Here is a 56,128-nt window from a genome sequence, read left to right on the forward strand (position 1 = left end):
CCAGTAGATCCCCACCCCACCCGTTCACCGCCCGAAGGAGACGACCGGCCATGCCGTTGCACCCCGAGATCGCCCGGATCCTCGCCGACCTGCCCGCCCCGCCGCCCGGACCGCTCGATCCGGCCGCGATGCGCGCCGGGGAGCAGGCGCAGGTTCCGCCACTCGAGGAGCGACTGCCCCTGCACGAGGTCCGCGACGCGATCGCGGCGACCCCGGCAGGGGAGGTGCCGGTGCGGATCTACACCCCGACCGACGCCGACACCCGTGGCCTGGTCGTCTACTTCCACGGCGGCGCGTTCTTCCTCGGTAGCCTCGACACCCACGACCACGTCGCCCGGCACCTGGCGAAGGCCACCGGCTGCACGGTCGTGTCCGTCGGCTACCGCCGCGCCCCCGAAGCGCAGTTCCCCGCCGGTCTCGACGACTGCTACGGCGTCGTGCGCTGGGCCGCCGAGCACGGCGACGAACTCGGTTGGGACGGAAAGATTCTCGCGGTCGCGGGGGACAGCTCCGGCGCCAACTTCGTCGCCGCCGTCACCGGCCTCGCCCACGACGACGGGTTCGACCGCATCACCCACCAGGTGCTGTACTACCCGTCCCTCGACCTCGACTTCGACGAAGACCGCTACCCGTCGATGCGGGAGAACGCCGTCGGCTACGGCCTCGAAACCGCCGGGCTGAAGCCGTTCAACGCCTTCTACCTCGACAGCGGAGCCGACCCCGCCGACCCGCGCGTCTCACCGATCAAGCGCCAGAACCTGTCGGGTCTGCCGGCGGCGCTGGTCGTCACCGCCGAGTTCGACCCGATGCGCGACGAAGGCGAACTCTATGCCCGGCGGCTCGAGGAAGCCGGGGTGCCGGTGACACTGCGCCGCTACGCCGGCGCCAACCACGGCTTCGTGCAGAACTTCTCGTGGATCCCCGAATACGCGCAGGTCTTCGACGAGACCGCCACCTTCCTGCAGGGCACCGCGCATGAGGGCACCGCGCATGAGTGAGGCACCGATCCACCCGATCGTCTCCCCATGGGGACGCTTCGGGCTCTACACCTTCTTCATCGACGCCGAACAGCCCGCGATCGTCGACACCGGCATCGCGTCGTCCCCGGCCGAGGGCATGGCCCCCGCCCTCGAAAAACTCGGCCGGCGACTCGAGGACGTGCGGTGGATCCTGCTCACCCACGGGCACATCGACCACATCGGCGGCGCCCACGCCCTGTGGGAGGCCACCGGCCGCCGAGCCCAGGTCGTCATCCACGAGGCCGACGCCCCACTGCTGCGCTCGCGGCAGGCCCACGTCGACGACTACCTCACCGGCCGCGGCCGGTACCTGAACGACCCCGACGGGGCCGCGAAGGTCACCGCCGCCACCGAGGCCGTCATCTCCGGGGAGATGGAACCGACCATGCTCGTGCGCGGCGGCGAAACCCTCTCCCTCGGCGGGGGAGTCGAGATCTCCGTGCACTCGATCCCCGGGCACACCCCGGGGTCGGTCGCCTACGTCGTCGAAGGCCGGAACAGCGTGTTCGTCGGCGACGCCGTCCAGGTGCACGGCGCCGCCAACGGATTCCCCGGCTACACCGACCCCGACGCCTACCGCGACAGCCTCGCCTACCTGCGCGAGACGATCCGCCCCGAGAAGCTCTATCTCGGGCATCCCTACCGCCGCGCCGACGGCACCCCCTACGGCGTCGAACTCGACCGCGACCAGGCCGCCGAAGCCCTTCGGGAGAGCGTCGACATCGAAGGGGGAGTGCGCGGCGCCGCGCACCGCTGCCTGTGCCACGGACTGCTCGACACCGACTCGGCGTACTCGCCGTTCGCCCCGGTCGCCGACGACCTCGGTTACACCGGCGATCCCACCCTCGAGCCGTCCCCGTTCTTCACCACACTGCACGGCTACCGCACCCAGTTCTCGCACCAGCACTGATCACGAAGAGGAGTCGTAGGTTCTCATGGCCGAGTTCGAAACGTTCGACGCAGGCGGACAGACCATCCACATCCGCAAGCACCTGCGGGTCCCCATGCGCGACGGCGTCGAGTTGGCCGCCGACGCCTACCACGGCGTCGACGACAAGCCCCGCCCCGCGCTCGTCGCACTGAGCCCCTACGGCAAGGAACTGCAGGCCCTCGCCCTGACCACCCCGCCGCAGCGCCGCCCCAGCCCCATGTGGGACGGCTGCATCGAGGCCGGCGACATCGCCCGCGTCGTCGCCGAGGACTACGTCCACGTCATCGGCGACATCCGCGGCTCCGGCGACTCCGACGGCGAGCACATCGGCAACTACAACGCCGGCGGGGTCTCCCTCGGGCAGGACGCCTACGACTTCATCGAATGGGTCGCCGCGCAGCCGTGGTGCGACGGCAACGTCGGCATGATCGGCATCTCCTATTTCGGGTCCATGCAGGTCCTCGCCGCCGCCGAACGACCCCCGCACCTGAAGGCCATCTTCGTCTCCGGCGGCCACTACGACTTCTACGAGACCACCTACCACGGCGGCATCATGTGGTTCATGCCCCGCGCCGCCCGCGAGGGCCGCGGCGGTGACTCCGGCTGGGCGTTCACCGACCGGGTCAAGTCCCGCATGCTCGAGACCTACACCCCCGACGAGATCCGGGCGCGGGTCGCCCAGCGCCTCGCCGACCCGGATGTCGCGGCCTGGCCGAATCTCGTGCACGTGCTCAACTACCCGAAGCACCACGAAGCGTGGTTCGACATCATCACCAACGAACTCGACGGCGAGTGGTACGAGGAACGCAACCCGATCAATCTCGCCCGGAACATCGACATCCCCGTCTACCTGCAGATCGACCAGGGCCGCGGCTGGACGATGGACGGCACCATCGAACTGTTCCACGCCCTGCAAGGGCCGAAGAAGCTCGACATCGGCCCCTACCCGCCCATGCAGTCGCGGCCCTTCATCGAAGAGCACGACACGATGTTCCGCTGGTACGACTACTGGATCAAGGGCATCGACAACGGCATCATGGACGAACCCGCCGTGAACGTCTTCGTCGAAGGCTCCCGCCGGCGCGTCACCGCCGACCAGTGGCCGCCGAAGGACGTCGAGCACCGGGCGCTGTATCTGCGGCCGCGCGGCAAGCTGTCCACCGAACCCGAACCGATGGGCGCGCAGTACGCCGCCCCGGACGGCTTCTACCAGGCCCCGCTCACGGTCACCGACAAGGTCGAGATCCTGCGCTGGGAAACCCCGGTGTTCGCCGAACCCACCGAGATGATCGGCACCGGCGCCGCCCACCTCTTCGCCGAAATCGACCAACCCGACACCAACTTCATCCTCCGCATGTGGGACTACGCCCCGAACGGCAAGCGGCAGCTGATCACCACCGGCTACCTCAAGGCCTCCCACCGCGAGCTCGACGAACGCACCACCGAGGGCGACCCCTACCACCCACACACCCGCGCCGTGCCCGTCGAACCCGGCACCATCGAGGAATACGTGCTGCGGCTGTATCCGTTCGCCAACACCTTCATGCCGGGCCACAAACTCGTCGTGGAACTGTCGAACAACGAACCGCTCGCCGACGAACACAACGCACTGCTGCCGCCGGACGCCTTCCACCTGCCCGTCGGCCGCCCGGTGACCCACAAGATCTACCGGGACGCCGCGCACCCCTCGCGGCTGGTGCTGCCGTTCACCGCGAGCGCGGCGAACTGACCTCGTCGTCCCGAGTTCACCGGGCTCGGTCTCAGCCGAGCCCGGTGAGCGCCCCCGGCGCCCACCCCGGCCAGCGCACCGCACCCACCGGCACCCCACCCGCGAACCGCGCCACCACCACCGGGGTCCCGGACGCCGTGTCGTACACCGACGCCTGATCGGCGCGGCCGATCGCCTCGGCCACCAGCGGCCACAACCGTCGATAGCGCGCCCGGATCTTGTCCTCGGGCACCGCATGCCCACCGGAGGCCACCCGGTGCTGCACACGCAGCACCGACATCGTCTCGGGCACCAGCATCACGTGCAGCACCACCGTGAACCCCGCCTCGTGCGCGCGGTCGATCAGCTCCAGCTTCGACGGATGCGAGAACACCGTCTCCGCGATGAACGACCGGCCCTGCCGCAGCAACCGATCCCGCGCCGCCGCGGCGAGTTGCGCCGCCTCATAGGACATCTCCTCGGCACGATCGGGCCACCGCTGCCGCGCGATCACATCCGCGTTGACGAACACACTGCGCGGCAGCAGGGGAGCGAGGGACAACTCGACGAACGTCGACTTGCCGGACCCGTTGGGACCGACGATCAGATCCAGACGCCTCATGCGTCGTCGAGCACCCGGCGACTACCGTCGGGACGCTGCTCGACCAACCGGCCCTCGTCGTCGAGCACCACCGTGGTGACCCCACGCGCGGCGAGGATCTCGACGTAGTCGGTGCGGGCCAGCCCGTCCGCCAGGCGCGCATCGATCTCCGCGTCGAACAAGCGGCCCTCGGCGGCGGTGAGTTCGCTCAGCTCCCGCGTCCCGGCCAGCGCCTCGTGCACCCGGTGCAGGGAGGCGGTCTCGTGGGCGGTCATCGCGCGGCCGATGCGGGCCCAGTATTCGAGTTGCTGGCGTCCGGTGCGATTCTGGCGGCCGCCCTCGGCGATGGCGCTGTCGACGAGTTCGGCGTCGAAGCGGGTGACCTTGTCTGTGGACGACGTCATGACGGCCTCCTGATGTTGCAGTCTGCTACAAGCGTAGCTGTCTGCAACACGACGTGCACCCCCGCATCATTCCCTCAACACCGGTTCGTGACCTCCCGGTCCGCACCACCACCACCCGGATCGACACCCGATCGAACCCGAGCCGACGCCGAGGAACCGGCCACGCGACCTACCGTGAGCGAGTACTCCCATCGCCAGGAGGTGCGTGATGACCACGGAGATACAAGAACCCGACCAAGCACGACTCGAACAGACCCTCGGACAACTCGTCGTCGACATGGGCGCGGCCATGAACGGCGCCCTGGTCCTGATCGGTGTCGATCTGGGCCTGTGGCGAGCCCTCGACGAATCCGGCCCGACCACCAGCGAACAACTCGCGGCCCGCACCGGCCTCCGCGAACGCTATCTACGCGAATGGCTCTCCGCACAGGTAGCAAGCGGATATCTGACCTACGAGCCGGACAACGACACCTTCACACTGTCCCCGGAACACGCCATGGCACTCGCCCGCGAGGACAGCCCGGTCTACCTCGCCGGCGGCCTCCACCTGATCAGTTCGGTCTACAAGGACCGGCTACGCATCACCGAACGCATCCGCAACGGAGAGGGTTTCGGCTGGCACGAACACGATCCCGAACTGTTCGTCGGCACCGAACAGTTCTTCCGCCCCGGCTACCGCGCCAACCTCGTCGACGTGTGGCTGCCCACCCTCGACGGGGTCGTCGACAAACTGCGTGCCGGCGCCACCGTCGCCGACATCGGCTGCGGCCACGGTGTCTCGACAACCCTGCTCGCGCAAGCATTCCCGCAGTCCACCATCCGCGGCTTCGACTACCACGACGGGTCCATCGCACGAGCCCGCGAACTGGCTGCGGAGGAGGGTGTCGACAACGCCACCTTCGAGGTCGCTTCGGCCGTGGATTTCCCCGGATCCGACTACGACCTGATCTGCTATTTCGACTGCCTGCACGACATGGGCGATCCCGTCGGCGCACTGCGGTACGCGCGCGGCGCGCTCGCCGACGACGGCACGGTGATGCTCGTCGAACCGTTCGCTCGCGACAGCCTGTCCGAGAACCTCAATCCGGTCGGCCGGATGTACTACGCCGCGTCGACGGTGTTGTGCACCCCGTCGTCGCTCGACCAGCCGGTCGCACTCGGGCTCGGCGCGCAGGCCGGGGAGCGGCGGCTCGCGGACGTCGCCGCCGAAGCCGGCTTCGGCACCTTCCGGCGCGCCACCGAAACTCCCTTCAATCTCGTCCTCGAAGCACGCCCCTGAGTCACTCGTCGGCACACCGGATCGGGCCCATCGGCGACCCCGGCGGCGCCGATGGGCCACGATCGAAGGATGGACCGCGTCACCCGACTCTCGCTCGCCCTCGACCGTCAGGAGGGGCGGTGCCTGTGGTGCGGACGGGAGTTCGGGCGGTTGATCACCCCGACCACCGATCATCTGGTGCCGCGGCTGAAGGGCGGGCCGAGTATCACCGCCAACGAGGTCGCCGCGTGCCGACGCTGCAACGCCGACCGCGGACACGTCGCGCCGGTCGAATGGCTCGACCGGTGCCGGCAGCGCGACGGCTGGACGCCCGACGAGAAGCTGCTGACGCGACTGCTCGAGGAACTCGCCGACGAACTCGTCCGGGTCGGTGGCCATCGTCGTGCCCGGGACTATCTGTCCGCACAGTTGCGGCGGTTGCGGCGACCGTCGTGACACCGGTGAACCGAGTTCCCGTGCACCGCGATCAATACGTCACAGTGACGTTTCAGGGCCGGTCGTCCGGAGGGGAGAAGGGGAGTCCACGCCATCGACCCGACGGAACGCGACCCGCAGAAGAGTCAGGACGACCGCGATACCCCGGGGATCGAACGGGACGATGGTGATCACGAAGACCACCCAGAAGCGCAGGAGCCGTGGTTGCGTCACGGTCGACCTCCCGGATCGCGTCGTCCCTGCCGCGCCGATGGAATCGGCGCAGATTCACGTTCACCGCAGGACCGCGGAGCCCATATGGAAACGTCACTGTGACGTTTTGACGGCGGTTGAGCGGACGAGCAGGGGACGAGGGCGGCAGGCCCGGAAGGTCACCTCGGGCGCCCGAAGCGGCAGACGGGCGCGAGGCGGCGGCCCCGGGCGGACCACAGGCCGTGGATCAGGTCGGCGCGGGCCGGCCATGGCAGATGCGTGGCAGTTCGGATGCCGGGAGCGAGTCGGTGCGGGATTGTTCGCATGCCGCGGGATGCAAGGGAGCAACACGCGATAGACGACATGTCGCACAACGCGAGGCAGTGACGCGAGGCAGTGCACGCAACGACGCCGCAGAGACAAGAATCCGGACGCCCGTCGGAACCTCGGATTATCAGCGCGGAACCCCAGGTCGCGGCGTGTATCGAAATTGCCGATAATCTACATTATGTTAACTAGAGTGAAATCGGACCTCCTCCGGCCAGGTGCGGCAAGGGCGTTCGAGACATTCGGAGCTCCCTGGTTCGACCCGGATCGATACGATGGGTCCCACCTGTCACCCGGCCTCCGACCCGAGGCCGGCTCGCCTCCGGACCGAACCCCGCCGCCGTAACCCGCCGGCGCCCGTACCGGATCGAGCCACCGATCCGTTCGACGCGCGTTCGGCTGCTCATGCATCGGTGCCATGCTGCAGCGACGCGCACACTGCAACGACTCACGGTTCGCCGATGCGGCGTTGCGACAGCACCGTGTCGTCGTCGCGTGCATGTTGTGCGCACTGGATCGCGCGGACGATGCGCATGCTGGTGGTGTGAGATCATCCCGTCCCCCGGGGTGCCGCGACCACCGATCACCCCTTCTCGCCTCTTCCACATTTGATGGATAATCACCGTTATCCATGAATCATGTTGGTAATCAACAAATTTCACGTACACAGAAGTGAACGGTTCCATTGTGCCCCGCGCATGTCCCCTCCACAGCCGATCCGGTCCCGATCTCCTCGAACCTCGAGGGCGAGCCCGATCTCCGCACTGCATCCCCACGACACCAGCGCATGCCTTCCACCCGACTATCTGCCCTTGGGACGGCACAATTCGGGGTCCTTCTCCCCTGCCGCCCCGTCTCGTCAGCCGTGATGGCGCCGGTACGCGGCCACCGCTCCCGGATGCAGCGGGACATCGGCGGTGACGATCAGCGATTGCCGGTCGAGGAACTGGCTGCCGGTGGCCTGGGCCGGCACGAGTTCGGAGGCGTGGTCGACGAGCAGATCGACCAGCGCAGCGGCGGCCTCGTCCGACACCGAGGCGCCGGCGAGCAGCAGATTGCCCAAGCCGATGGTGGCGACGGCGTCCGGCTGCCCGTACGTTCCGGGCTGGATGAGGACCGGTTCGTAACGCGGACCGAATCGCGCCCGCAGCGGTTCGAGGAGCACGGACAGATCGATCAGCCGCAGCGGCACACCCACGTTCGCGAACGACGGGGTGGGAACACCGCCCGCCCACAGGACGGCGTCGATCTCGCCGTCCACCAGCGCGCGACCGGCGTCGGCCATCGACAGGTGCACGCGGGTGACGGTTCCCGGCTCGGCGAGCCCGGCGACGTCGAGGATGCGTTCGCCGGTGAATTCGGCACCCGATCCGGGAGCGCCGAGGCTGATCCGTGCGCCCCGAAGCTGGGCGATCTCACGGATCGGCGAGTCTGCGCGCACGGCCAACTGCATGTAATTCTCGTAGACCCGCCCGATCGCCGTGAACTGCGCGCCCTCGTCGTGGGCACGCACCGCGACGTCGGTGAGGGTCAGCGCCAGCTCCGCGTCCCCTGCCGTCAGCGCGGCGAGATTGGTGACCGATCCCGGGGTGCGTTCCGGCACGACCGCGATGGGAAGACCCGCCCGGTCGGCGGCGGCGGCGGTGAGTTCCGCGAACTCCCAGAAGAACCCGCCCTCCTCCCCTGCCGCCAGGATCAGTTCCTCACGCTCACCGGTGCGCGTGCAGCCGGCGACGGCTCCGCCCACCGCCAGCAACGCGACGGACCGCAGGAGATCACGGCGGGTGATCATGATGCCTCCGCGCGGGAGTCGGCGGGCAGTGTCAGGGTGACGGCGAGTCCGTGCGGAACGGCTGCGGCGAGGTCGAGGGTGCCGCCGCCGCTCTCGACGAGCGCGACTGCGATGGACAGCCCGAGGCCGGTGCCGGGCCCGTCGGCTCCGGACCCGCGGAAGAACCGGGAGGTGAGGGCGCCGAGCTCGTCAGGTGCGACTCCAGCGCCGTCGTCCTCGACGCGGATCCGGATCATCCCGCCGTGGTGTCGGGTGGTGATGCGGACCCCGGTGGCCGCGCGGGCGTACTTGCTCGCGTTGCTGAGCAGCACGTCGAGCACCTGGGCGAGGTGGTCGGCGGAGAAGCAGGCGTGCAGGCGCTGTTCGGATGGTTCGTCCACGGTGACGGTCATGCCGGTCTCGGCCAGGGCATCGGACCAGGCGTCCACACGGTCGGCGACGACGACACCGACATCGCACCCGTCGTGCCCTTCGGTGTCCGTGGTGTCGATGGGTGATTCTGCGGTGGCGAGGGCGAGCAGACCGTCGAGGATGCCGCCGAGCCGGTCGACTTCGACGGCCGTCCGCCGGTAGGTCTCCGCGCCGGCGGCGGCGACGTGCGGTTCGAGGGAGTCGAGCCGGATGTGCAGGGCGGCGAGCGGGTTCCGGAGTCGGTGCGCGGTGTCGGCGATGAGTTGCTTCTGGGCGCGGGTGGACGTGCGGACGGCCTCGGACATGGTGTCGAAGGCCTGTGTGAGTTCCCGTGCCTCCGGTGGACCGTGATACCGGACCGAGACGGTGGCGTCGCCGGTCCGTGAGCGTGGATACAGCGCCGGGACGCTGTCGGTGAGCGCCGCGACCCGCGCGGTGAGCGCGGTGAGCGGGCGGACCGTCCACCGCGACAGGGCGATCGCGAGGATCGTGACGAGCGCAAGGGCCGCTGCCGCCCCGGTGACGATGAGCAGCCACGAGGTGCGGATGTCGTGGCGGGCGGCGTCGGTGGACACGTCGACGACGACGGCTCCTTCGACCTGGGCGCCGGTGCCCACCGGCACGGCGAGCAGGACCCGCTGCGGGGACCACGGGGTCAGCGGACCGCCTATGCCCTGTTTCTGGTTGCGGAGACCGGCGGTGATCGCCTCCGGCACACCGGGGTCGGTCGGGGTCAGGTCCGCACTCGCGCGGGGTGCGCCGCGCGCGTCGACGATCAGCACGCCTTCGTCGTAGAGCCGGTGGTAGCGGGTCACCTCCTCGTCGAGCAGGGCGGTGCTGCCGGGGGCGCGCATCTGGACGGCGAGGGTGGCGAAGTGGTGGGCGTCGGCTTCCCGGTTCGCTCCCAGGACGGCGGTGCGGCCGGCGCTGGTGGCGAGGGCGAGCGGTACGGCGAAGGCGACGACGGCGACGGTCGCGAAGACGAGCAGCACCGCCAGGACTCGTCGGCGCATGTCAGCCGCCCCACCGGTAGCCGTAGCCGCGGATGGTGGAGATGAGTCCGGGGCGGGCGAGTTTCGCGCGCAGCCCGGTCATGTGCACGTCGAGCGACCGGGAGATCGCCACGTAGGCGTCGCCCCACACGGCGTCCATGAGTTGTTGGCGGCTGACCGCGGCGCCGGGTCGGGCGACGAGGACGGCGAGCAGGTCGAATTCCTTCGGGGTGAGGGTGACCGGTTCGCCGCCCACCTCGACTTCGCGGGCGTCGAGGTCGACGACCACGTCGCCGGCCCGGACGATGCGGGAGGCCTCGGACAGCGCGCGGCGCCGTTGGGTGACGACGTCCACGCGGGCGAGCAGTTCGGCCAGGCGGGCCGGTTTGACGAGGTAGTCGTCGGCACCGCCGCGCAGGCCGCGCACCACCGAGCGTTCGTCGCCGCGCGCGGTGAGGATCACGACGGGGACGTCGCTGACGGCCCGCAGTTGCCGGAGCACCTGCAGGCCGTCGGCGTCGGGCAGGCCGAGGTCGAGGATGACGACGTCGAGGTCTCGGTGGCCGAGGAGCAGGTCGGCGCCGCGCCGCATGCGGATCGGCCGGTGGCCGTGGGAGGTGAGGGCTTCGACGAGGGCGTCGCCGACTCCGTCGTCGTCCTCGACCACCGCGATCTGCACGTGGTTGCCTTTCGGTCAGTGTCGTGAGGTGGCCAGGTCGGCGTGCTCGTCGGGGGTGTCGGTGTGGGTGCTCGTGCGGTCCAGGGGTGAGCCGTCGGAGGTCTCCCGCATGAAGAAGTACACGACGAGCGAGATGGCGATGCAGCCGGTCACGTAGTAGAAGAATAGCGATTCGTGGCCGGCGCGCTTGAGGGCGAGCGCGACGGTTTCGACGGTACCGCCGAAGATCGCGAGGGTCAGCGCGTAGGGCAGGCCAACGCCGAGCGCGCGGACCTTGGTGGGGAACAGTTCGGTCTTCACGATGGCGTTGACCGAGGTGTAGCCGGTGACGACGGTCAGGCCGAGCATCATCAACCCGAACGCGATCAGCGGGTTCGTGGTGTTGCCGAGCACGGTCATCAGCGGGATGGTGAGCACGGTGCCGCCGACCCCGAAGAAGATGAGCAGTTTGCGCCGGCCGATGCGGTCCGACAGGGCACCACCGATGGGCTGCAGGACGATGAACACCAGCAGGGCAGCGAAGTTGATCCAGGCGACGGTGTCCTTGGAGATGCCGGAGGTGTTGATCATGTATTTCTGCATGTAGGTGGTGTAGGTGTAGAACGCCACGCAGCCGCCGAGGGTCAGCGCGCACACCAGCAGGCATTCGCGGGGGTACTGCAGCAGCATCCGGATGCCGCCCTGCTCGGGCTTGCCCTCCGGGAGGTCGGCGGCGCTCTTGGCCGCGACTTCCTCGGTGAACGCTTCGGATTCGTCCATGGTGCGGCGCAGCCACATCACGGCGACGGCGGCGACGGCGCCGATGACGAACGGGATGCGCCAGCCCCACGCCTGCATGGCCTCGGCGGAGAGGGTGAGCTGCAGGACGATCTGGACGCCGAGGGCGATGAGCTGGCCGGCGACGAGGGTGACGTACTGGAAGCTCGAGTAGAACCCGCGGCGTCCGGGTGAGGCGACTTCGGCGAGATAGGTAGCGCTGGTGGCGTATTCACCACCGACGGACAGTCCCTGCATCATGCGGGCGAGGACGAGAAGAAGAGGTGCGGCGAGTCCGATGGTCGCGTAGGCGGGGGTGACGGCGATGATGAGGGAGCCGACGGCCATGACGGTGACCGACAGGGTCAGCGCCGAGCGCCGTCCGTGCCGGTCGGCGTAGCGGCCCATGATCCAGCCGCCGATCGGTCGCATGAGGAATCCCACGGCGAAGATCGCTGCGGTGGACAGCAGTTGGGCGGTGGGGTCGCCTTCGGGGAAGAATTCTTTCGCGAAGTACACGCTGAACGCGGCGTAGACGTACCAGTCGTACCACTCGATCAGGTTGCCGACCGAGCCTTTCAACACGTTGCCGATGACTCGGCGTTCGCCCGTCGAGGTGGTGCTCACCCGGGACTCCTTTCGCTGCGTGGATCTGTGCGCTCCCCACAGTGGTTCGGGTCACAGTGGTTGCGGAAGGGTCTGTGGCGGTTCCTAACACTCCCTTAGGAATGTGGTCGGGACAGGCGGGATCGGCGTGGCGCGCGGGGTGCCGCTCCCCCGTTGTGCCGGTCGGAGGTTCTACGGTGGTCGGCGTGACGATCCCCGCATCGAGTTATCTGTTCCAGGCCCGGACGTTCGTGAGCGGCTCGCGTAAGTGGCGGTTCGAGGCGGCGTTGGCGACCGCGCGGGTCTGTGAGCGGTTCGAGCGGCCGTATCCGAAGTCGGTGCGGACGCTGGCACACGCCGCATACGACATGTTGCGGATGGATGCGCCGGAGGTCGCTGCCGAGTTCGGGCCGCCGTCGTTCTGACCCCGGGTGGGCACGCGATCCGGGTGCTCGGTGCCTCCGATGGCCGGTACTGTGCAGCACAACCCGATCACGATGTCTGCGGGGCAAGGAGGGGGCCGATGAACCCTGCGATATGGCTGACACCCGGCCAGTTGGCGGACCGTTCCGGGGTGGCGGTGTCGGCGCTGCACTACTACGAGTCGCGTGGTCTGATCACCAGTCGCCGCACCTCGGGCAATCAGCGGCGTTATCGTCGCGACACGCTGCGCAAGGTCGCGTTCATCAAGGTCGCGCAGGGTGTGGGGGTGTCGCTGGACGAGATCAAGGAGGCGTTCGATTCGTTGCCGGACAGTCGTGTGCCGACGACGGAGGACTGGGCGCGGTTGTCGCGGGCGTGGCACGACCGGCTGACCCGCCGCATCGAGGATCTCACCGCGTTGCGGGACAGTTTCACCGAGTGCATCGGCTGCGGGTGTCTGAGTTTGGCGTCGTGTCCGCTCGCGAATCCCGGGGATGTGCTCGGGCAGCAGGGTCCGGGTCCGCGTCGGCTACCGGTGCACGACGATCCGCCGGTGGAGTCGGTGCCGCGCGCGGAGTGGTCCGGCTGAGGTCACGACTCGTCGAGCCGGCGGTCAGGTGCGCGCCGCTTCGATCTGCTGCACGAACCGGGCGGTGGCGTCGGCGACGTCGCGGGGATGGGAACGCGGCGACCAGTGCCCGGCGTCGAGCGGGTGGATGCGCAGGTCGGTGACCCAGCGGGAGGTGTCCTCGTAGCTCACGGGGCGTACCGCACGGTCGCGCAGGTTCTGGATCAGCTGGACCGGGACGTCCGTGCGCCGCTCGCGGGGTCGGGCGAGCCGCGCGCGGATGTTCGCCCGGTACAGGGACAGTCCGTGCACCATGTCGTCGGCGAGGGTCGGGGCGACCGGTGCGATCGCAGCAGGATCGGTGCGGTCGAAGAAGCCGACGAAGGCCGGCCAGTGGCGGGCGAGCCGGCCGCGCAGCACCGGATTCGGCAGACCGGGGATCTGGAAGGCGAGGGTGTAGGCGGAGGCGAGAGCCTGTTCGGCGGGGCCGAGTGGGCGCATCCGACGCAGACGACGGCGCATCCACAGGCCGAGATGGTCGAGATTGGGGCCGGAGATCGAGGTGTAGGAGGCGATGCGATCGCCGGCGTCGGGTTCGCACACTGCTTCCCAGCACAGCACCGCGCCCCAGTCGTGGCCGAGCAGGTGGACCGGTTCGTTCGGGGCGAGGGCGTCGATGACGGCGTGCAGGTCGGCGGCGAGGTGATCGAGCCGGTAGTGCGCCACCTCGCGAGGGATGGTGGAGGCGCCGGCGCCGCGGTTGTCGTAGCGCAGGATGCGGAAGTCGTCGGCGAGCAGGGGCGCGACGCGGTCCCACAGGGCGTGGGTGTCGGGCCAGCCGTGGACGAGGACGAGGGTCGGGCCGTGCGGGTTGCCTTCCTCGGCGACGTGGAGTCGGACGGGCCCGTTGGTGACGGTGTGGGTGGTCATGGCTGTCCTGGCGTCTCGGGAGCTGGTGGGTGGTCGCCGGGGGGTCGGGTGAACAGCGTGCGGCGCCGCAGGCTGCTGGCGATGGCGAAGAGGGATTCGGAGACGGAGGTGGGCCGGCCGTGGCGGCGCTGGACGAGATGTCCGAGTGCGGACAGCAGTCCGGCGCCGAGGGGGACGGCGAGGACGAACAGGATCCGATGTCGCAGTGGGCTGCCGCGCAGCATCGACATGGGAGGCCTCCTTCGATACCGGCCACTGTATTTGTGACCAACGGTAACACTATTTCTGGTGATGGGAACCACTCCTGATGTTTCGCGACGGTCCCGCGCGTGCATCCCTCCCGAAGTCGACAAGGGACGGGGCAGCGCATGAGAGTTCTCGTGATCGGTGCCTCCGGCTATGTCGGCAGCCGGGTCGTCCCCGCCTTCCTCGCTACCGGCTGCACCGTGCGCGCCGCCGCCCGGAACCCGAAGGCCTTGCGACGCTTCTGGTGGCACGACCGGGTCGAGACCGCGCGGGTGGACGTCACCGACGCGCACACTCTCCCACCGGCACTCGACGATGTCGACGTCGTGGTCTATCTCGTGCACGGCATGCGCTCGGCGCACTTCCGCGACCTCGACCTGGCGGCGGCCCGCACCGTGCGGCGCGCGGTCGATGCCTCGCAGGTGACGCGCGTCGTCTACGTCTCCGGCTTTGTCCCCGAGTGTGCGCCGGACGAGCTGTCCGAGCATCTGCTCTCGCGCTGGGAGGTCGAGCAGGAACTGTCCCGATCGCGCCGCACGGTGATCACGCTGCGGGCCGGGATGGTGCTCGGCTCGGGGTCGACGAGCTTCGAGGTGCTCGGCCAGCTCGGTGGGCGCCTGCCTGTCACCGTGGTACCGGATTGGATGGAGTCGCGGGTCGAGCCGATCGCGGTCGTCGACCTGGTCGCCGCGGTGCTCGGGGCGGCCGTCGCGGACACTCCCACGGACTCGTTCGATGTGGGCTGCGGACAGTCGCTGCGCTATCCCGAGTTGCTCCGCCGCTACGGGCAGATCACCGGCATGCCGCGCGCTCAGGTCACCGTCGCCGGATTGCCGGGCGCGGTGATCGGCCGGCTCGGCTCGTGGTTGACGGAGGTGCCGTCGGGAACCGTGGCGGCGTTGATGGAGAGCCTGCGGCACGACATGACGGCCCGCGATCGTCGGTGGGTCGGCCGCCTGGTCCCGGCCACCCATCGGCCGTTGGGGATCGTGCCGGCGTTGCAGCGCGCGGTGCTGCCCGCCGATGCGAGTGTGCCGTGCGCGGAACGAGATCCGATGGGTGCGCTACCCGGAGACCCGGAGTGGGCGGTCGCCGCCGCGGAGGCGCGCCGGTTCTCGGCGCACGGGATCCCGCCGCGACGGCGACCGTAGAGGGTGGACGGGACGCCGTACTCGTCGACGGCGGCGTCCCGTTCTCGGGGTGCGCTGGATCTAGTCGACCGGGCCGAGCGCGGGAGCGGTCACGAAGCTCAGCGCGTCGTGGCCGGCGAGGTGATTGTCGATGATGCGCTCGATGGCCTGCCGCCATTCCTCCCGCACGGTCCCGGCGTCGTCGCCGGCATCGAGTCTCTGCAGGATGTTGTGCTGCGCAACGTGATAGGCCATGGGCGTGTCGATGTCGAAGGTCGGTAGTGCCATGGCCCTGCACCATACGTCCGAACCACCCGCGACCCCAACCCCCCGGTTCCGTCGGTGTACACCGGCGCGAACCGAACCCTCACCCGAGTCATACCATCGGATAATCGATTATCCGATGGTATGGTCCGGGGATGGCATCGGTTGACGTCGAGTCCGGCTGGCCCGCGGTCACCTACGAACAGCACCCGTGGGTGAGCAGCGATGCCTACGGCTCGCGGCGCGAGAAGCGCCTGACCACCGGCCCCTACCGCGCCGCGGTCCCCCCACTCATCGCCCACCGTCCGGTCCCGCTCGACGGCGAACTGCAGGCCCTCACCGAGGAAGCCGCGACGGAACTGACCCGTTTCGACGTCGAGGTCGGGCACATCACCGCCCCGTTCGCCTCCATCCTGCTGCGCACCGAGAGCGCGTCGAGCTCGGAGATCGAGAACCTCTCCAGCGGGGCGCGGCAGATCGCGCTCGCCGAACTCGGCGAACACGCCTCCCGCAACGCCCGCCTGATCGTCGGCAACGTGCGGGCGATGCGCGCGGCGCTCGAGCTGTCCGACGCGATCGACGCCGCCGCGATCCTGCGGATGCACCACGCGCTGCTCGAGCACGACGATCCGGCGATCGCCGGCCGGTGGCGCACCCAGCAGGTGTGGATCGGCGGGGGCAGTCTGGGCCCGCACACCGCGCAGTTCGTGCCCCCGCACCACGAGCGGGTGCCCGAGCTGATCGACGACCTGGTGGTCTTCGCCAATCGGGTGGATCTGCCGGTGGTCGCGCAGATCGCGGTCGCGCACGCGCAGTTCGAGACCATCCACCCGTTCCCGGACGGCAACGGCCGGGTGGGCCGCGCGTTGATCCAGGCGATGCTGCGCGGCGGGCAACTCACCCGCAGTGTCGCCGTGCCGGTCTCGGCGGGCCTGCTGCACAACACCGGGCAGTACTTCGATGCGCTCGGCGCCTACCGCGCCGGGGATCTCGGGCCGATCGTGCACTCGATCGTCGATGCGTCGTTCGCGGCGGTCGCCAACGGCCGCACCCTCGTCGCCGATCTCGAGGCGGTACGCGAACTGTGGAGGTCCCGGGTGACGGCGCGGCGGGATTCGGCAGTGCACCGGCTCGTGGACGTGCTGCTGCGCCAGCCGGTGATCGACAACCGGTCGGCCGCCGCGGCCTTGTCGGTGACCGGCGCCAACGCGCAGATCGCCATCGACCGGTTGGTGGATACGGGGATCCTCACACAGATCACCGAGGGGCGCCGCAATCGCATCTGGCAGGCCAAGGACGTGGTGCGGGTACTCGACGAGTTCGCCGCGCGCGCCAAACGCCGCCGCGGCTGACCCCCTCGGTACCGCTCCGCCCCGGCGTCGCTCGGTCGGGGTCGATCAGCCCGGGATGTCGCGCGGGTCGTGACCGTAGGTGTTGCGTTCGCCGATCGTCCCGTCGAGGTTGTGGACGAGGTGTTCGACCTTGCGGCGGCGCGCCTCGTCGCGGCCGGCGGCGACGGCCTCCTCACGGGTGGGATAGGTGCCGAGCAGGTCGCTCGAGCCCTCGATGCGGTTGTGCCAGGATCCGTCCTGATGGAACGTCTCGACATCGCCGGCGGGCATGGGGTGCTCCTCTCCACGAACGGTCGGTTGTCCACCGCGTACCCGGCGTCGGTCTCCCCGAATCCGGACGCGGTCCCTGCTGTCCCGTCGGTCCCTGCTGTCACACTGGACTCGCACATCTGTACGAGCGGATCTTCACGGGAGGGGCATCGTGGCGGGCAGCGCGACCGAGCCGGGATTGTCGGACTGGATCGGGTCGTATCTCGAGACCTTGCAGACCGCGAAACGGTCCCCGCACACCATCAAGGCCTACCGACTCGACCTGCACGCGGTGCGCGCGCATCTCGCCGCGGCCTGCGCGGTGCCGGAGGACGCGTTGACACTCGGGAATGTGACGGTGCGCGGGTTGCGGTCGGCGTTCGCGGCGTTCGCCGCCGAACGGCAACCGGCGTCGGTGCGCCGCGCCTGGTCGGTGTGGAACAACTTCTGCAACTTCCTCGTCTCCGAAGGGGTGTCGGAAGGCAACCCGATGGCCTCGATCGCACAGCCGAAGAAGCCGCAGCACACCCCGAAGGCGTTCTCCCCCAACGCAATCAATCAACTCGTCGACACCATCACCGTGGAGGCGCAACGCCCGGCGAAGTCGGCGCGGGACTGGCCGCAACGCGATCTGGCGCTCATCGCGACGCTGCTGCTCACCGGGATCCGCTCGGACGAGTTGATCCGCCTCGATGTGGGCAGCATCCTCGGCGGCCGCGAGGCCCCGGTGCTGCGGGTGCTCGGCAAGGGCGCGATCGAACGGGAGATCCCCCTCGAGGACAGCTGGACGGCGATCGTCGCCGCCTATCTCGAGGAACGCTACGCCCGTTTCCCTGCCGCGCGGCGCCGCGCCCGCGACCGCGACGAGTTGCCCGTGTGGGAGCGGCACGACCCGGCCGACCCGCTGTTCGTCGGCGCGGACGGCACACGCATCACCCGCGGCACCCTGCAGTACCGGGTGCGGCGCATCTACCGCCGCGCGGGTATCGAGTCCGAACGCAAACGCGGTGCGCTCGCCCACGCGTTGCGGCACACCTTCGCGACGAGCCTGGCCGACAGCGGCGCGACGATGGTCGAGTTGCAGCAGCTGCTCGGGCACCGGTCGTTGCAGACCGTGCAGGTGTACACCTCGGCGACCAACGATGCGGTGCGGCACGCCGCGCGCCACAACCCCGTCTACGGGTTGCTCGGGTCGGGTCGCGAGTCGCTCGGCGACGGGCCGGGTTAGCTCGTCGGTTGCGCTGTGGGCGGGCGCGGCAACTGCAAGACTGGGGATCGATCCATCCGGCAACGTGAAGGAGCATCCATGAGCGTCGAGCAGACCGAACCCCGCCGTCATCGTGTGGTCGTGATCGGATCCGGTTTCGGTGGGCTGTTCGGGACCCAGGCCCTGGCTCGTGCCGATGTGGACGTCACGGTCGTGGCGCGCACCACCCATCACTTGTTCCAGCCGTTGCTGTACCAGGTGGCCACGGGCATCCTGTCGGTCGGTGACATCGCCCCGGCGACCCGCATGGTGCTGCGCAAACAGAAGAACGCGCAGGTGTTGCTCGGGGACGTCGAGAAGATCGACCTGGAGAATCGGACGGTGACCTCCCGGTTCCTCGAGCGCTACACCACCACCGAATTCGACAGTCTCATCGTCGCCGCGGGTGCCGGCCAGTCCTATTTCGGCAACGACCAGTTCGCCGAGTACGCGCCGGGCATGAAGACCATCGACGACGCCCTCGAGCTGCGCGGCCGGATCCTCGGGGCGTTCGAGCAGGCCGAACTGTCCCACGATCACGAGGAACGCGCCCGGCTGCTGACCTTCGTGGTGGTCGGCGCCGGCCCGACCGGGGTGGAACTGGCCGGGCAGATCGCCGAGCTGTCGCGCCGCACCCTCAAGGGCACCTTCCGCAACATCGATCCGACCGAGGCGCGGGTGGTGCTGCTCGACGGCGCCTCCGACGTGCTGCCGGTCTACGGCGGCAAACTCAGCCGCAAGGCCCGCAACACCCTCGAACGGCTCGGGGTGGAGATCCAGCTCGGTGCGATGGTCACCGACGTCGACGCCGACGGTCTCGTCGTCAAGGAGAAGGACGGTTCGCAGCGGCGCATCGAGTCGCAGTGCAAGGTGTGGTCGGCGGGCGTGTCGGCCAGTCCGCTCGGCAAGCAGCTCGCCGAACAGTCCGGGGCGCAGGTCGATCGGGCGGGCCGGGTGGAGGTGCTGCCGGATCTGACGTTGCCGGGGCATCCGAACGTGTTCGTCATCGGCGACATGATGTCGCTGAACAAGCTGCCCGGTCTGGCGCAGGTGGCGATGCAGGGCGGCAAGTACGCGGCCCGGCAGATCATCGCCTCCCTCGACGGCGCCGACCCGGGCCATCGGGAACCGTTCAAGTATTTCGACAAGGGCAGCATGGCGACGATTTCGCGGTTCAGTGCGGTCGCGAAGGTCGGCAAACTCGAGATCAGCGGGTTCCTCGGCTGGGTGGCGTGGTTGTTCATCCACCTGCTGTATCTGGTGGGGTTCTCGTCGAAGCTGTCGACGCTGCTGTCGTGGGCGCAGGCGTTCTTCTCCACCGGCCGCAACGAGATGGCGGCGACCGAGCAGCAGGTGTTCGCGCGGATCGCGCTCGAGCACATGCGCGCGGACGAACCCGGCGGCGACTCGGCGAACGGCGCGGCCTCGGCGAAGGACGGGGACCGTTCCGCACAGGCGCCGGCCGGGCAGGGCCGCGGCGGGACGCAGGCCGCGGGCTGACCGTCGGTGCTCCGGCCGGGTGTGGTGTCCCGGCCGGAGCCGCCCGGCTGCAGGGTCAGTGCCCGATGCGGTCCGCGTCGGTGATGTTCGCCAGGCGCACCTGTCCCTGCGCGACGAGGCGGTCCTGTTCGTCGACGATCTCCACCCGCCACAGCTGCTGGGTGCGGCCGCGGTGCACCGGGGTGCCGGTCGCGGTGAGGACCCCTTCGCGGGTCGCGCGGAGGAAGTCGGTGTTGTTGTTGACCCCGACGACGTTGCCCTTGTCTCCCAGCCAGTTGGCGCCGGCGACGCTGGCGACGGTCTCGATCACCGCGCAGTACACCCCGCCGTGCACGATGCCGTAGGGCTGGTGCTGCGTGGGGGTGATCGTCCACCGGGCCCGGGCGAGATCGGGGCCGAGTTCGACGAACTCGAGGCCGAGGGCGGTGTTGAAGCCGGTGTCGTTGACGGTGTTGATCGCCTGCACGTCGTGCTGGGCCGGGGCGGAGGTGGACTGGTCGCTCATACGGGCTTCCCTTGTTCGTGCGTGGGGTCGGCCGGCCGCCGGGACAGGTGGCCGTCGAACGATGGTAGGACATGGCGGTTTTCGGCCGACCACCTCCGACGGTGGCACCCCCGGGGTGGTCACTGCAGAGTCACCAGCAGCGCGTAGGCGACGATCGAGTAGCCGTCGGGGATCGGCCCGAACCGGTGCACGGTCCGCGCGCCCTCGTACTCGACGCCGTACCAGCCCGCGTCCGCGGTCGGGATCCTGAGGGTCCGCTGGATCACCGGGTGACGTTCGGCGACCAGGGCGCGCCCGTGCGGTCGGGTGCGGTACAGCGTCCACAGATAGCGGTCCCACACCAGATGCCCGGTGAGCACGACGTCGCCGAGGGCGTCGAGCTGCGGTGGGAGCACGGTGGTGAAGCCGTGACCGAGATGGGCGAGCAGTTCGACCCGATCGTCGACGGTGATCTGCTCGACGCGGGCGGGCACGTGCCGGACGAGGTCGCGGATGCAGTCGCTCGCGCCGGGGGTGGTCCAGGAGGTGGTCGGTTCACACACCTGCCCGGGAGCAGGCTGATCGGGCCACGGTTCGAGGTCTTCGATCATCCACAGGGTGGTCATCTCTCGGTGCTTCCCAGGTCGCGGCGCGGATTCCTCCAGCATCCTCCGGGTTCGCCACCGCCGCGCCTGCGATCGGCCGGTTGCGCTGTGCGTCGACGGCGCAGGGCTCCGGACACACGACGGCGGGCCCCACATGGATGTGAGGCCCGCCGCGGGAAGGGACCGGGAGTCACTGCAGCCCTCAGGACTCCGCTGCGGTCCGGCAGTCGGAACGAATTCGATTATAGGGAAGGCTGCCCTAATCCGGCAAGGCCTCGGACGGGATAGCCCGCGGCGACGAAGGCGTCGAGCAACGCCTGACCGCGGCGCGCGGCGGTGCGGCGGGAGGCGCCACCGAGCACGGGCAGCTGGGCGGCGCCGGTGACGACGGTGCGCCCGACGATCCCCCAGAACCGGTTCCGGTCGAGCGGGGCGAGGGACCGCAGCGCGAGATGGACGGCATTGAGTGCGGTCGCGGCGCGGTGCGCGGTCCACACCGCCATCGCCTGCTCGCACGGCAGCACCACCACGTCGCGTTCCCCGACGGCGCGGTCCTCGGGCAGCACCCGCAGGGTGTCGTCGGCGAGACCGGCCCAGTCGATGCAGCCGTCGCTGTCCTGATGCAGCCACAGATTGTCCAGACCCGGATCCCAGACGCGGCCCTCGAGGGCGTAGGGGGCGAGGACGCGGCCGACCACGGCGTGGATGAGGGCGCCGGCGACCTGTTCGACGGCGATGCGCGGGTCCTCGGTGTCGAGCAGCGCGCGGTCGTAGAGCGCCTCGATGCGCTGCTGCCGTTCACCGCCGCCGAGGAACCACCAGCGGCGGCGGGGTTCTTCGTCGATACAGGCCACCGCATACACGCGGGGGGCTCCCGCGGCGAGTGCGCGCAGCCGGGCGCGCGTGTCCTCGAACGGGCGGACGGGTGCCGCCGTGGGCGGCAGCAGCAGCGTCGTCATCCGACACCTCCTGATCGACGGTGAATCATGATTAGGTAAGCCTAACCATTGCATCCGGGGGTGGTGTGCGCAACCCCATCCCCCTACTCCCGCCGAGACATAGGATTCCGTAACCTAACTCCGAAGGCCTTCGCGTTCCCCACGATCCGCGACGACCCGAACCGCACCACCGCCTTCCCGAGGAGCACCCCGCGCCCGTGACCGTCACCCCTCACGCCCCACCGGACGCCGACCCGACCGCCCCGCCCCGCGCGGGCCGCCGGATCGCCGCCGTCCTGTGCGATCTCGCGCTCCTCGCCATCCCCCTGCTCGTCGGTGCCCTCGTCGTCGACACCCTCGCCGACGCCAAGGGCGGCGGCCAGACCGACCGCATCGTCTTCGGCGGCGCCGCCCTGGCCGCGGCCGCCGGGCTGCTGTGGTGGAACCACGGCTACCGCGCCGGCCGCACCGGCCAGAGCCTGGGCCTGCAGTGGACCGGGCTCGTGCTGCGCGACCGCGCCACCACCGGACCGGCCGGTACCCGCCGTGCCCTGCTGCGCCGCGGCACCGAAATCGTCACCGAACGCCACGCCCGCCACGACGACTTCACCCCGCGCCCCACCGACGGCAGCGTCGCCGCCCTGCGCCGCCGGCGCCTGCTCGGCCTGGCCGCGCTGCTCGTGCTGCTGGTGCTCGGCGCGCTCGCCAGCATCGCCGTCGGTGCCCGCCCGATGACCTTCGCGGAGGTCTTCCACGCCCTCGTCGTCAACGACGGCTCCGAAACCGACGTCATCGTGCATTCGCTGCGTATCCCCCGCACCCTGCTCGCGCTGCTGGTCGGCACCGCGCTCGGCGTCGCCGGTGCGCTGATCCAGGGGCACACCCGCAACCCGCTCGCCGACGCCGGCCTGCTCGGCATCAACGCCGGCGCCGCCTTCCTGGTGGTGCTGTCGATCTACCTGTTCGGGCTCTCCACCCCGGCGCAGTATCTGTGGTTCGCCTTCGCCGGCTCCGCGCTCGCCAGCATCGTGGTGTTCGGGTTCGCGTCCATCGGCAACGGCGGCTCGAGTCCACTCAGCCTCGCGTTGGCGGGCGCGGCGGTCGCGTTCTTCCTGCAGGCGATGATCCAGACCATCGTGCTGCTCGACCAGACCAGCCTCGACGGCTACCGCTTCTGGGTGGTCGGCTCCGTCGCCGGCCGCGGCATGGACGTCTTCTGGCAGGTGCTGCCGTTCATCGTCGTCGGGTTGCTCGTCGCGCTCGCCTCCACCCCGGCCCTGAACCTGCTCAGCCTCGGCGAGGACGTCGCCCGCTCGCTCGGCACCAACGTCGTCACCACCCGGGTGATCGGCATCGCCGCGATCACCGTGCTCACCGGCGCCGCCACCGCCGCATGCGGACCGATCGCGTTCGTCGGGTTGATCGTCCCGCACATCGCCCGCGCGATCACCGGCCCCGACTACCGCTGGCTCGTGCCCTATGCCGGGCTGCTCGGCGGGGCGCTGCTCGTCCTCGCCGACGTCGTCGGCCGCATCGTGGTGCGCCCCGGCGAACTGCAGGTCGGGATCGTGCTCGCCCTCATCGGCGCCCCCTTCTTCATCGCCCTCGTCCGTCGCCGGAAGCTGGTGGCCCTGTGAACGACACCCCCACCCCGTCCCTCGACAAGGACGAACCCACGACGGGCACGCGCCGCTCACCCGTGCAGGTCTCCACCCGCGTGCCGGGCCGGCCCGCCTTCCGGCTCGGCTCCGTCTCCGTCGTCTGGCGCGCCCGCATGGTCATCGTGTGCGCGCTGATCGTCGTCGCCACCGCGGTGCTGCTGTCGATCTCCCTCGGCCGCGGCGACTACCCCCTGAGTCCCCTGCAGGTCGTCGAGGTGCTCCTCGGCGGCGGCGAACGCCTCGACCGGTTCATCGTCTTCGACCTGCGGCTGCCGCGCGGTGTCGCCGCCGTGGTCGTCGGCGCCGCCCTCGCCGTCTCCGGCGCCATCACCCAATCGGTGTCCCGCAACGCCCTGGCCAGCCCGGACATCCTCGGCATCACCGCCGGCGCCTCCGCCGCCGCCGTGGCCCTGATCGTCGTCACCAGCGGCGGCTCCATCGTCGGACTGCTCGCCACCCTCGGATTGCCGATGTCGGCGCTGCTCGGCGCGCTGCTCACCGCCACGGTCATCTATCTGCTGGCCTGGCGGCGCGGCGCCGACGGCTTCCGGCTCGTGCTCATCGGCATCGGCATCAACGCCATGCTCATCGCCCTGACCCAGTGGATGCTCGTCTCCGCCGACATCAACGACGTCAGCCGCGCCCAGGTGTGGCTGACCGGCTCCCTCAACGGCGTGTCGTGGAACCAGGTGGTGCCCGCCGCGATCGCGCTGCTACTCGTCGGTGGCTGGGCCGCGACCGCCTCGTTCACCGTCGGGGCGCTGCGCCTCGGCGACGACACCGCCCGCTCCCTCGGCGTGAAGCTGCAGACCCAGCAGGCGCTGCTGCTCATCGCGGCATGCGCGCTCGCCGCCGTCGCCACCGCCGCCGCCGGCCCCATCGGCTTCGTCGCCCTCGCCGCCCCGCAGATCTCCCTGCGCCTCGTCGGCTCGGCGGGCAGCCCGATCATCGCCTCCGCCCTGACCGGGGCGCTGTTCGTCGTCGCCGCCGACCTGATCGCCCGCACCATCCTGCCGGTGCCGCTGCCGGTCGGCCTGGTCACCTCCGCGCTCGGCGGCCCCTTCCTGCTGTACCTGCTGGTGCGTTCCAACCGAAAGGTCTCCCGATGACCGACACCCATCTGCCCCCCGCCCCGGCCCCCGGCCCGGTCGAGCACGCGGCGCCGCGGCTGGTCGCCGAACACATCAGCCTCGGCTACGGCGAACGGCTCATCGTCGACGACCTGGACCTGTCCATCCCCACCGGGGTCGTCACCACCGTCATCGGCCCCAACGGCTGCGGCAAATCCACCCTGCTGCGCGCATTGAGCCGGCTGCTCAAACCCCGCACCGGCACCGTGCTGCTCGACGGGCACGACATCACCACCATGCGCACCCGCGAGGTCGCCCGGGTCCTCGGCATGCTGCCGCAGGCCCCCGTCGCCCCCGAAGGGCTCACCGTCGCCGATCTGGTCTCCCGCGGCCGGCATCCGCACCAGTCGTGGTTCCGGCAGTGGTCCTCCGACGACGAGGACGAGGTCGCCCTCGCCCTCGACCGCACCGGCATCGCCGACCTCGCCGACCGGCCCATCGACGAACTGTCCGGCGGGCAACGGCAACGCGCCTGGATCTCCATGGCGCTCGCGCAGGGCACCGACATCCTGCTGCTCGACGAACCGACCACCTATCTCGACCTGGCGCACTCGGTGGAGGTCCTCGACCTCGTCGACCGGCTGCACAGCGAACTCGGCCGCACCGTGGTGATGGTGCTGCACGACCTGAACCTGGCCGTGCGCTACAGCGACCATCTGGTGGTGATGAAGGACGGCCGCGTCGTCGCCTCCGGGGTGCCGTCGGAGGTGATCTCCGTGGAACTGCTGCGCGAAGTGTTCGATCTCGACGCCTCGGTCATCGACGATCCGGTGTCCGACCGGCCGCTGATCGTGCCCATCGGCACCCGCCACGTCTACGGCGCCGCCGGAGGTCCTCACAAGGGGTGACGAGGGTCTCACCGCAGGTCAGACCCTACGACCAGGGGTAGTACGCACATTCGTCGGAGAAATCCGTAGAATCGACCCATGGCAGCACTCGGCGAACTCGAACGCGCAGTGATGGATCACCTGTGGTCCACCCCCGAACCACAGACCGTCCGGCAGGTCCACGAAGCCCTCTCGGCTCGACGCAACCTCGCGTACACCACCGTCATGACGGTCCTGCAGCGCCTCGCCAAGAAGAACCTCGTCATCCAGCAACGCGACGACCGCGCCCACCGCTACCTGCCGGTGCACGGCCGCGACGAACTCGTCGCCAGCCTCATGGTCGACGCCCTCGACCAGGCCGACGAGACCGCCGGCCGCGCCGCTGCCCTCGTCCACTTCGTCGGCCGCGTCGGCGCCGACGAAGCCGCCGCCCTGCGCGCGGCGCTGGCCGAACTCGAAGCGCAACACGGCGACGACAACACCGGCCACGACACCGAGCGGGCCGGCTGACACACTCGATGTCATGAACGCGACCACGGCGCTGTTCTTCGGAACCACAGCGCTTCTCCTCGCCGGTCCGGTGCCGGGGCTGCTCGCCCGCGCCACCTGGCCGCACCGCAACCCCCGGGCCGCACTCGTGCTGTGGCAGTCCGTGGCGCTGGCGGCGGTGCTCTCCGCGTTCTCCTGCGGCCTGGCCATCGCCGCCCGCCTCCTCGCGCCCGGCGCCGACGGCCGACCCACCACCGGCCCCCTCGAGGAGATCGACGCCCTCGGTCTGCCCCTGTGGCTGACCTACGTCATCGTGTTCGCCCTGACCGTGTTCATCGGAGCCCGCCTGACCTTCTCCATGCTGCGCGTCGCGGTGCGCACCCGCCGCCGCCGCTCCCGCCACCGCATGCTCGTCGACCTGCTCGACCGCCGCGAGAGCGGCGCCGCCGTCCGCCACCACCCGCACGTGCGGATCCTCGACACCGCCGACCCCATCGCCTACTGCCTGCCCGGGCTGCGGCACCGGGTGGTGCTCAGCGAAGGCACCCTCGACAACCTCGGCGACGACGAACTGCGCGCGATCCTGCGCCACGAACACTCCCACCTGCGTGCCCGCCACGACCTCATCCTCGAGGCGTTCACCGCCGTCTACGAAGCGTTCCCCCGCGTCGTGCGCTCCGGCTCGGCGCTCGGCTCGGTGAAACTGCTCGTCGAGCTGCTCGCCGACGACTCCGCCGTCCGCAAGACCGGCCCCGCACCGCTGGCCCGCGCCCTCGTCGCCTGCGCCGGCGCCCACACCCCCACCGGCGCCCTCGCCGTCGGCGGACCGAGCACCGTGCTGCGCGTGCAGCGCCTCACCGGACCGGGCCCCCACCTCGGGATCTCCGCCGCCGCCTACACCACCGCCGCCGCCATCCTCGTCGTGCCCACCATCGCCGTGGCGGTGCCCTGGCTCACCGAACTGTCCCTGCTGCTCGGCCTCTGAGCCGCGACACGCCGCACCGTTCGACCCGCCCCGATTTCGATCGGCCCCCGTTTCGGGGGAAGCTGTAGACCATGACCGTCGAACGCACCGAAACACCGCAGGCCCAGATCGGCGTGACCGGACTGGCCGTGATGGGCTCGAACATCGCCCGCAACTTCGCCCGCAACGGCTACACCGTCGCCCTCCACAACCGCAGCATCGCCAAGACCGACGCGTTGCTCGCCGAGCACGGCAGCGACGGCACCTTCGTCCGCACCGAAACCATCGACGAGTTCGTCGCCGCCCTCGAGAAGCCGCGCCGCGTCCTGATCATGGTCAAGGCCGGCGACGCCACCGACGCGGTCATCGACGAGCTCGCCGACGCGATGGAACCCGGCGACATCATCATCGACGGCGGCAACGCCCTCTACACCGACACCATCCGCCGCGAAGCCGCCCTGCGCGCCCGCGGACTGCACTTCGTCGGCGCCGGTATCTCCGGCGGCGAGGAAGGCGCCCTCAACGGCCCGTCGATCATGCCCGGCGGCCCCGCCGAATCGTACGAGGCGCTCGGCCCGCTGCTCGAGAAGGTCGCCGCGCAGGTCGACGGCACCCCCTGCTGCACCCACATCGGTCCCGACGGCGCCGGCCACTTCGTGAAAATGGTGCACAACGGCATCGAATACGCCGACATGCAGCTCATCGGCGAGGCCTACCACCTGCTGCGCGACGCCCTCGGCTACGACGCCGGGCAGATCGCCGACGTCTTCGCCGACTGGAACACCGGCACCCTCGAGTCCTATCTCATCGAGATCACCGCTGAGGTGCTGCGCCAGACCGACGCCGCCACCGGCAAGCCCCTCGTCGACGTCATCGTCGACGCCGCCGAACAGAAGGGCACCGGCCGCTGGACCGTCAAGGCCGCCCTCGACCTCGGCGTCCCCGTCACCGGCATCGCCGAAGCGGTCTTCGCCCGCGCCCTGTCCGGCTCCCGCGACCAGCGCGCCGCCGCCCGCGGCCTCGCCGCCGGCAACCTCGGCGCCGCCCCCACCGACGCCGCGCAGTTCACCGAGGACATCCGCGCCGCCCTGTACGCGTCGAAGATCGTCGCCTACGCGCAGGGCTTCGACCAGATCGCCGCCGGCAGCGCCGAATACGGCTGGAACGTCGACCGCGCCGCGCTCGCGACGATCTGGCGCGGCGGCTGCATCATCCGCGCCCAGTTCCTCAACCGCATCAAGGAGGCCTACGACGCCGATCCGGCCCTGCCCAGCCTGATCCTCGCGCCGTACTTCCGGGACGCCATCGAGATCGGCATCGACAGCTGGCGTCGCGTGGTGGTCACCGCCACCCAGCTCGGCATCCCCGTCCCGGCGTTCGCGTCGTCGCTGTCCTATTACGACGGACTGCGCGCCGACCGGCTGCCCGCCGCCCTCACCCAGGGCCAGCGCGACTTCTTCGGTGCCCACACCTACGAGCGCACCGACCGCCCCGGCAAGTTCCACACCCTGTGGAGCGGGGACCGCTCCGAAGTGCAGGCCTGACGCGATGACGGGCACGGCAGTCGCCGTCCTGTGTGCGCTCGCCGCCGCCGCGCTCATCGCGGTCGGCAGTGTCGCGCAACAGAGTTCGGCCGCTGCCGTGCCCGACACCGACTCGCTCGTCGGTTCGCTGCTGCGCAGCCCCCGCTGGTGGGCGGGGATCCTCGGCGACGGCGGCAGCTACGTCCTGCAGGTGATCGCGCTCGTGTTCGGGTCGGTGCTGCTCGTCCAGCCCCTGCTCGTCGCGTCGCTGCTGTTCGCGTTGCCGCTCGCCGCCGCCACCACCGGCCGCCGCGTCACCCGCACCACCTGGCTGCTCGCCGGCGCATTGTGCGCGGCGCTGGCGATCTTCCTGCTCGTCGGCAACCCCAGCGAAGGCACCGGTGACGCCGCCGCCGTCCGCTGGGCGCTGCCGCTCGGGTCGGTACTCGCCGTCACCGCCGCCGCCGTCGTCGTCGCCCTGCTCTCACCGCGGTTACGGGCGCTGTCGTTCGGGATCGCCGCCGGCATCCTCTACGGCGTGACCAGCGCGTTCACCAAACACGTCACCGACCTCGCCGAAGACGGCATCGGCCCCCTGCTCACCTCGTGGCAGACCTGGACGCTCGTCGCCGCCGGCGCCGCCGCGATCTACCTGCAGCAACGCGCCTTCCAGGCCGGATCGCTCACCGCATCGCTGCCCGCCCTGACTGTCGGGGAACCGCTCGCCGCGATCGTGCTCGGCATGACCGTGCTCGGTGAACACCTGCGCACCGACGGCCCCGGACGGATCCTCGTCGGCGCCGCGGTCGTCGTGATGCTCGTGACCACCGTGGCGCTCTCGCGCGCCCAGGCCGCCGACACCCCCGCCGAGACCGCGGCTACGCCCGACCCAGCACCGCCACCAGAAACTCCGCGTCGTCGCTGAACGGCCGCAGATCCCAGGTCGAGAGCCGCACCTGCACCGCCAGACCCGCCTGCTGCGCGTCGGCGAAGAACTCCTCGAACGGATACTCGCGGCCCGCCCCGAAACCGATCACCGCCCGGCCCTGCGGCGCCAGATGCGCCGCGAAATTGCGCAGCACCGCCACTCGGGTCGACGGCGCCACGAAGGTCATCACATTCCCCGCGCACACGATCACATCGAAGTCGGCGTCGACACCGCGGGCCGGCAGATCCAGCTCGGCCAGATCCCCGACCAGCCATTCCGGCCCCGGATGATCCTCCTCCGCCGCCGCGATCAGCACCGGATCGACATCCACCCCCACCACACGGTGCCCGGCCCGGTGCAGATAGCCGCCGAGCCGGCCCGGTCCACACCCGGCATCGAGGATCCGTGCCCCGCGCGGCACCATCGCATCGATCAACCGGGCCTCCCCGACGGTGTCCTGCCCCTGAGCAACCATCGTGCGGAACCGTTCGACGTACCACGACGAATGCGCCGGATTCTCCGCCACGATCTCCTCCCACCGGCTCGGCACCCGCTCGCCGCTGCCGCCGTGTTCCGGACCCTCGCCGCCGCTCATCCACGCTCCTTCGTTCCACCGGGACACCTGCTCGACCCCCACCGTAGGCGCCGCACCGTCGCCTGCACCGCGACACACGGCAACCCCGCTCAGTAGAATCGGTACCCGTCGAAACCACTTCCGGCAGGCGGACACCGTCCGCGACCGGACCCGACGAGAGGACACCGGTGCCCGCGGCACCCACCACCAGCCCACCACCCGACACCAGCTCCCCCTGCCCGGAGTGCGACTCCGGGCCGGAAGGATCCTCTAGCGGGCCGGGTCACCACCCCGGCCACCACCCCGCCCGGCAGGACCGCCCCTGATGTCCGTCCTGCTCGATATCGCCGCCCTCCTCGGCTTCGTGGCGCTCACCGCAGGCACCGCCCTGTTCGTCGCCGCCGAGTTCTCCCTGACCGCCCTCGAACGCAGCGCCGTCGACGCGCACGCCCACGACGGCGACCGACGCGCCCGGCAGGTCCAGCACGCGCACCGCACCCTGTCGTTCCAGCTGTCCGGCGCCCAGCTCGGCATCACCATCACCACACTGATCACCGGCTATCTCGCCGAACCGATCCTCGCGCAGTTCTTCACCCCGCTGTTCGACGCGATCGGCCTGAGCACCTCCGTCGCCGCAACCGTCTCGCTGGTCCTCGCGCTGCTCATCGCCACCTCCTTCTCCATGGTCTTCGGCGAACTGGTCCCCAAGAACATCGCCATCGCCCGGCCCATGGGCACCGCCCGCGCCACCGCCGGCCTCCAACTGGCGTTCTCGCTGCTGTTCCGCTGGGCCATCCTCGGACTCAACGGCGCCGCCAACCACATCGTGCGGCGCCTCGGCATCGAACCGGCCGAGGAACTGCGCTCGGCGCGTTCCCCGCAGGAACTCGGGTCGCTGGTGCGCGCCTCGGCCCGCAGCGGCACCCTCGACGAGCACACCGCCCGCCTGGTCTACCGCTCCCTGCAGTTCGGGGACCGCACCGCCGAGGACCTCATGACCCCGCGCAGCACCGTCGAGAGCCTCGACCGCAACGCCACCGTCCTCGACCTCATCGAACTGTCCGCCCGCACCGGCTACTCACGCTTCCCGATCGTCGACGGCGACCTCGACGCCCCTCTCGGCGTCGTGCACGTCAAGCACGCATTCACCGTGCCCGGCCCGGCGCGCGGCACCACCGCCGTCGGCGCCCTCGCCCGCCGCGTGCCCACCGTGCCGTCCAGCCTCGACGGCGACACCGTCATGGAACGGGTGCGCTCGGACGGCATGCAGGTCGCGCTCGTCGTCGACGAATACGGCGGCACCGCCGGACTGATCACCATGGAGGACCTCGTCGAGGAGATCGTCGGCGACGTCCGCGACGAACACGACGAGACCGAACTCGACGCCCACCGCGAGGGGGACGGCTGGTCGTGCACGGGTCTGCTGCGCACCGACGAGCTCGCCCAGCTCACCGGCTACCGCGCCCCCGACGGCGACTACGAGACCCTCGCCGGACTGATCCTCACCGAACTCGGCCGCATCCCCGAGGTCGACGACGAGATCCAGCTGCCGCTGCGCCGCGGCGAACGCGACCTCACCTGGTACGCGCGCATCCTCGAGATGGACGGACACCGCATCGACCGGGTGCTGCTCGTCCCCGGCGCCGCCCCCGACCCCGAGAACCCCGACGGCGACAGCGATGGGGACAGGGACGACAGCGACGACGCCCCCGCTGCCGACGAGGGTGGTGAGCGTCGATGAGCGACTGGTTCGCGATCGTCCTCGCCGTGCTGCTGCTCGCCGGCAACGCCTTCTTCGTCGGCGCCGAGTTCTCCCTCATCACCGTCCGCCGCGACCGCCTCGAGACACTGCTCGCCCAGGGCAAGACCCGCGCCCGCACCGTCATCCACGCCGGCGAACACCTCTCGCTCATGCTCGCCGGCTCCCAGCTCGGCATCACGATCTGCTCGATCCTGCTCGGCCGCGTCGCCGAACCGGCCATCGCGCACCTGATCGAGGTGCCCCTGCATGCGGCCGGGGTGCCCGACGCGCTGCTGCACCCCATCGCGTTCACCATCGGGCTCACGATCGTGGTGGTGCTGCACATCCTGCTCGGCGAGATGGTGCCGAAGAACATCGCCATCGCCGGCCCGGAACGCGCCGCGATGCTGCTCGTGCCGATCCACCTACTGTTCATGCGACCCGCCCGGCCGGTCATCGCGTTCTACAACCTGTGCGCCAACGCCACCCTGCGCGCGGCGCACATCGACCCGAAGGACGAACTCGACACCTCCGTCTCCGCCGTGGAGCTCACCGAGATGATCGGTGAATCCCGCTCCGAGGGGCTGCTCGACGCGGAGGAACACAAGCGCCTCACCCGTGCTCTGGCCACCGGCGACCGCACCGTCGCCGACGTGATGATCCCGCTCGCCCGGGTGCGCACCGTCCCGCACACCGGCGCGGGCCCGACCCTCGGCGACGTCGAGCACGCGGTCACCACCACCGGCTTCTCCCGGTATCCCACGCGCCGACCCGACGGCACGATCACCGGCTATGTGCACATCAAGGACGTGCTCGATCTGGTGCGGGAACAGTCCACCGGTCCCGAGACCGTCATCCCTACCGCGGTGATCCGGAAGCTGCCGGCCATCGGGATCGGCGACGGTCTCGACGAGGCGCTGGCCGCGCTGCGCCGCAACAACGCGCATCTGGCCGGGGTGACCGACACCACCGGAACGCTGCGGGGCATCGTCGCGCTCGAGGACCTCGTGGAAGAGTTCGTCGGGACGGTCCGCGACGCCACCCACCGGGTCGCGGATCCGCTGGGCAACCGCCCCCGCACGACCGCACCCCGATCGACCGAACGAGAACCATGACCCGCTCCCCGTCCGTGACCGACCGCCCGGCGATCCTGGCCGAGACCGAATGGACCGCGCGGCGCGACGCCCACCACGCCGTCGTGGACGAGCTGCTCGCCGGGCATCTCGAACGACGCGCCACCGGGCGCGGCCACCCGGTGCACGACTTCCTGTTCACCTACTACAGCCTGCGGCCGAGCCAGCTGCGGCGCTGGCATCCCGGTTACGGCACCGTGCTGCTCGGCGCGGCCGCGGTGCGCGGCTACCGCGACCATCCGGGCTACGAGCGGGTCACCGTCGACGGGCAGCCGGGGGTGCGGGTGGGCCGGGAGGTGCTCGACCGGCGCGCCGACACCGTCGACTTCGTCGCGGGGCTGCTCACCGCGACGGCCTCCCGGCCGCCGCAGCTCGGCTGCTTCGGATTGCACGAGTGGGCGATGGTGTACCGGGCGGGGGTCGACGGGGTGCGGCATTCGTCGGTGCCGTTGCGGCTCGGCCACACCGGAACCGACACGGTGGTGGAATCAATGCAGCTTCGATGCACCCATTACGATGCGTTCCGGTTCTTCACCCCCGACGCCGTCCCGCGCAACGCCACCGAACTGACCCGCGACCAGCAGGTGCGCAGCGAGCAACCCGGCTGCCTGCACGCCGGCATGGACCTGTACAAGTGGGCCTACAAGCTGCTGCCGTTGACGGATTCGGAGCTGACGGTGCGGTGCCTGCGACACGCGTCCGCAGCCCGTGAATTGGATATGCGGGCAAGCCCGTATGATCTCGAGGACTACGGCTACTCGCCCATCAGGATCGAGACTGCCGCCGGACGCGCACAGTACGTCCGCGAGCAGTCGGCGCTCACCCGTCGCGCCGCAGCTCTGAGAGAAGAGCTGGTGAATCGATGTACCGCCCTGCAGGCGCACAGAACCACTGCGCCCGATACTACTGGCGGGTAACATAATCGACGATTCCGTGCGGCCGGGACGTTTCCGGCCGCACAGCAACCGGAAAGAGTGAGGGTGATGACAGAACGCGTGCAGGTCGGCGGACTTCAGATCGCGCAGGTTCTCTACGACTTCGTCAACAACGAGGCCATCCCCGGCAGCGGGCTCGACGCGGACACCTTCTGGGCAGGTGCCGACAAGATCGTCCACGACCTCGCCCCCAAGAACCGGGCGCTGCTCGCCAAGCGTGACGAACTCCAGGCTCAGATCGACGGCTGGCACCGCGACCGCGCCGGACAGCCCCACGACCCGGCCGCCTACAAGGCCTTCCTCGAAGAGATCGGCTACCTCGTTCCGGCCCCCGAGCCGTTCACCATCGGCACCGAGAACGTCGACTCCGAGATCGCCGAGACCGCCGGCCCGCAGCTCGTCGTGCCCGTCCTCAACGCCCGCTTCGCGCTCAACGCCTCCAACGCGCGTTGGGGATCGCTCTACGACGCGCTCTACGGCACCGACGTCATCCCCGAAGAAGGGGGCGCCGAGAAGACCGCCGGCTACAACAAGGTCCGCGGCGACAAGGTCATCGCCTGGGCCCGCGACTTCCTCGACAAGGCCGCACCCCTCGCGCAGGGCTCGCACGCCGACTCCACCGGCTACCGCATCGACGGCACCGAACTGAAGGTCACCCTCGGCGACGGCACCGTCACCGGACTCGCCCAGCCCGACAAGCTCGTCGGCTACCTCGGCGACAAGGCCACCCCGTCCTCGGTGCTGCTGCGCAACCACGGCCTGCACATCGACATCCAGATCGACCCCGAGTCCCCCATCGGCAGCACCGACGCCGCCGGCGTCAAGGACGTCGTCCTCGAATCCGCCGTCACCACCATCATGGACTTCGAGGACTCCGTCGCCGCCGTCGACGCCGACGACAAGGTCATCGGCTACCGCAACTGGCTCGGCCTCAACCGCGGCGACCTGTCCGAATCCTTCGACAAGGGCGGCAAGACCCTCACCCGCACGCTCAACCCGAACCGCCTCTACACCGCCCTCGACGGCAGCGACCTCGAACTGCACGGCCGCTCCCTGCTGTTCGTCCGCAACGTCGGACACCTCATGACCAACCCCGCCGTCCTCGACCGCGACGGCAACGAGGTCCCCGAAGGCATCCTCGACGCGCTCGTCACCAGCCTGTGCGCCATCCACGGCCTACACATCGACGAGGACCACGGCCCGCTCGCCAACAGCCGCACCGGCTCGATCTACATCGTCAAGCCCAAGCAGCACGGCCCCGAGGAATCCGCCTTCACCACCGAACTGTTCGGCCGCGTCGAAGAGGTCCTCTCCCTGCCCACCAACACCCTCAAGGTCGGCATCATGGACGAGGAACGACGCACCACCGTCAACCTCGCCGCCTGCATCAAGGCCGCCTCCGACCGCGTGGTGTTCATCAACACCGGCTTCCTCGACCGCACCGGCGACGAGATCCACACCTCCATGGAGGCCGGCCCCGTCGTCCGCAAGGCCGCGATGAAGCAGCAGCGCTGGATCGCCGCCTACGAGGACTGGAACGTCGACACCGGCCTCGCCTGCGGCCTGCAGGGCAAGGCCCAGATCGGCAAGGGCATGTGGGCCATGACCGACCTCATGCGCGACATGGTCGAGCAGAAGATCGGCCAGCCCAAGGCCGGCGCCAACACCGCCTGGGTGCCCTCGCCCACCGGCGCCACCCTGCACGCCACCCACTACCACGAGGTCGACGTCTTCGCCGTCCAGAACGAGCTCAAGGGCACCAGCCGCGCCACCGTCGACGACATCCTCACCATCCCCCTCGCCGAGAACCCGAACTGGACCGACGAGGAGAAGCGCGAAGAACTCGACAACAACTGCCAGTCCATCCTCGGCTACGTCGTGCGCTGGATCGACGCCGGCGTCGGCTGCTCCAAGGTCCCCGACATCCACGACGTCGCCCTCATGGAGGACCGCGCCACCCTGCGCATCTCCAGCCAGCTCCTCGCCAACTGGATCCGCCACGACGTCGTCACCGCCGACGAGGTCATCGCCTCCCTCGAGCGCATGGCACCCGTCGTCGACCGGCAGAACGAAGGCGACCCCGGCTACCGGCCGCTCGCCCCGAACTTCGACGACAACATCGCCTTCCAGGCCGCCAAGGAACTCATCCTCGAAGGCACCACACAGCCCAGCGGCTACACCGAGCCGATCCTGCACCGCCGTCGCCGCGAGAACAAGGCCAAGTACGCCTGACCCGCACACCGACACCCCAGGGCCCCGATCCACACCGGATCGGGGCCCTGCCCGTCCCCGCACCGCGCGGCGGAGCCAGGTCACATCCCGTCTCTCACTAGACTCGACCATCGGACCGACGAACGAAACGAGGCGGACACGACGTGGGCGGGCGACATCGCGGCAGCGGACGACGAGGAATCAGCACGAGCGTCATCGTGGTCGCCGTAGGCGTAGCACTCGCCCTGCTCGCCGTCCTCGGCTGGTTCCGCCTCCGCGACAACATCGACGACCAGGCCACCGCCGCCGCCGAAACCTGCGTCGAAGGCGACACCGTCCTGCACATCGCCGCCGACCCCCTCATCGCTCCCGCCCTCACCGAACTCGCCGACCAGTGGACCGACGGCGGCGTCCGCGTCATCCGCGACCACTGCGTCACCGCCGAGATCACCGCCGTCGACAGCCTCGCCTCCGCCGACACCCTCACCGCCGGCACCTGGGATCCGGCACTCGGCCCCGAACCCGCCCTGTGGGTGCCCCTCGACACCCGGATGAGCGCCCGCGCCGCCGACACCATCGACGGCACCCCCCGCTCCCTCGCCACCTCCCCGGTCGTGCTCGCCGTCCCCACCGACCTCGGCCGCGCCCTCACCACCGCCACCGTCCGCTGGCAGGACCTGCCCCGACTCCAGAACGACCCCGCCGCCATGCGCGAGAGCGGACTCGACATCTGGGGCACCCTCGGCCTCGCCCTGCCCACCGGCACCGAGACCCACGCCACCACCCTCGCCCTCGAAGCCGTCACCGCCGCCACCACCGGCATCGGCGCCGGACCGGTCACCCTCGAACAGGCCGCCACCCCCACCGCCATCACCGCCGTGAGCACCCTCGCGCTCGGCGCCGACACCCTCGGCGCAGTCGGCACCACCGCCGACACCCTCGCCGCGCTCGGCGCCCGCCCCGACACCGAGGCCCCCATCCACGCCGTGCCGGTCGTCGAACAGCAACTGCACCGCGCTCTCACCGACGGGCAGGTCCGCGGCCTCACCGGCCACCTGCCGATCGGCGTCGCACCCGTCGTCGACTTCCCCACCGCCGTCGTCGACGCCCCCTGGGTCGACGAGACCCTCGCCCGCGCCGCCGCGGAGTTCACCGACTACGCGCGTCGCCCCGAACAGACCGGCATCCTCACCGCCCACGGCTTCCGCACCGCCGACGCCGCCCCCGAACCCGCCGGGGAACTGCCGCTGCCCCGCGTCGACACCGTCCTCGCCCCCGCCGACCCCACCGTCGACGACGTCCTCGTCGCACTGCGTCTCGCCCCGGTGTCCCCGCGCAAGGTCACGATGGTCGTCGACACCTCCACCTCCATGGGCACCCCCGCCGGCGACGGCACCCGCCTCACCGCCACCGCGGGGGCCCTGCGCGAGGCCATGCGCCGAGCCTCCATCAACTCGGTGATGGGCATGTACGTCTTCGCCGACACCCCCAGCGGGCACCGCGTCGCCGTCATCCGCGACGGCCTCACCGAGTCCAAGCGCGCGGCGATGTCCTCGGTCCTCGACGACATCGACCTCGTCGAGCGCGAACCGGTCTACGCCACCCTCACCGCCGCCTACCGCGACGCCGTCGACAACTACGACCCGGGCCGACCGAACTCCGTGCTCGTCGTCGTCGACAGCGACGACCCCGACGAGACGGCCGCCCGCGACCTGCGCGCGGCGATCGACGAACTCGCGTCCCCTGCCACCCCTGTGCGGATCGACGTCGTCATCCTCGGCGACCGCACCGACCCCGTCCTCGAGCAAGCCGCCGAGGCCACCGACGGCAACCTCACCGTCGTCGACACCACCGACCCGGCCGATCTCACCGACCTCCTCCGAAAGCTGACGTCCTGACCGTGCTCCGACTTCTCGTCATGGGGGTCTTCCTCGCCCTCCTCACCTACCTGCTGCATCGACGACTCGTCCGGGCACCCGGCCTGCCGCGTCCTGCCGCCCTCGCCGCCGACCTCGTCCTGGCGGCGATGTTCGTCCTCACGCTCGGTGCCTCCGGGGTGGGCACGGCGCTCGACCCCGCCTGGGCCCGCCCCATCGGGTTCCTCGGCTGGAGCTGGATGGCGGTGGTGCTGTACCTGATGCTCGGGCTCCTGCTCGTCGGAGCGGGACTGCTCGTCGCCCGCCTCGTCCGGCGCGGACACCCCGGGCCGACCACCGACGTGACCCCGCGACGGGGTCTGCGCATCGCGACCGCCGTGCTCGTCGTCGCCGCGGTCGCCGCCGTCGGATACGGCACGGTCGAAGCCGACCGGCCGCGGATCGTCACCGTGCCCGTCGCGCTGCAGGACCTGCCCACCGGCTTCGACGGCGCCCGGATCGCGCTCGTCACCGACCTGCACGTCGGACCCGCCCGCGGCGCCGACTTCGTGCAACGCGTCGTCGACCTCGTCGCCGACCAGCAGCCCGACCTGATCGTGCTCGGCGGCGACCTCGCCGACGGCACCGTCGACCTCGTCGGTTCCGACCTCGAACCGCTCCGGCAGCTGCAGGCCCCGCTCGGGGTGTACGGCGTCAGCGGCAACCACGAGTACTACTCCGACGACGCCGAATCATGGCTCGACCATTGGGAGACGCTCGGTGTACGCACCCTGCGCAACGAGCACGTCGTCCTCGAACGCGCCGGCGACGTCGTCGCGCTCGCCGGCGTCCACGACTACACGGCCACCGAACCCCACCACCCGGACATGCCCACCGCCCTCGACGGCATCGCGGACGGTACCCCGGTGATCCTCGCCGCCCACCAGCCCCGGCACATCGACGAGGCCCGCGAGCTCGGAGTCGACCTGCAGCTGTCCGGGCACACCCACGGCGGACAGATGTGGCCGCTGCGGCCGTTCGTATCCCTCGCCAACCCCACCGTCACCGGACTCGACCGCTTCGGTGACACGCAGATCTATACGTCCCAGGGCACCGGCGCGTGGGGACCGCCCGTGCGGGTCGGCACCCCACCGGAGATCTCCGTCCTCGAGCTGACCGCCGCGAACTGAGGGCCTTGCCCTCAGGGCAGGGTGAGATGTGTTCTTACTGGGTAGAGGTTCTGTATTTCTTTGGTTTCCGTACTATTCGGAGTTATTCTATCGATGAAGATGGCCGACGGACGTGTCCGTCGGCCATCCCCGGCATCAGCCGCTGTACGCCTCCAAGGGAGGGCACGAGCACACCAGGTTCCGGTCGCCGTGTGCGCCGTCGATACGCCGCACCGCCGGCCACACCTTGGCCCGGCTCTTCCCCATCGGGAACACCGCGATCTCCCGCGAGTACGGGTGGTTCCACTCACCCACCAGGCATTCCGCGGTGTGCGGAGCCCCGCGCAGCGGATTGTCGTCCACCGGCCACTCTCCTGCCCCGACCCGGTCGATTTCACCGCGGATCGAAATCATCGCGTCGATGAACGCGTCGAGTTCGGCGATGTCCTCGCTCTCGGTGGGCTCGACCATGAGGGTGCCGGCCACCGGGAAGCTCATCGTCGGCGCGTGGAAGCCGTAATCGGCCAGACGCTTCGCGACGTCGTCGACCGTCACCCCCGTCGCCTTCGTCAGCGGACGCAGATCGAGGATGCACTCGTGGGCGACCATGCCGGTCTCCCCCGTATACAGCACCGGGAAGTACTCGTCGAGACGACGCGCGATGTAGTTGGCCGACGCGATTGCCGTCAGCGACGCGCGACGCAGTCCCTCGGCACCCATCATCTTGATGTACGCCCAGGTGATCGGCAGGATCGACGCCGACCCGAAGGGCGCCGCCGAGACCGGTCCCGCTCCCCCGAGTCCCGGCTCCGCCGGATGACCCGGCAGGTACGGGGCCAGATGCGAACGGACACCGATCGGGCCGACCCCCGGACCGCCACCACCGTGCGGGATGCAGAAGGTCTTGTGCAGGTTCAGGTGGCTGACATCGCCCCCGAACTTGCCCGGCCGCGCCAGACCCACGAGAGCGTTGAGGTTGGCGCCGTCGATGTACACCTGACCGCCGGCGTCGTGCACGGCACCGCAGATGTCGGCGATGTCGTGCTCGTAGACACCGTGCGTGGACGGATAGGTGATCATGATCGCGGCCAGTCGCGCACCGTGGTCGGCGATCTTGGCGCGCAGGTCGTCGAGATCGACGTCGCCGTTCGGACGGCACGCGACGACCTCGACACGCATGCCCGCCATCACAGCGGATGCGGCATTGGTGCCGTGCGCGCTCGACGGGATCAGGCAGATGTCCCGATCGGTGTCGCCGCGGTCGAGGTGGTAGTGGCGGATCGCGAGCAGACCCGCGTACTCACCCTGGCTGCCGGCGTTGGGCTGCAGGCTCACGGCGTCGTAGCCCGTCACCGCGGCGAGCCAACCCTCCAGGTCGGCGATGAGACGGCGGATGCCGCCCGTCTGGTCCGCCGGAGCGAAGGGATGCAGACCCGCGAACTCGGGCCAGGTGATGGCTTCCATCTCGGCGGCGGCGTTGAGCTTCATCGTGCACGAGCCCAGTGGGATCATCGTCCGGTCGAGGGCGAGGTCCTTGTCGGACAGACGCCGCAGGTAACGCATCATCGCGGTCTCGGTGCGGTAGCGGGTGAACGCCTCGTGCTGCAGGAACTCGCTGGTGCGGGCCAGGGCCTGCGGCAGCGCCGTTCCCTCGGCGGCCTCCCCGGCGTCGACGCCGAAAGCGCCCAGGACCGCGTCCACGTGCGCCGCGGTGGTGGCCTCGTCGCACGAGATCGACACGTGATCGTCGTCGACCCGGTACAGGTTGATGCCGGCCTCGAGGGCGGCGGCGAGCACGGCGTCGGCGCGCCCCGGGACGCGCACGAGGACGGTGTCGAAGAACTCGTCGTGGACGACCTCGACGCCACCGGCGCGCAGACCGTCGGCGAGGCGGCGGGCGTGCCCGGCGACGCGGCGGGCGATGCCGGTGAGGCCTTCGGCGCCGTGGTACGAGACGTACATGGCCGCGAGCACGGCGAGGAGCACCTGGGCGGTGCAGATGTTGCTGGTGGCCTTCTCACGGCGGATGTGCTGCTCACGGGTCTGCAACGCGAGCCGGTAGGCCGGGTTGCCGTCCGCGTCCACCGAGACACCGACGAGGCGTCCCGGCAGGGTGCGGGTGTGGGCGCTACCGACGGCGAGGTAGCCGGCGTGCGGCCCACCGAAGCCCATCGGCACACCGAACCGCTGGGTGGTGCCGAAGCACGCGTCGGCGCCCTGCTCCCCGGGCGGGGTGATCAGGGTCATGGCCAGCAGGTCGGCACCGACGGCGACGAGCGCGCCGCGGTCGTGGGCGGCCGCGATGATCGGAGCGGCGTCGATGATGCGTCCCGAAGCGCCGGGCACCTGCAGGATCACGCCGAAGAACTCGCCCTCGGGCAGTCCGTCGGCAGCGAGGTCGGCGGTGACGATCTCGATGCCGAGTGGTTCGGCGCGGGTCGCCAGCACCGCGGCGGTCTGCGCGAACAGGTCGACGTCGACGACCAGGCGCGGGCTCTTGGACTTGCGGTTCGCGCGGCGCAGCAGGGTCATCGCCTCGGCGGCGGCGGTGGCCTCGTCGAGCATCGACGAGTTCGCGATCTCCATGCCGGTCAGGTCGGCGACCATGGTCTGGAAGTTCAGCAGCGCCTCGAGGCGTCCCTGACTGATCTCCGGCTGGTAGGGGGTGTAGGCCGTGTACCAGGCGGGGTTCTCGATGATGTTGCGCAGCAGCACGGGCGGCGTGAGCGTGTCGTAGTAGCCGTGACCGATCATCGATGTCGCCACGGTGTTCTGCGACGCGAGTGCCTTCAGTTCGGCGAGTACGTCGTGCTCGGAGCGGGGCGCGTCGAGGACGTCGAGGCCGGTCGGCACGTTGTCTGCACGGTCGTCGAGGATGGCGGCCGGTACCGCGGCGGTGGCGAGGGCGTCGAGGGAATCGACTCCGACGACGTCGAGGATCCGGTTCAGGCCGGCGGTGTCGGGGCCGATGTGGCGATCGGCGAAGTTCGAGGTGACGGCATCTGTCATCGCAGCTCCCGGGCTGGTCGGCGAGGTCCACATGCGCGCGGTCGCGCGAGGTGGTTCCTCCCCCTCTGTCGTGAGCTCGCGGAGCGAGCGCCTGAGAGATTCGGCCGGCCAGAGCCTTTCCCCGTGGGCGGGCGGGTGCTCCCGCCGCTTTCCAGAGACGTCGGAGCTCACGCGGTCCCGGTTGCCTGAGAGATTGACGGGGAGGTGCTGCTCCTTCGGCGCCCGGCTCGGTGTCCGGGTCTCTCCCGCGTGATGGCGACGCATCTTCGAGTCTAGATCACGTCGCAGGGGTCGAAATACCGCAGGTGCGGAAAGCGCCGCAGGTGGTGGAGATGGATCAGCAGAGATGGATCGGCGGTGTCGTCGGCCGATGCGACATCAGTGGTGGGGTCAGCCGATGCGGCGGTTGATGCGTTCGCGGCGACGCGACGCGAGTTCGTCCTCGGGGCGTTCCTCGACGCCGCCGCCATCGGCGCGTTCGGCGGGAAAATCGGCAATGCTGCCGGTGAGTTCGCGCATCGCGCCGCTCACCGCGATCCCGAAGACACCTTGCCCGCCCTGCAGCAGGTCGACGACCTCTTCGGGCGACGTGCACTCGTAGACGGTGGTGCCATCGGAGAACAGGGTGATCTTCGCGAGGTCGCCCACCCCGCGGCTGCGGAGATGGTCGACGGCGACGCGGATGTTCTGCAGCGAGACACCGGTGTCGAGCAGGCGCTTGACGATCTTGAGGACGAGGATGTCCTTGAACGAGTACAGCCGCTGGCTACCGGAGCCGGCGGCCCCGCGGATGGACGGTACGACCAGATTCGTGCGGGCCCAGTAGTCGAGCTGGCGGTAGCTGATTCCCGCGATCTGACAGGCGATGGGCACGCGGTAGCCGACGAGCTCGTCGGGTACCGAGTTGTCCGGAAACAGGCCCGGTTGGATCTCGTCGGTCTCGTTCGTCCGCGGCGCCGGATTCGAGCGATCGCCGGAATCGACGCCGAGTGGCTGTCCCTTCGTCCGATCTCGCACTACTGACTCCCTCTCGCGCGCCCAGTTCTGCCTCGCAACGATCGATTGGCGGATCCCCCCGACCACATCCGATCATCGAGCGCTCCCAGGCTCACCGAGTCATCCCTGGCGGATCAACTCAGCGTACGCTCCGGTGTTGGGCGTCGGGCTGCAACACGCCGACCGGAAGGCAACGTTCGACATTACTACCGTCACGGCCGACGCGCGCGCCAACGCTCGTCGCCGTGCGGACGGACGGCGCTCAGCCGTCCGTCGCCTTGAAATCGTCGGGCGAGACGGAGTCGAGGAACTCCTTGAACTTCTCGACCTCGTCCTCCCGTTCGTCGGGCATGACCAGTCCTGCCTCCGTGAGCACCGGTTCCTCGACGTGGACCGGCGCGCCGATGCGCAAGGCCACCGCGACCCCGTCGGAGGGCCGGCAGGACACGCGCATCCCTCCGTCGAAGACCAGATCCGCGTAGAACGTCCCTTCGCGCAGGTCGACGATGCGCACCTCGCGCAGGTTGTGACCGAACGCCTCGAGGAGGTTCTTGATCAGGTCGTGGGTCAGCGGCCGCGCTGGTTCGACCCCCTGCTGTTCGAGGGCGATGGCGGTCGCTTCGTTCTGCCCGATCCAGATCGGCAGATACCGATCGCCGTCGACCTCCCGCAGCAGGAGGACAGGCTGGTTCTGCGGCTGTTCGATACGAATCCCTACTATCCGCATCTCGCTCATCGCGATGCCTCCGTCCTGCTGCTCGTCGGTGGTGGGACCACCCGACAGGTACTGCCTGGAATTCTAGTGTCCTCCAGCGCATCCGTCAGGTGCCGTACGTCACCACCCGACGGAGGGCCCGTGGTCGCACACGGCGATGAATTCGTCGCCTAACGGTCGAGGGCCCCCTGCACCGCCGCTTTCACCAGGCAGGTGTGCAATGTCAACGACAGTGCGGCCAGTTCGCGCACCATCTCCTCGGCGCGCTGCCGCGCCCCGGCGTCGCGGCCCTTCGCGATCGGACCGGCGATCTGCGCGACGAGCGCGGCCTCGCGGTCGGCGGCGAGCTTGAACGCCCGCAGGTGCCGAACCTCGAGGCCGAACTCCGCCATCGCTTTCGCCGTGCGGGCGAGCAGCACCGCGTCCTCGTCGAAGAAACCGGCCGGGCCCGGCTTGACCAGGCCCGCCCCCACCAGCTCGGTGAGGAAGGCCGCGTCGATCCCCGCACGGGTGCACAGATCGTCGCGACTCACCCGGATCTCGCGGTCCGAGCGCAGATCCTCCGGCGAGACCTCGCCGCGGGCGACCGCCAGCGGGCGCGGCCGGGTGATCCGGGTCTCGACCGATCCCACCGTGGCGGCGCCGCGGTCGATCGCCTCGAGCTGCTCCTTGATCACCTTGAGCGGAAGGTACTGATCGCGCTGCGCGGTGAGCACGTACCGCAGACGCTCGCAGTCGGCGATCGAGAAGCGTCGGTAGCCCGAGGGGGTGCGTTCCGGGCTGATCAGTCCCTCGGCCTCGAGGAACCGGATCTTCGAGATCGTCACGTCCGGGAATTCCGGACGCAGGCGGTCGAGCACCGACCCGATCGACATTCCGGCCGGCGCCGGCTGGCGGGCCGCGGTCATCAGCTACCCGCGCCCTGGTTACCTCGCGGACCGGTCAGGAACACCAGCCGGAACTTGCCGATCTGCACCTCGTCGCCGTTCGCGAGAACGGCGGAGTCGACCGGCTCGCGGTTGACGTAGGTGCCGTTGAGGCTTCCCACGTCGACGACCTGGAATTCGCCCTCGTCCTGGCGGAACTCGGCGTGCCGACGGCTGACGGTCACGTCGTCGAGGAAGATGTCGCTGTCGGGATGCCGACCCGCCGAGGTGGTGGGCTGGTCGAGCAGGAAGCGCGATCCTGCATTGGGTCCCCGCTTGACCACCAGCAGCGCCGATCCGGCGGGCAGGCCCTCGACACCCGAGACGGGCGCTTCGGTGGTGGCCGAACCCGCGCCCTCCACTTCGTTCAGGAAGTCGGCGCGAAATACCGAAGTGGTCTCTGCAGGAGTCTCCTCGTAGCCCGCGTTGCCGTTCTCGCTCACCGTTTCTCCTTATCCGTTCGACCACCCGGGTGATCCCGGACGGTCGCTGATTCGTTCGCCCCGTTCAGGTCCGACACGGCACACGCCATATCCGACCGTACCCCGCTCGGGGGTACTGACGCAGACAGTCGCGGTCACGTTACCTGTCGGGTCCGTCAGCCTTCCGTGATCCCGCGGTAACCTTCCGCGTCGAGCGTCTCCGCGAGCGCCTCGTCGAGGTCGCTCTCGCTGCCGATCTCCACGTCGACGAGCCAGCCGTCCTCGTACGGGCTGCTGTTCACCAGTTCGGGATTCGCGTCGAGTTCCGTGTTGACGGCGGTCACCTTCGCAGTCAGCGGCGCGAACACGTCCGACACGCTCTTGGTGGACTCGACCTCTCCGAAGGACTCGCCGGCGGCGATCTCGGCGCCCGCCTCGGGCAGCTGCACGAAGACCACGTCGCCGAGTTGGGACTGTGCGTAGTCGGTGATCCCGATGCGCACGGTCGTCGCGCCCGTCCTGCGCACCCACTCGTGCTCGGGGGTGTACCGCAGATCCTCGGGTGTCGCGAAATCGGTCAAGACTGGTCCTTTCGGAGACGACGTTCGACCGGAACGTCGGATTCAGTTACCGGGCTGAGAGTATTGGCGTGGCTCGATCTCCCGCAAGGCGGACACCTCCACCTGCGGAGACTGTTCCACGGACAATGATCCGCCCGCACGGGCGACCGTGTCGACCACTCCGCCGGGAATGTTCAACGCGGCGGCGAGAGTCGGTCCGTCGCCGATGGCGGTGACGGTGTACGGAGCGTCGAGTCCGCGGTCGTCGACGACGATGTCACCGCCCGGTCCGGTGACCCACGAATCGACCCCGATGCGCACGGTCTCGCCGTTCGCCCCGGCGATCTGCATCGTGTCGGCACCCGCCGCGCGCAGCTCCTGAATCATGTCGAGCAGCACCTCCGATCCGACGCCCTCGCGCGGATCGTCGACGGTGAGAACCACTCCGGGCCCGGTGGCGGGTTCGGTGCCGAGTTGCACCGACAGCGTGTACAGGCGCGTGCGGGCTTCCTCGAGTGCCGCTTCCGAGCCTTCCTGTTCGAGACTCGAGAGGGTGCGCTCGAGTTCGGTGATCTCCTGGCGGAGAGCGGCTTCGCGGCGGTTGAGGTTGTCGAGCAGCACGAGCAGGTCCGCAGGGCGCGCCGAGTCGAGGTCGTCGCCGGTGTCGGTCGTGCGCACCTGGGTGGCGATACCGGCGCCGAGCAGGACGACGAGAATCGCCGCGAGGACGAGGAAGACGCGTTGCGAGCGGGTGGTGCGGCTCGCGTCGGACCCGGCGGTGGTCTCGTCGCCCGCGCCGGCGCCGGTCTCGGGCGTGGTACCGGTGTCGCGCGTGGGGCCGGGTTGTTGCGGTTCGGTCACGGTCAGGCTCCGAACAGGCGACGACGTAGGGCGGCAGCGTTTCCGAAGATGCGGATGCCGAGGACGACGATGACTGCGGTCGACAGCTGGGTGCCCACCCCGAGCTGGTCGCCGAGCCACACGATCAGTGCGGCGACGAGGACGTTGAAGACGAACGACACCACGAACACCTTCGCGTCGAAGATGTCGTCGAGATAGGCGCGCAGACCGCCGAAGACCGTGTCGAGCGCGGCGACCACCGCGATGGGCAGGTAGGGCTGCACGACATCGGGTACCTGTGGGCTGAACACGATTCCGGCGCCGATCCCGATCGCCAGTGCGAGCACCGCGTAGAGCGCGTGACCGTGTTCGAGTCGCTTCACCTGTACCCCGTTTCTCCACTGCTGCCGAGTTTCCGGACCGTGGCGGCCGGAAACTCGAGATCGTCCTCCTCGGCGAGGGTGAATCCCACCCCGTAGAGCTGCTGAATCCCCGCGATGCGCAGGTAGGCGTCGCTGACGACGAAGGACGTCTGCAGCCGGGAGGGAGATCCCACCGCCGAGACCGTGTACGGGGAGAATACGGGCCGGTTGTCGACGAGCATCGCTCCCCCGGCCTGCCGGACGGTCACCCCGGGACCCACCCGCACGCCCCCGACCTCGACGGCCTCCGCACCGGCCGCCCACAGCGCGTTGACGACCGACTGCAGGTCGCGGTCGAGAACGAGCGCGGTGGGCCGATCCTCGAGTCGTGCCGCATCCGACAGGTTCGGTCGCGCGGCGGGTTCGGTGAGGGTGACCGTGATCCCCGGACCACGCACCGGTGTTGCTGCGGCTGCGGTCTCGGCGTCGCGGAGTCGGTCGAGGATGGTCGCGCCGTCGCCTCCGTCGGAGAACAGGGCGGTGCGTCGTTCGTCGACCGCGGCACCGAGTTCGTCCCGTTGTGCAGTGAGCGCGGCGATGCGTTCGTCCCCTGCCCGAAGGGAGTCGAGGATCTCGGCGCGGGTGCTGTCGGTGCCGGCCTGCACGTCGGCGTTCTGCGCGTACGCGACGCCGATCACGAGGCCGGCGAGGAGAACTCCGACGCCGAGCCACGCGCGCGACGCGCGCGGAGAGGTGCTCGAGCGCCCTGCCGCCCGGTCCGCGGCGGACGCGGCGTAGCCGGGGTCGAGATGATCCTCGAGGAGCGACTTCAGGAGCGAGGGCACCGGATTGCGCCGGATGCGTTCCCATGCGCGGCTCATCGGATCACCGCCCGGCCGGCACGATCCGTGCCGTCACGACGGCCTGCCCGAGGTACAGCAGGCCGGTCCACACGTACAGCACGGTCCCCCAGATCAGGGCAGCCCAGCCGAGCGGGCCGGTGATCGGCTCCGAGGCGGGCACTGCGACGGCCCCGAGCATCAGCGGCAGTGCGCACATGAGCAGGAAGGTGGCGCCCTTGCCGAGGTACAGCACGTCCGGCGGGGGCAGTTCCCGGCGCCGGTAGACGGCCAGGGTCGGGGCCAGGACGAGTTCGCGGCCGACGAGGATCACCGCGATCCACCAGGGCACGATGTCGCGCGCCACGAGGGCGACGAGGGTGGCCACGATGTAGAGGCGGTCGACGGCGGGATCGAGAAGGGCGCCGAGTCGGGAGGTCTGGTCGAGCAACCGGGCGAGTTTGCCGTCGGCCCAGTCGGTGATACTGCTCGCGGCCAGCAGGATCAGCGCCCAGACATCGGCGTGGGCGACGAGGACGAGATAGAGGAAGACGGGCACACCCAGCAGTCGGACGAAGCTGAGGACGTTCGGCACGGTGAGGATGCGGTCCGATCCGCGCGCGTCGGCGGTTCCGGTCGCATCGGTCATGGTGGGCCGCTCCGTGTTCTCGTGAGGTCGTTCTCGTGGTGCCCCGCCGGAGTTCCGTTCGGGCACGGAGTCCAGCCTTCCACAGCCGCGCGACCGGAGATTCCGGGGTGTCAACGCCAGGCGAAGACCGGCTGCTCGAGACCGTCGATGCGCGTGGCCCGCCGGCGCAGCACGACCTCGCGGAACTGGTAGACCACCGCGGCGGTCGGTGCGTGCACGAGGTGACCGCGAAAGGGCCACTGGATCACCGGCTTGTCGGATTCGGGGATGGTGACGAAGCGCGGATCGACGTCGAGTTCGTCGGTGGTGACGGCGAAGAGCACGTCGACCTCGTCGGGGCTGGGCTTCAGATCGGTCACGGCGGTGTCCGACCACACGACGAACGGCGACATGACGTAACCGGAGCGCGTGATGTAGTCGTCGAGCCGGCCGAGCACGGCCTCGGGGCCGAGGTCGAGTCCGAGTTCCTCGTGCAGCTCGCGCAAGGCGGCCTCCTCGGCCTGCTCCCCCTCGTCCAGACGCCCGCCCGGCAACGCGAACTGGCCGGGATGCGCCCGCAGACGCGTGGGGCGCCGCGTGAGGGGCATGACGGGGTTGCCGTTCCCGTCGTCGAGCACCGCCACGACGACGGCTGCGTGCCGGCGGCCGTCGAGCGGCAATCGGCGCGAGTCGAACGCATCCAGCGCGTCGCGGACGTTGTCTCGGTCGAGAGGATGAGCAGCGGGCATGGGTCGACAGTAGTTCGTCACAATCGCACCGGCGGGTCGGCGCATGTCCTGGCTGGTGTCGGTGGTGCCGATCCCGAGGAGAGGAATTCTGGATATTTGTGGTTTCCGTACCGTCCGGATTACCTGCGTGGGTGGGAGTTCTCCGCACACGGATCCCCACCCGCGGTCATAGTGGGAGCCGACGGAAAGGAGCTCGATGAACGACGTGCCCGCCGGCCTCGACCTCGATGCGCTCGATGCCTATCTGCAGACCTCCGCCCCCGACCTGTTCTCCGGTCCCCTCCGCGCACGCCTGATCAGCGGCGGGCGCTCGAATCTCACCTACGAGGTGACCGACGGTGACCGGCGGCTGGTGCTGCGCCGTCCCCCACTCGGACACGTCCTCGCGACGGCACACGACATGGCTCGCGAGTACCGCGTCATCTCCGCGCTCGCCGGCACCGCGGTACCGGTCCCCCGCTCGTACCTGCTGTGCGAGGACGATTCGGTGCTCGGCGCGCCCTTCTACCTCATGGATCTGGTCGTGGGGACGCCCTATCGCACCGCGGAGGAACTCGAACCGCTCGGCGCCGAGCGCACGCGCGTGATCTCCGAGCGGATGGTCGACACCCTGGCCGCCCTGCACGCGGTGGACCCGGCCGCCGTGGGACTCGAGGACTTCGGCCGACCCCAGGGCTTCCTCGAGCGGCAGGTGCGGCGCTGGACCACCCAGCTCGAGAACTCGCACAGCCGGGACCTCGACGGCGCCGACGAGCTTCACCGGCTGCTCGTCGACAATCTGCCGGGCGACGGCGAGGTGGGTATCGTGCACGGCGACTACCGGCTCGACAACGTCCTCGTCGACGACGACAAGGTGGTCGCGGTGCTGGACTGGGAGATGGCCACGATCGGCGATCCCCTCACCGATGTGGCGTTGCTGCTGGTCTACCAGCGGCTGGCGCGGGAGAACACGGAATTCCCCGTCTCGACGGTGTCCCGCGCTCCGGGCTTCCTCGGCGACGACGAACTGCTCGCGCGGTACGAGGCCGCCGGTGGACGCGACCTGTCGGACATGGCGTTCCACCTCGCCCTGGCCTACTACAAGCTCGCGGTGATCCTCGAAGGCATCTACTTCCGGTTCCGTCAGGGCAAGACGGTCGGCGAGGGGTTCGAGGAACTCGGCCGCGGCGTCGAGCCGCTGTTGCACGCCGGTATCGATGCGCTGAAGAGTCGGAAGAGTTGATCGCGCGACCGTTGTCGTAGCCGCTCGGTACGCTCCGCTCATGCCGCATCCGGTGATGTTCGACAAGGCGGATCCCCTGCTCGCTCGTGTGCGCTCGCTCGCGCTGGCCCTGCCCGGCGCCTCCGAGAAGATCTCGCACGGCCGTCCGTTCTTCTCCACCCGGACGGCCTTCGCGGTCTACGGAGGCGGCGAGAAGGGCACCCGCGCACCGTTTCCCCGTTCCCTCCTCGTCAAGCCCGACGAGGAGGAGCGCCGCGCGCTGCTCGAGGAACCCCACACCTATGTGCCGATGTATTTCGGGCCGTCCGGGTGGGTCGGGTACGACCTCTCCCGTCCGGAGGTGGACTGGGACGAGGTCGCCGAACTGCTCGACATGTCCTATCGGCAGACCGCGCCACCGAAACTGGTGCGCGAGCTCGACGCCCGCCTCGGCTGACGGGCGCCGAGCGGCGCGGGTTCAGCCCTGCTGGTCGCCGATGCTGACCATCCACGACACGCCGAAGCGGTCGGTGCACATGCCGAACAGATCGCCCCAGGGGGCACGTTCGAGCGGCATGTCGACGCGACCGCTGTCGCTCAGCGCGTCCCACCAACCCCGGAGCACGCTCTCGTCGTCCCCGCTGAGCGACAGCGAGAAGTTCGTACCGGGCGTGTAGTCCATGCCGTTCGGGGTGTCCGAGGCCATGAGCACGAAGCCGCGGTCGGTGGTGAGCATCGAGTGCATCACCTTGTCGTCCTCGCTCGGATCCTGCGAGGCGTTCATGTCCGCGAACCTGCTCACCGTCAGTTCGCCGCCGAACACCGACCTGTAGAACTCCATGGCCTCGCGTGCGGAATCGCGGAATGCGAGATAGGGATTGAATCGTGTGGTCATCGTGGTCCTTTCCCGGGTGCCGCAGGGCACGGATGGTGCCGCACGGAGAGTGACCATCCGCCGACGCATTTCTCATCGTGGACGGTGCGCACCGGATCCGGGAGCGTTCGGCGCGATCCGTGTCAGGAGACCGCCACTGTGGCGCCGGCGTACTCGGGCCGGTCGATCAGGTCGGCCGGCACGCGCCCGACCGCACGTCGCGGGACCGCTCACGACGAGACGTCGCTGTCGGAAACCGTTGCCTCGTCGTCGTCACCGTCGGTGAGGTTCACCGGTTGCACGATGGTCCAGTCGAGGTCGCTGGAGCGCGCACGAGGGCGTCCTGCCCGTGCACGGCACGTTCGATATCCGAGTCACGGACGGCGTCGCCCGTCACGACCGTGACGGGGTTGACGCCGGGGTCGGTGCGTACCGCTGCGCCGTCGACGGCCGGATGAGTCCTCGGCAGAGACGAGAAAACCCCTTCCGACCGAAGCCGGAAGGGGTTTTCGCTGTCGGGCTGACAGGATTTGAACCTGCGACCACTTGACCCCCAGTCAAGTGCGCTACCAAGCTGCGCCACAGCCCGTCCGCGCTCTCTCCGAGCGCTCTCAGAGATTACAACAGGAACGGACCGAAACACTAATCGGCTGGTCAGCGCGTTTTCACGACCGGGCGTCGGGAGCTCACTTGCGGCGGTCGCGCTTCTCCCGCACGCGCACCGAGATCCGCACGGGACTGCCGTCGAAGTTGAACTCCTCACGCAGGCGACGTTCGAGGAAGCGGCGGTAGCCGGCCTCGAGGAAGCCCGTGGTGAACAGCACGAAGGTCGGCGGCCGAGTGGCCGCCTGGGTGGCGAACAGCACCCGGGGCAGACGACCGCCGCGCATCGGCGGCGGGGTCGCGGCCACGACCTCCTTGAGCCAGGAGTTCAGGCGTCCGGTCGAGATGCGCTTGTCCCACGACTCGAGGGCGGTCTCCATGGCCGGGACGAGCTTCTGCACGGCGCGACCGGTCTTGGCGGAGATGTTCACCCGCGACGCCCACGGCACCCGCAACAGGTCGCGGTCGATCTCGCGGCCGAGTTCGTAGCGGCGGTCCTCGTCGACGAGATCCCACTTGTTGAAGGCGATCACCAGGGCGCGACCGGACTCGACGACCATCGTGATGACCCGCTGGTCCTGCTCGGTGATGGGGTGCGAGGCGTCGATGAGCAACACCGCCACCTCGGCCGCGTCGATCGCACCCCGCGTGCGCAGGGAGGCGTAGAACTCGGCGCCGGACGCGCTGTTGACGCGCTTGCGCAGACCGGCGGTGTCGACGAACCGCCACGGCTTGCCGCCGAGCTCGACGATCGAGTCCACCGGGTCGACCGTGGTGCCGGCGATGTCGTGCACCACCGACCGCTCGTCGCCGGCGAGCTTGTTGAGCAGGCTCGACTTGCCGACGTTCGGCTTGCCCACCAGCGCGACGCGGCGAGGCCCTTCCCCACCGGTGCCCTCGCGGGGCGTGGCCGGCAACTTGGCGAGCAGCTCGTCGAGCAGGTCGCCGGTGCCGCGGCCGTGGGTGGCCGACACCGAATAGGGCTGGCCGAGTCCGAGGGACCACAGTGTCGCGGCCTCGGATTCGACGCGGTCGTCGTCGACCTTGTTCGCCACGAGCAGCACCGGCGTCTTCGACCGGCGCAGCACCTTCGCGACGGCCTCGTCGACGCTGGTGGCGCCCACCGTGGCGTCGACGACGACGAGGATCGCGTCGGCAGTGCGCATCGCGACCTCCGCCTGCCGGGCCACGGACTGCTGCATGCCCTTCGCGTCGGGCTCCCATCCGCCGGTGTCCTGCACCATGAATCGGCGGCCGTTCCACGACGCCTCGTACGAGACGCGGTCGCGGGTGACGCCCGGGACGTCCTCGACGACGGCTTCACGTCGGCCGATGATGCGGTTGACCAGGGTGGACTTGCCGACGTTCGGTCGGCCGACCACGGCGACGGTCGGGACCGGGACGAACTCCTCGAGGTCGCCGCCCTCGGCGAACTCGATGTCCCAGTCACCTTCTTCCGACCACGTGCCGTCGCCGTCGAACCCGGTGTAGTCGGTGCTCAGGTCGTCGCTCACAGCTTCGCTCCAGTCTGCTCGGCGACCACCGCGAGCAACGCGGCGATCACCTCGTCGATGTTCATGTCGCTGGTGTCCACGACGACCGCGTCGTCCGCCGCGCGCAGTGGGGACATCGCGCGGGTGGAGTCGAGGTGGTCGCGGCGCTGCACCGCGGCGAGGACCGCCTCGTAGTCGTCGCCGCGACCCTCGGCGATGTTCTGGTTGTTGCGCCGGTGCGCGCGGGCCTCCGCCGAAGCGGTGAGGAAGATCTTCACGTCCGCGTCGGGGAAGACGACCGTGCCGATGTCGCGTCCTTCGATGACGACGCGGTGCTCGGCGCGGCCGAGCCGCTGCTGGGCCTCGACGAGCAGGGTGCGCACCTCGGGCACGGCGGAGACCGCGGAGACCGCGGCCGTCACCTCGGCGCCGCGGATGATCTCGCGTACGTCGTCCCCGTCGAGGCGGATGTCCTCGACGGTGGGGTCGGTGCCGATCGACCACGGCAGGCCGGCGGTGACGGCGGCGATCGCGGCCGGATCGGTCAGATCGGTGCCGCGGCGCAGGGCGTGCAGCGTCGCGATGCGGTACATCGCGCCGGTGTCGAGATAGGCGGCACCGAGATGCTGCGCGAGACGCTTGGAGACGGTGGACTTGCCCGTGCCGGACGGGCCGTCCATCGCGACGATCAACGCGTCTCCCGGGGCGGTCACAGCTTCACCGCCTGGTACAGGCCTCCGACCTCGTTGCGGCCGAGGACACGGAGGGTGCCGGGACGCTGGTCGCCGAGCGCGACGGGACCGATGTTGGTGCGCACGAGCCGGATCACGGGGAAACCGACCGCGTCGAGCAGACGTCGCACGATGTGCTTGCGTCCCTCGTGCAGCACGAGCCGCACGAGCGACTGGCCTTCGTGGACCTCGAGCAGCGAGAACTCGTCGACGGAGGCGGGTCCGTCCTCGAGTTCGATGCCGGCCTTGAGCTGCTTGCCGACGCCGCGCGCGAGCACACCCTTGACGGTCGCCAGGTAGGTCTTGGGCACCTCGAAGGACGGGTGCATCAGCCGGTGCGCGAGTTCGCCGTCGTTGGTGAGCAGCAGCAGCCCTTCGGTGTCGGCGTCGAGACGACCGACGTGGAACAGGCGCTGCCCGGCGGCGACGCGTTCGGAGACGATGTCGCCGACGCAGGGACGGCCGAGATCGTCGGACATCGTGGACTGCCAGCCGCGGGGCTTGTTCAGCACGAGGTGCACGAGATCCTTGTTGATGACGACGCGGACGCCGTCGACCCGGATCACGGCGTTCTCCGGGTCCACGCGCAGGCCTTGTTCGACGACGATGTTGCCGTCGACCTCGACGCGACCTGCGGCGATGAGTTCCTCGGCAGCGCGGCGCGAGGCGACGCCGGCCTGGGCGAGCACCTTCTGCAGCCGCACGCCTTCACCGGCGGGCAGTTGGGCGTGGCCGGCTTCGCGGTGTTGGTGACGCGCCGGGCGGGCGTTGCTCACGGTCGGAACGACGCGCTGCGCGGCCCGCTTGGCGGCAGGCTTGGAGGGCTTGCCGGTCGAGGTGCCCTTGCGGTGCGGTTTGCGACCGGCGGCCGGCTGGGCCGGATTGCGGCCTCCGGCCGGCTGGGCCGGATTGCGGCCTGCAGCCGACTGGCCGGGAGTGGCCCGGCGATCGGAGCGGGGTGAGTCGGTGCGCTCCCCCGAACGGGGAGCCCCTGCGCGCCCCGAACGGGGAGCGTCTGTACGTCCGCTGGAGCGAGGCGCTTCGGTGCGTCCTCCGGAACGCGGTGCTTCGGTGCGTCCCGAGCGGGATCCCCCGGTGTTGCGCGTGTTCGCGCTGCGGGGATTGTTTCTTCTACGGTCCGGTGTGCCATCACGGCGAGCGGGTGTATTCACTTGGTTCCTGTCAGTTCTCTGGATCGAACTCCGCGGGCGAGAGAGTCTCGGGACGCGCGTTCCTACCCATTCTCTCAAATCGTGGGTCCGACTCGAGACTGTCGGCGATGTCGTCGATCACATCGACATCGGGCAGAAGCGGCGCAACGGGCGGCAGATCCTGCAGAGATGCCAGGCCGAGGCGTTCCAGGAACAGCTCCGTGGTGACGTAGAGCGTGCCGCCGGTCTCCGGATCGGTGCCCGCCTCGGCGATCAGATCCCGCGCGAGCAGGGTGCGCATCACCCCGTCGACGTTGACGCCACGCACGGCGCGGACACGGCTGCGCGTGACCGGTTGCCGGTAGGCGATCACGGCGAGCGTCTCGAGTGCGGCGCGGGTGAGCTTGGTGCGCGCGCCACCCTGCAGCAGCTTCTCGACGTAGGGCGCGAAATCGCGGCGCGTGTAGAAGCGCCAGCCGTCACCGGCGAACCGCAGGTCGATGCCGGATCCGCGCGCGGTGAGGTCCTGTGCGAGACGCCGCAGCGCAGCCTCGGCGCGGTCGGCGGTGACCCCGATGGCGGTCGCGAGCTGCTCGGTCGGCGCGGGGGTGTCGACGACGAGCAACAGTGCCTCGAGTGCCGCGGTGAGTTCGTCGTCGGCGATCTCGAGAAGTTCACCGTCCCATGCGCGCTCCGGTGCAGCGCTGTCGTCCGCGTGCTCCCGCGCGACGGTGTCGTCGCTCACCCGTAGTCCTCCTCGAAATCGATGGCCTCCCCGTCGGTCTCCCCCGTCCACGCGACCTGCAGATGTCCGAGCGGGT

Annotated in this window: 58 protein-coding genes, 1 tRNA gene and 1 riboswitch (2 of these 60 running past the window's edge); of the genes, 27 read left to right on the forward strand and 32 right to left on the reverse strand. The window is 70.0% G+C overall.

What is annotated here, in order from left to right:
* The 4 genes in view from C6Y44_RS14095 to C6Y44_RS14110 are tightly spaced (at most 43 nt apart) and all read left to right on the forward strand, a layout consistent with a single transcriptional unit that may run on beyond the window.
* Window positions 1–7: the end of an FAD-dependent monooxygenase gene (locus C6Y44_RS14095; RefSeq protein ID WP_159418172.1), read on the forward strand. 1,109 nt of this gene lie to the left of the window's left edge; the window shows 7 of its 1,116 coding nt (coding positions 1,110–1,116); the start codon falls outside the window, past its left edge; the stop codon is at window positions 5–7.
* Between the two features lie 43 nt (window positions 8–50).
* Window positions 51–998, forward strand: a complete 948-nt coding sequence (locus C6Y44_RS14100; RefSeq protein ID WP_159418171.1) for an alpha/beta hydrolase — start codon at window positions 51–53, stop codon at window positions 996–998.
* The gene (locus C6Y44_RS14105; RefSeq protein WP_120282890.1) at window positions 991–1,929 is read left to right on the forward strand and encodes an MBL fold metallo-hydrolase; all 939 of its coding nucleotides are present in this window, start codon (window positions 991–993) and stop codon (window positions 1,927–1,929) included. Before C6Y44_RS14100 ends, C6Y44_RS14105 begins: the two co-directional genes overlap by 8 nt.
* A 25-nt stretch (window positions 1,930–1,954) precedes the next feature.
* Window positions 1,955–3,679, forward strand: coding sequence for a CocE/NonD family hydrolase (locus tag C6Y44_RS14110; protein WP_159418170.1), 1,725 nt, complete (start codon window positions 1,955–1,957; stop codon window positions 3,677–3,679).
* 31 nt (window positions 3,680–3,710) lie between these two features.
* On the opposite strand, the gene C6Y44_RS14115 is transcribed toward C6Y44_RS14110, so the two are convergent.
* Window positions 3,711–4,280, reverse strand: coding sequence for a zeta toxin family protein (locus C6Y44_RS14115; protein WP_159418169.1), 570 nt, complete (start codon window positions 4,278–4,280; stop codon window positions 3,711–3,713).
* Window positions 4,277–4,663: a TA system antitoxin ParD family protein gene (locus tag C6Y44_RS14120; protein ID WP_120282896.1), complete on the reverse strand. Its 387-nt coding sequence runs from the start codon at window positions 4,661–4,663 to the stop codon at window positions 4,277–4,279. Before C6Y44_RS14120 ends, C6Y44_RS14115 begins: the two co-directional genes overlap by 4 nt.
* 208 nt (window positions 4,664–4,871) lie before the next feature.
* Between C6Y44_RS14120 and C6Y44_RS14125 the strand changes: the two genes are divergently transcribed.
* The gene (locus C6Y44_RS14125; RefSeq protein WP_159418168.1) at window positions 4,872–5,942 is read left to right on the forward strand and encodes a class I SAM-dependent methyltransferase; all 1,071 of its coding nucleotides are present in this window, start codon (window positions 4,872–4,874) and stop codon (window positions 5,940–5,942) included.
* Between the two features lie 69 nt (window positions 5,943–6,011).
* The gene (locus C6Y44_RS14130) at window positions 6,012–6,377 is read left to right on the forward strand and encodes an HNH endonuclease (RefSeq protein ID WP_120282900.1); all 366 of its coding nucleotides are present in this window, start codon (window positions 6,012–6,014) and stop codon (window positions 6,375–6,377) included.
* A gap of 1,378 nt (window positions 6,378–7,755) precedes the next feature.
* Here the strand turns inward: C6Y44_RS14130 and C6Y44_RS14135 are convergent.
* Genes C6Y44_RS14135 through C6Y44_RS14150 form a run of 4 tightly spaced genes read right to left on the reverse strand, consistent with a single transcriptional unit; the run spans window position 7,756 to window position 12,153 of the window.
* A complete protein-coding gene (locus tag C6Y44_RS14135) occupies window positions 7,756–8,688 on the reverse strand; it encodes a TAXI family TRAP transporter solute-binding subunit (RefSeq protein WP_159418167.1) in 933 nt (310 codons plus the stop codon).
* Complete coding sequence (locus tag C6Y44_RS14140) at window positions 8,685–10,112, reverse strand: sensor histidine kinase (RefSeq protein ID WP_159418166.1); 1,428 nt, start codon at window positions 10,110–10,112, stop codon at window positions 8,685–8,687. Before C6Y44_RS14140 ends, C6Y44_RS14135 begins: the two co-directional genes overlap by 4 nt.
* Window position 10,113: 1 nt before the next feature.
* Window positions 10,114–10,770, reverse strand: a complete 657-nt coding sequence (locus tag C6Y44_RS14145) for a response regulator transcription factor (RefSeq protein ID WP_159418165.1) — start codon at window positions 10,768–10,770, stop codon at window positions 10,114–10,116.
* Between the two features lie 15 nt (window positions 10,771–10,785).
* Window positions 10,786–12,153 (reverse strand): MFS transporter, encoded by a 1,368-nt coding sequence (locus C6Y44_RS14150; protein ID WP_192378472.1) that lies wholly within the window; start codon window positions 12,151–12,153, stop codon window positions 10,786–10,788.
* A gap of 185 nt (window positions 12,154–12,338) precedes the next feature.
* Between C6Y44_RS14150 and C6Y44_RS14155 the strand changes: the two genes are divergently transcribed.
* Window positions 12,339–12,557, forward strand: a complete 219-nt coding sequence (locus C6Y44_RS14155; protein WP_225623569.1) for a hypothetical protein — start codon at window positions 12,339–12,341, stop codon at window positions 12,555–12,557.
* A 98-nt stretch (window positions 12,558–12,655) separates the two neighbouring features.
* Window positions 12,656–13,144, forward strand: coding sequence for a redox-sensitive transcriptional activator SoxR (soxR, locus tag C6Y44_RS14160; RefSeq protein WP_159418163.1), 489 nt, complete (start codon window positions 12,656–12,658; stop codon window positions 13,142–13,144).
* 24 nt (window positions 13,145–13,168) lie between these two features.
* Here the strand turns inward: soxR and C6Y44_RS14165 are convergent, their stop codons facing one another.
* Both C6Y44_RS14165 and C6Y44_RS14170 read right to left on the reverse strand, forming a co-directional pair.
* The gene (locus tag C6Y44_RS14165; protein ID WP_159418162.1) at window positions 13,169–14,053 is read right to left on the reverse strand and encodes an alpha/beta fold hydrolase; all 885 of its coding nucleotides are present in this window, start codon (window positions 14,051–14,053) and stop codon (window positions 13,169–13,171) included.
* Window positions 14,050–14,283: a hypothetical protein gene (locus C6Y44_RS14170; protein ID WP_016696411.1), complete on the reverse strand. Its 234-nt coding sequence runs from the start codon at window positions 14,281–14,283 to the stop codon at window positions 14,050–14,052. Before C6Y44_RS14170 ends, C6Y44_RS14165 begins: the two co-directional genes overlap by 4 nt.
* A gap of 138 nt (window positions 14,284–14,421) precedes the next feature.
* Here C6Y44_RS14170 and C6Y44_RS14175 point away from each other — a divergent pair, with 138 nt between their 5' ends.
* Window positions 14,422–15,450, forward strand: a complete 1,029-nt coding sequence (locus C6Y44_RS14175; RefSeq protein WP_159418161.1) for an NAD(P)H-binding protein — start codon at window positions 14,422–14,424, stop codon at window positions 15,448–15,450.
* 60 nt (window positions 15,451–15,510) lie between these two features.
* On the opposite strand, the gene C6Y44_RS14180 is transcribed toward C6Y44_RS14175, so the two are convergent.
* The gene (locus C6Y44_RS14180) at window positions 15,511–15,717 is read right to left on the reverse strand and encodes a hypothetical protein (RefSeq protein WP_033098304.1); all 207 of its coding nucleotides are present in this window, start codon (window positions 15,715–15,717) and stop codon (window positions 15,511–15,513) included.
* Window positions 15,718–15,848: 131 nt separating this feature from the next.
* Between C6Y44_RS14180 and C6Y44_RS14185 the strand changes: the two genes are divergently transcribed.
* The gene (locus tag C6Y44_RS14185; RefSeq protein WP_192378473.1) at window positions 15,849–17,045 is read left to right on the forward strand and encodes a Fic family protein; all 1,197 of its coding nucleotides are present in this window, start codon (window positions 15,849–15,851) and stop codon (window positions 17,043–17,045) included.
* 45 nt (window positions 17,046–17,090) lie between these two features.
* Here the strand turns inward: C6Y44_RS14185 and C6Y44_RS14190 are convergent, their stop codons facing one another.
* Window positions 17,091–17,315: a DUF2188 domain-containing protein gene (locus C6Y44_RS14190; RefSeq protein WP_024101088.1), complete on the reverse strand. Its 225-nt coding sequence runs from the start codon at window positions 17,313–17,315 to the stop codon at window positions 17,091–17,093.
* A gap of 151 nt (window positions 17,316–17,466) precedes the next feature.
* Between C6Y44_RS14190 and C6Y44_RS14195 the strand changes: the two genes are divergently transcribed.
* Complete coding sequence (locus C6Y44_RS14195; protein WP_192378474.1) at window positions 17,467–18,522, forward strand: tyrosine-type recombinase/integrase; 1,056 nt, start codon at window positions 17,467–17,469, stop codon at window positions 18,520–18,522.
* Between the two features lie 78 nt (window positions 18,523–18,600).
* Window positions 18,601–20,040, forward strand: coding sequence for an NAD(P)/FAD-dependent oxidoreductase (locus tag C6Y44_RS14200; protein WP_159418158.1), 1,440 nt, complete (start codon window positions 18,601–18,603; stop codon window positions 20,038–20,040).
* 55 nt (window positions 20,041–20,095) lie between these two features.
* Here C6Y44_RS14200 and C6Y44_RS14205 read toward each other — a convergent pair whose 3' ends face one another.
* From C6Y44_RS14205 to C6Y44_RS14215, 3 genes are all read right to left on the reverse strand, one after another.
* The gene (locus C6Y44_RS14205; protein WP_159418157.1) at window positions 20,096–20,545 is read right to left on the reverse strand and encodes a PaaI family thioesterase; all 450 of its coding nucleotides are present in this window, start codon (window positions 20,543–20,545) and stop codon (window positions 20,096–20,098) included.
* A 119-nt stretch (window positions 20,546–20,664) separates the two neighbouring features.
* A complete protein-coding gene (locus C6Y44_RS14210) occupies window positions 20,665–21,150 on the reverse strand; it encodes a hypothetical protein (RefSeq protein WP_159418156.1) in 486 nt (161 codons plus the stop codon).
* A 221-nt stretch (window positions 21,151–21,371) separates the two neighbouring features.
* The gene (locus C6Y44_RS14215; protein ID WP_159418155.1) at window positions 21,372–22,088 is read right to left on the reverse strand and encodes a hypothetical protein; all 717 of its coding nucleotides are present in this window, start codon (window positions 22,086–22,088) and stop codon (window positions 21,372–21,374) included.
* 197 nt (window positions 22,089–22,285) lie between these two features.
* On the opposite strand from C6Y44_RS14215, the gene C6Y44_RS14220 reads away from it, so the two are divergent.
* The 7 genes from C6Y44_RS14220 (at window position 22,286) to C6Y44_RS14250 (ending at window position 29,586) form a co-directional block, all read left to right on the forward strand.
* A complete protein-coding gene (locus C6Y44_RS14220; RefSeq protein WP_192378475.1) occupies window positions 22,286–23,704 on the forward strand; it encodes a FecCD family ABC transporter permease in 1,419 nt (472 codons plus the stop codon).
* Window positions 23,701–24,837 (forward strand): FecCD family ABC transporter permease, encoded by a 1,137-nt coding sequence (locus C6Y44_RS14225; RefSeq protein WP_159418153.1) that lies wholly within the window; start codon window positions 23,701–23,703, stop codon window positions 24,835–24,837. Before C6Y44_RS14220 ends, C6Y44_RS14225 begins: the two co-directional genes overlap by 4 nt.
* Window positions 24,834–25,706 carry an ABC transporter ATP-binding protein gene (locus tag C6Y44_RS14230; protein ID WP_016694284.1) on the forward strand — a complete coding sequence of 291 codons (873 nt, stop codon included), beginning with the start codon at window positions 24,834–24,836 and terminating at the stop codon, window positions 25,704–25,706. Before C6Y44_RS14225 ends, C6Y44_RS14230 begins: the two co-directional genes overlap by 4 nt.
* Before the next feature lie 78 nt (window positions 25,707–25,784).
* Window positions 25,785–26,195, forward strand: a complete 411-nt coding sequence (locus tag C6Y44_RS14235; RefSeq protein ID WP_159418152.1) for a BlaI/MecI/CopY family transcriptional regulator — start codon at window positions 25,785–25,787, stop codon at window positions 26,193–26,195.
* 13 nt (window positions 26,196–26,208) lie between these two features.
* A complete protein-coding gene (locus C6Y44_RS14240; protein WP_120282937.1) occupies window positions 26,209–27,159 on the forward strand; it encodes a M56 family metallopeptidase in 951 nt (316 codons plus the stop codon).
* 71 nt (window positions 27,160–27,230) lie between these two features.
* Window positions 27,231–28,682, forward strand: a complete 1,452-nt coding sequence (gene gndA / locus C6Y44_RS14245) for an NADP-dependent phosphogluconate dehydrogenase (protein ID WP_120282939.1) — start codon at window positions 27,231–27,233, stop codon at window positions 28,680–28,682.
* A 4-nt stretch (window positions 28,683–28,686) separates the two neighbouring features.
* Window positions 28,687–29,586 carry a DMT family transporter gene (locus tag C6Y44_RS14250; RefSeq protein WP_159418151.1) on the forward strand — a complete coding sequence of 300 codons (900 nt, stop codon included), beginning with the start codon at window positions 28,687–28,689 and terminating at the stop codon, window positions 29,584–29,586.
* Here the strand turns inward: C6Y44_RS14250 and C6Y44_RS14255 are convergent.
* A complete protein-coding gene (locus C6Y44_RS14255) occupies window positions 29,540–30,184 on the reverse strand; it encodes a class I SAM-dependent methyltransferase (RefSeq protein ID WP_052227319.1) in 645 nt (214 codons plus the stop codon). The two genes, C6Y44_RS14250 and C6Y44_RS14255, sit on opposite strands and share 47 nt — an antisense overlap.
* A gap of 304 nt (window positions 30,185–30,488) precedes the next feature.
* On the opposite strand from C6Y44_RS14255, the gene C6Y44_RS14260 reads away from it, so the two are divergent.
* The 6 genes from C6Y44_RS14260 (at window position 30,489) to C6Y44_RS14285 (ending at window position 39,229) form a co-directional block, all read left to right on the forward strand.
* Window positions 30,489–31,904: a hemolysin family protein gene (locus tag C6Y44_RS14260; RefSeq protein ID WP_120282943.1), complete on the forward strand. Its 1,416-nt coding sequence runs from the start codon at window positions 30,489–30,491 to the stop codon at window positions 31,902–31,904.
* Window positions 31,901–33,019, forward strand: a complete 1,119-nt coding sequence (locus C6Y44_RS14265) for a hemolysin family protein (protein WP_120282944.1) — start codon at window positions 31,901–31,903, stop codon at window positions 33,017–33,019. Before C6Y44_RS14260 ends, C6Y44_RS14265 begins: the two co-directional genes overlap by 4 nt.
* Window positions 33,016–33,954, forward strand: coding sequence for a 3-methyladenine DNA glycosylase (locus C6Y44_RS14270; protein ID WP_159418150.1), 939 nt, complete (start codon window positions 33,016–33,018; stop codon window positions 33,952–33,954). The genes C6Y44_RS14265 and C6Y44_RS14270 overlap by 4 nt, the downstream gene beginning before the upstream one ends.
* 66 nt (window positions 33,955–34,020) lie before the next feature.
* Complete coding sequence (locus C6Y44_RS14275) at window positions 34,021–36,204, forward strand: malate synthase G (RefSeq protein WP_159418149.1); 2,184 nt, start codon at window positions 34,021–34,023, stop codon at window positions 36,202–36,204.
* Window positions 36,205–36,347: 143 nt separating this feature from the next.
* On the forward strand, window positions 36,348–38,081 hold the full coding sequence (locus C6Y44_RS28340; RefSeq protein ID WP_192378476.1) for a substrate-binding domain-containing protein: 1,734 nt from the start codon (window positions 36,348–36,350) through the stop codon (window positions 38,079–38,081).
* A gap of 2 nt (window positions 38,082–38,083) precedes the next feature.
* Window positions 38,084–39,229 carry a metallophosphoesterase gene (locus tag C6Y44_RS14285; protein ID WP_159418147.1) on the forward strand — a complete coding sequence of 382 codons (1,146 nt, stop codon included), beginning with the start codon at window positions 38,084–38,086 and terminating at the stop codon, window positions 39,227–39,229.
* Between the two features lie 135 nt (window positions 39,230–39,364).
* On the opposite strand, the gene gcvP is transcribed toward C6Y44_RS14285, so the two are convergent.
* From gcvP to C6Y44_RS14340, 11 genes are all read right to left on the reverse strand, one after another.
* The gene (gene gcvP, locus C6Y44_RS14290; protein WP_159418146.1) at window positions 39,365–42,217 is read right to left on the reverse strand and encodes an aminomethyl-transferring glycine dehydrogenase; all 2,853 of its coding nucleotides are present in this window, start codon (window positions 42,215–42,217) and stop codon (window positions 39,365–39,367) included.
* A gap of 162 nt (window positions 42,218–42,379) precedes the next feature.
* Window positions 42,380–42,475, reverse strand: a riboswitch (glycine riboswitch).
* Window positions 42,476–42,607: 132 nt separating this feature from the next.
* Complete coding sequence (locus C6Y44_RS14295) at window positions 42,608–43,234, reverse strand: MerR family transcriptional regulator (RefSeq protein ID WP_016694271.1); 627 nt, start codon at window positions 43,232–43,234, stop codon at window positions 42,608–42,610.
* 241 nt (window positions 43,235–43,475) lie between these two features.
* Window positions 43,476–43,949 (reverse strand): bifunctional nuclease family protein, encoded by a 474-nt coding sequence (locus C6Y44_RS14300; protein WP_059384135.1) that lies wholly within the window; start codon window positions 43,947–43,949, stop codon window positions 43,476–43,478.
* Between the two features lie 149 nt (window positions 43,950–44,098).
* A complete protein-coding gene (gene ftsR, locus C6Y44_RS14305) occupies window positions 44,099–44,836 on the reverse strand; it encodes a transcriptional regulator FtsR (RefSeq protein WP_016934922.1) in 738 nt (245 codons plus the stop codon).
* On the reverse strand, window positions 44,836–45,297 hold the full coding sequence (garA, locus tag C6Y44_RS14310) for a glycogen accumulation regulator GarA (RefSeq protein WP_006552746.1): 462 nt from the start codon (window positions 45,295–45,297) through the stop codon (window positions 44,836–44,838). Before garA ends, ftsR begins: the two co-directional genes overlap by 1 nt.
* Before the next feature lie 155 nt (window positions 45,298–45,452).
* Window positions 45,453–45,857: a glycine cleavage system protein GcvH gene (gcvH, locus tag C6Y44_RS14315; RefSeq protein ID WP_159418145.1), complete on the reverse strand. Its 405-nt coding sequence runs from the start codon at window positions 45,855–45,857 to the stop codon at window positions 45,453–45,455.
* Window positions 45,858–45,899: 42 nt separating this feature from the next.
* Complete coding sequence (locus C6Y44_RS14320) at window positions 45,900–46,697, reverse strand: DUF881 domain-containing protein (RefSeq protein WP_159418144.1); 798 nt, start codon at window positions 46,695–46,697, stop codon at window positions 45,900–45,902.
* A gap of 2 nt (window positions 46,698–46,699) precedes the next feature.
* Window positions 46,700–47,059 carry a small basic family protein gene (locus C6Y44_RS14325; protein ID WP_006552743.1) on the reverse strand — a complete coding sequence of 120 codons (360 nt, stop codon included), beginning with the start codon at window positions 47,057–47,059 and terminating at the stop codon, window positions 46,700–46,702.
* Window positions 47,056–47,919 carry a DUF881 domain-containing protein gene (locus C6Y44_RS14330; RefSeq protein WP_159418143.1) on the reverse strand — a complete coding sequence of 288 codons (864 nt, stop codon included), beginning with the start codon at window positions 47,917–47,919 and terminating at the stop codon, window positions 47,056–47,058. Before C6Y44_RS14330 ends, C6Y44_RS14325 begins: the two co-directional genes overlap by 4 nt.
* Before the next feature lie 4 nt (window positions 47,920–47,923).
* Entirely contained in the window at window positions 47,924–48,526 is a 603-nt protein-coding gene (locus C6Y44_RS14335; RefSeq protein WP_006552741.1) for a CDP-alcohol phosphatidyltransferase family protein, read from the reverse strand.
* A gap of 110 nt (window positions 48,527–48,636) precedes the next feature.
* Window positions 48,637–49,254: an NUDIX hydrolase gene (locus C6Y44_RS14340; RefSeq protein WP_033098314.1), complete on the reverse strand. Its 618-nt coding sequence runs from the start codon at window positions 49,252–49,254 to the stop codon at window positions 48,637–48,639.
* 196 nt (window positions 49,255–49,450) lie between these two features.
* On the opposite strand from C6Y44_RS14340, the gene C6Y44_RS14345 reads away from it, so the two are divergent.
* Both C6Y44_RS14345 and C6Y44_RS14350 read left to right on the forward strand, forming a co-directional pair.
* Window positions 49,451–50,476, forward strand: coding sequence for a phosphotransferase family protein (locus C6Y44_RS14345; protein WP_159418142.1), 1,026 nt, complete (start codon window positions 49,451–49,453; stop codon window positions 50,474–50,476).
* Window positions 50,477–50,516: 40 nt separating this feature from the next.
* Window positions 50,517–50,912, forward strand: coding sequence for an MmcQ/YjbR family DNA-binding protein (locus tag C6Y44_RS14350; RefSeq protein WP_088899577.1), 396 nt, complete (start codon window positions 50,517–50,519; stop codon window positions 50,910–50,912).
* Between the two features lie 21 nt (window positions 50,913–50,933).
* Here C6Y44_RS14350 and C6Y44_RS14355 read toward each other — a convergent pair whose 3' ends face one another.
* The 7 genes from C6Y44_RS14355 to C6Y44_RS14385 all read right to left on the reverse strand — a co-directional run.
* The gene (locus C6Y44_RS14355; protein WP_033098316.1) at window positions 50,934–51,350 is read right to left on the reverse strand and encodes a VOC family protein; all 417 of its coding nucleotides are present in this window, start codon (window positions 51,348–51,350) and stop codon (window positions 50,934–50,936) included.
* A 494-nt stretch (window positions 51,351–51,844) separates the two neighbouring features.
* Window positions 51,845–51,918, reverse strand: a tRNA-Pro gene (locus C6Y44_RS14360).
* A gap of 97 nt (window positions 51,919–52,015) precedes the next feature.
* Window positions 52,016–53,446 (reverse strand): ribosome biogenesis GTPase Der, encoded by a 1,431-nt coding sequence (gene der, locus C6Y44_RS14365; RefSeq protein ID WP_159418141.1) that lies wholly within the window; start codon window positions 53,444–53,446, stop codon window positions 52,016–52,018.
* A complete protein-coding gene (gene cmk, locus C6Y44_RS14370; RefSeq protein ID WP_159419206.1) occupies window positions 53,443–54,105 on the reverse strand; it encodes a (d)CMP kinase in 663 nt (220 codons plus the stop codon). The genes der and cmk overlap by 4 nt, the downstream gene beginning before the upstream one ends.
* Window positions 54,106–54,134: 29 nt before the next feature.
* Entirely contained in the window at window positions 54,135–55,328 is a 1,194-nt protein-coding gene (locus C6Y44_RS14375) for a pseudouridine synthase (protein ID WP_225623570.1), read from the reverse strand.
* Window positions 55,329–55,338: 10 nt separating this feature from the next.
* Complete coding sequence (gene scpB / locus C6Y44_RS14380; protein WP_404817750.1) at window positions 55,339–56,052, reverse strand: SMC-Scp complex subunit ScpB; 714 nt, start codon at window positions 56,050–56,052, stop codon at window positions 55,339–55,341.
* Window positions 56,049–56,128, reverse strand: partial view of a segregation and condensation protein A gene (locus tag C6Y44_RS14385; protein WP_159418140.1) — the final stretch only. It continues 817 nt past the right edge of the window; only the last 80 of its 897 coding nucleotides appear in the window; its start codon lies off the right edge, out of view; the stop codon is at window positions 56,049–56,051. The genes scpB and C6Y44_RS14385 overlap by 4 nt, the downstream gene beginning before the upstream one ends.

This window comes from Rhodococcus rhodochrous (assembly GCF_014854695.1).
In the GTDB taxonomy this organism is placed as follows: Bacteria; Actinomycetota; Actinomycetes; order Mycobacteriales; family Mycobacteriaceae; genus Rhodococcus.

Coding starts and splice junctions, on each gene's coding strand:
- C6Y44_RS14100 (WP_159418171.1), top strand. CDS start 51: ATGCCGTTGCACCCCGAGATCGCCCGGATCCTCGCCGACCTGCCCGCC.
- gndA (WP_120282939.1), top strand. CDS start 27,231: ATGACCGTCGAACGCACCGAAACACCGCAGGCCCAGATCGGCGTGACC.
- C6Y44_RS14200 (WP_159418158.1), top strand. CDS start 18,601: ATGAGCGTCGAGCAGACCGAACCCCGCCGTCATCGTGTGGTCGTGATC.
- C6Y44_RS14255 (WP_052227319.1), bottom strand. CDS start 30,184: ATGAGCGGCGGCGAGGGTCCGGAACACGGCGGCAGCGGCGAGCGGGTG.
- C6Y44_RS14230 (WP_016694284.1), top strand. CDS start 24,834: ATGACCGACACCCATCTGCCCCCCGCCCCGGCCCCCGGCCCGGTCGAG.
- C6Y44_RS14215 (WP_159418155.1), bottom strand. CDS start 22,088: ATGACGACGCTGCTGCTGCCGCCCACGGCGGCACCCGTCCGCCCGTTC.
- C6Y44_RS14130 (WP_120282900.1), top strand. CDS start 6,012: ATGGACCGCGTCACCCGACTCTCGCTCGCCCTCGACCGTCAGGAGGGG.
- C6Y44_RS14300 (WP_059384135.1), bottom strand. CDS start 43,949: ATGAGCGAGATGCGGATAGTAGGGATTCGTATCGAACAGCCGCAGAAC.
- C6Y44_RS14115 (WP_159418169.1), bottom strand. CDS start 4,280: ATGAGGCGTCTGGATCTGATCGTCGGTCCCAACGGGTCCGGCAAGTCG.
- C6Y44_RS14335 (WP_006552741.1), bottom strand. CDS start 48,526: ATGACCGATGCGACCGGAACCGCCGACGCGCGCGGATCGGACCGCATC.
- C6Y44_RS14250 (WP_159418151.1), top strand. CDS start 28,687: ATGACGGGCACGGCAGTCGCCGTCCTGTGTGCGCTCGCCGCCGCCGCG.
- C6Y44_RS14175 (WP_159418161.1), top strand. CDS start 14,422: ATGAGAGTTCTCGTGATCGGTGCCTCCGGCTATGTCGGCAGCCGGGTC.
- C6Y44_RS14180 (WP_033098304.1), bottom strand. CDS start 15,717: ATGGCACTACCGACCTTCGACATCGACACGCCCATGGCCTATCACGTT.
- C6Y44_RS14235 (WP_159418152.1), top strand. CDS start 25,785: ATGGCAGCACTCGGCGAACTCGAACGCGCAGTGATGGATCACCTGTGG.
- C6Y44_RS14275 (WP_159418149.1), top strand. CDS start 34,021: ATGACAGAACGCGTGCAGGTCGGCGGACTTCAGATCGCGCAGGTTCTC.
- C6Y44_RS14345 (WP_159418142.1), top strand. CDS start 49,451: ATGAACGACGTGCCCGCCGGCCTCGACCTCGATGCGCTCGATGCCTAT.
- C6Y44_RS14330 (WP_159418143.1), bottom strand. CDS start 47,919: ATGAGCCGCGCATGGGAACGCATCCGGCGCAATCCGGTGCCCTCGCTC.
- C6Y44_RS14350 (WP_088899577.1), top strand. CDS start 50,517: ATGCCGCATCCGGTGATGTTCGACAAGGCGGATCCCCTGCTCGCTCGT.
- C6Y44_RS14205 (WP_159418157.1), bottom strand. CDS start 20,545: ATGAGCGACCAGTCCACCTCCGCCCCGGCCCAGCACGACGTGCAGGCG.
- C6Y44_RS14185 (WP_192378473.1), top strand. CDS start 15,849: ATGGCATCGGTTGACGTCGAGTCCGGCTGGCCCGCGGTCACCTACGAA.
- C6Y44_RS14135 (WP_159418167.1), bottom strand. CDS start 8,688: ATGATCACCCGCCGTGATCTCCTGCGGTCCGTCGCGTTGCTGGCGGTG.
- C6Y44_RS14260 (WP_120282943.1), top strand. CDS start 30,489: ATGTCCGTCCTGCTCGATATCGCCGCCCTCCTCGGCTTCGTGGCGCTC.
- C6Y44_RS14120 (WP_120282896.1), bottom strand. CDS start 4,663: ATGACGTCGTCCACAGACAAGGTCACCCGCTTCGACGCCGAACTCGTC.
- C6Y44_RS14110 (WP_159418170.1), top strand. CDS start 1,955: ATGGCCGAGTTCGAAACGTTCGACGCAGGCGGACAGACCATCCACATC.
- C6Y44_RS14265 (WP_120282944.1), top strand. CDS start 31,901: ATGAGCGACTGGTTCGCGATCGTCCTCGCCGTGCTGCTGCTCGCCGGC.
- C6Y44_RS14340 (WP_033098314.1), bottom strand. CDS start 49,254: ATGCCCGCTGCTCATCCTCTCGACCGAGACAACGTCCGCGACGCGCTG.
- C6Y44_RS14190 (WP_024101088.1), bottom strand. CDS start 17,315: ATGCCCGCCGGCGATGTCGAGACGTTCCATCAGGACGGATCCTGGCAC.
- C6Y44_RS14240 (WP_120282937.1), top strand. CDS start 26,209: ATGAACGCGACCACGGCGCTGTTCTTCGGAACCACAGCGCTTCTCCTC.
- C6Y44_RS14125 (WP_159418168.1), top strand. CDS start 4,872: ATGACCACGGAGATACAAGAACCCGACCAAGCACGACTCGAACAGACC.
- C6Y44_RS14270 (WP_159418150.1), top strand. CDS start 33,016: ATGACCCGCTCCCCGTCCGTGACCGACCGCCCGGCGATCCTGGCCGAG.
- gcvP (WP_159418146.1), bottom strand. CDS start 42,217: ATGACAGATGCCGTCACCTCGAACTTCGCCGATCGCCACATCGGCCCC.
- C6Y44_RS14355 (WP_033098316.1), bottom strand. CDS start 51,350: ATGACCACACGATTCAATCCCTATCTCGCATTCCGCGATTCCGCACGC.
- C6Y44_RS14140 (WP_159418166.1), bottom strand. CDS start 10,112: ATGCGCCGACGAGTCCTGGCGGTGCTGCTCGTCTTCGCGACCGTCGCC.
- soxR (WP_159418163.1), top strand. CDS start 12,656: ATGAACCCTGCGATATGGCTGACACCCGGCCAGTTGGCGGACCGTTCC.
- C6Y44_RS14105 (WP_120282890.1), top strand. CDS start 991: ATGAGTGAGGCACCGATCCACCCGATCGTCTCCCCATGGGGACGCTTC.
- cmk (WP_159419206.1), bottom strand. CDS start 54,105: ATGGACGGCCCGTCCGGCACGGGCAAGTCCACCGTCTCCAAGCGTCTC.
- C6Y44_RS14165 (WP_159418162.1), bottom strand. CDS start 14,053: ATGACCACCCACACCGTCACCAACGGGCCCGTCCGACTCCACGTCGCC.
- C6Y44_RS14210 (WP_159418156.1), bottom strand. CDS start 21,150: ATGACCACCCTGTGGATGATCGAAGACCTCGAACCGTGGCCCGATCAG.
- C6Y44_RS14170 (WP_016696411.1), bottom strand. CDS start 14,283: ATGTCGATGCTGCGCGGCAGCCCACTGCGACATCGGATCCTGTTCGTC.
- ftsR (WP_016934922.1), bottom strand. CDS start 44,836: ATGACCGCGGCCCGCCAGCCGGCGCCGGCCGGAATGTCGATCGGGTCG.